This window comes from Herbaspirillum sp. (assembly GCF_035644555.1).
In the GTDB taxonomy this organism is placed as follows: domain Bacteria; phylum Pseudomonadota; class Gammaproteobacteria; order Burkholderiales; family Burkholderiaceae_D; genus Herbaspirillum.
This window is the reverse complement of sequence record NZ_DASQOH010000033.1, coordinates 1-56,158: the sequence shown is the minus strand read 5'-3', so window position 1 is coordinate 56,158 and position 56,158 is coordinate 1. Positions and strand designations below refer to the sequence as shown.

Below are 56,158 nucleotides of genomic sequence, written 5' to 3'. Positions count from 1 at the left end.
CGAGACCTTCCCGACCCTGGCGCTGTCGCCCACGGTGAATGCGGAAAATCCGGCATCGCTGATCCGCATCGTGCTGGAAGGCGCCGAAATGCCCTGGACCCACAAGGCCCCGACGCAATTCGCCATGCCGGCCTTCGGCAGCCGCCTGTCGGATCAGGAAGTGGCCGATGTGGTCACCTTCATCCGCAGCACCTGGGGCAACCAGGCCTCGTCGGTGAGTGCGTCCGATGTGGCCAAGGTGCGCAAGCAGGTGCCGGAGAAAAAGACTGTGGAGGCGGGGGGCGTACCGCTGGCCAAGCAATAAGGTCTTGCCTGTGAAGTAGCTCCTGGCAACCAACCACCGGACGCGAGAACGTCCGAAATGGATGACGAAACCCCGTGTTTTCGAACACGGGGTTTCGTTTTTTTGAGAGTCGGTATTTGTATGTTTTGTCGGATGACATAGTTAGTGAAAATCTTGCCCTTGATGTATATCGGCTTTTTCGCTAAACATGACACACTGCATTTTGGCTGCGCCATAGAAAATGAAAAATAACCGCCACCGTGTCACATAAAGTGAAATATTATCGACGGCTTATGCCTATGAAACGGCAAGCTTTCTGAATGCTCAGTTCTTGGACTTCACCACTGTTGATTTGCTCGCAGATTTGACCCTCTCCATTTGACCCACCTTCCATTGCCTGCTGAAGGCAGCCACCCGGTCATACGACCCCTCGTATCCCAGTTCTCTTAAGTCCAGGAACATCTGTTTTAGGGTCCTTCTTTGCTTCCGAGATTTGACCGCGTCTGCGCTGAGCCAAGCGGAGAGCTTGGCGGTGAAGTCATCGAGCGAGCTTGGCGAACGCCTTGCTGGATAAGCAGGTTCGCTGACATCGGATCGGATGTAGCGGCGAACTGTGTTGCGGGAAATGTCGAGCCTGCGGGCGATTTCCCGAATTGAGATGCGGTCTCTGATGTACCAGCGTCGAATAATTCCAAGTAGGGCCACGTCTATCACTCCGTTCTCCCGCTCGCTGTCATGAGCAGGATTGTGGTCTAAACATGGGTCAACTTTGGATGCAAATTTCCGGGGAAAGTGGGTCAGTTTTCAATGCAAATCAACACAGTCTACCTAGGGACGTGCGCATCGCATCGTACCAAACTTCGAAGCGACTCTATCATCACTGTATCCGGCTAGGCTCGTTGCCACAAAGATGTGTCAACAATAGCCGCCCCCTACTTGAATAGAATCAAATTGACTTAGATTGCATACAATCGGTTACATATAGGTTACATAAATACAAAATAGAAAAAGGGTTACAAGCTTCATCAGCCTGCAACCCTTTCATGTACTGGTGGCCCCCCCGTGAGTCGAACACGGCACCAACGGATTATGAGTCCGCTGCTCTAACCAAGCATGAGCTAGGGGGCCAAAAAATCAGCCGGCGATTTTAACATCTTCGCCGGCCAATTCTGACACCCTAATATCAATTCCCTTCCAGGAAGCTCTTCAGCTTGTCCGAACGGGAGGGGTGACGCAGCTTGCGCAGTGCCTTGGCTTCGATCTGGCGGATACGCTCGCGGGTCACGTCGAACTGCTTGCCCACTTCTTCCAGCGTATGGTCGGTCGACATCTCGATGCCGAAGCGCATGCGCAGAACCTTGGCTTCACGCGGGGTCAGCGAGTCGAGGATGTCCTTGACCACGTTGCGCATCGAGGCATGCAGCGCCGCATCGGCCGGGGCCAGCGTGTTGTTGTCCTCGATGAAGTCGCCCAGATGGGAATCGTCGTCGTCACCGATCGGCGTTTCCATGGAGATCGGTTCCTTGGCGATCTTCATGATCTTGCGGATCTTGTCTTCCGGCATTTCCATCTTGATCGCCAGGGTCGCGGGATCGGGCTCGGCACCGGTTTCCTGCAGGATCTGACGCGAGATGCGGTTCATCTTGTTGATCGTCTCGATCATGTGCACCGGAATACGGATGGTGCGCGCCTGGTCGGCGATGGAGCGGGTGATGGCCTGACGGATCCACCAGGTCGCATAGGTCGAGAACTTGTAGCCGCGACGATATTCGAACTTGTCCACTGCCTTCATCAGACCGATGTTGCCTTCCTGGATCAGGTCCAGGAACTGCAAGCCACGGTTGGTGTACTTCTTGGCGATCGAGATCACCAGACGCAGGTTGGCCTCGGTCATTTCACGCTTGGCCATGCGCGCCTTCTTCTCACCAGCGCCCATCTTCTTGTTGATGGCGCGCAGGTCAGGCAGCGGCAGTACCACGCGGGCCTGCAGGTCGATCAGCTTCTGCTGCAGTTCCTTGATGGCCGGGACGTTACGGCTCAGCACGGTGCTGTAGTCATGGTTGGCGGCGACTTCGCCGTCCACCCAGTCCAGGTTCACTTCATTGCCGGGGAAGACCTTGATGAAGTGAGCGCGCGGCATGTTGCACTTGTTGACGGCCACGTCCAGGATCTGGCGTTCGACGGTGCGGACTTCATCCACCTGCGCGCGCAGGGTGTCGCACAGCTTCTCGACGATCTTGGCGGTGAAGCGGATGCCCAGCAGCTCGTTGGAAATGATTTCCTGCGCCTTGACGTAGGGCTTGGAGTTGTAGCCTTCCTTTTCGAAAGCCTTGCGCATGTTCTCGAACTGGGTGCCGATGACGGCGAACTTGCCCAGCGCGTCGCGCTTCAACTGTTCCAGCTGTTCGGCGGAGAAGCCGGCAGCGCCGGAACCGCTGTTCTCGCTTTCCTCTTCTTCGTCTTCTTCCTCGTCTTCTTCCTCTTCTTCGTCGTCCTCGTCGGAATCGGAAGCGGCGGCGTCGACCTGCTGTTCGCTTTCGTTGGGATCGACCAGGCCGTCGACGATTTCGTCGACCTTGATCTCATCCTTGGAGATGCGGTCAGCGGCGGCCAGGATCTCTGCGATCGTGGTCGGGCAGGCGGAGATGGCCTGGATCATGTCCTTCAGGCCGTCTTCGATGCGCTTGGCGATCTCGATTTCGCCTTCGCGGGTCAGCAGCTCGACCGAACCCATTTCACGCATGTACATGCGCACCGGGTCGGTGGTACGGCCGAAGTCGGAATCAACGGTCGACAGGGCGGCTTCGGCGGCGGCTTCGGCGTCGTCATCGCTGGCGACGTTGGCCACGTTGTCCGACAGCAGCAGGGTTTCGGCGTCAGGGGCGTGCTCGTAGACCGAAATGCCCATGTCGTTGAAGGTACCGATGATGCCGTCGATGGCTTCCGGATCGACGATGTTCTCGGGCAGGTGGTCGTTGATTTCCGAGAAGGTCAGGAAACCGCGTTCCTTGCCGAGCTTGATCAGGGTCTTCAACTTCTGGCGACGACGCTCCAGCTCTTCTTCGCTGGCTTCGGTGTCGGAAGAGAAGGCGTCCTTCAACAGGGCCTTTTCCTTGGCCTTGCGGTCCTTGGCCTTGGCCTTGTCGGCGGCCTTCAGCTCAGTACGCTCGATGGTGTTGAGCGCGGCGACTTCGTCGCTCTCGGGCTGGAATTCCTTGGGCTTGCGGCCACGACGGCCCGGCACCTTGACGCTCGGCAGCACATAGCCGGACGTGTCGATGGCTGCCAGGGCGGCAGCATCAGTGGTTTGACTTACGCTCGACGCGGCAGTCGCGCTGACGTCTTTGCCTTCGACCTTTGCGGCTTTGGTGGTCTTGGCGGTCTTGGTTTCGGGTTTCTTGGTGGTCACGGAAGTCTTCGTCGCTTTCACAGAAACCGCTTGTTCGGCGGCTTGAGGTAACTTGTTGGCTGGCGTTGCAGTACCCTTGGGCGCTGCGGCGCGGGCCGGCTTGGCGGCAGTTGTCTTGACTGTCGTCTTTTTCGGCGTCGCTGCTGCTGCAGTCTTTGCCGTGGGTTTTACGGTGCTGGCTGCCGTCGCAGTCCCCTTGACTGGCGATTTGGCGGCCACCGCCTTGGTGGGCTTGGCAGCGGCGGTCGATTTTACCGCCGTTGCCGTCTTGCTGCTCTTTGCCGACGTTGCTGGAGTTTTCGCGGGTTTCTTCATTGCATTTGCCATAGAATCAACTGCCAATTGAGAATTCACTCATTGCGCCAATCAAGTCATGCTAATGATGCAACTCCGGCACCGATTTCCCGGTAGACTCCGGCTGCACGCGCAACGTTCCTTTTTACGGGCGGGCCATCAATCGCGTAAGGCAGGCAGTCGTGCCCTTCACGATCCGGCAAACCTAACGCTGTCTGCCGGCCTCCGTCCCGGTGCGCCGGGCTGGAGGCATGGTGCCGCAAGGTGGGATGCAACAGCCATCCGGCGGAACTAAAGCCCTATAGTATAGCACAGATGGGGCTCTTTTCCCCGGGATCAAGCCGCGATATTCGGCTATTCACCGCTGATCCGGCGGGCAAATCACGGCAATTTGCAGGTCTTTACCGTGTTTTCCAAGTCCTGATCCCATCGGATCGCGCTTCTTCCACCGCATGACCGCAGCCACCGGTCCACCCTGTCGTTTCATCGCCTCCGCCAGGCACCGCTGGCGGGCCTCCCGTTCACCCTGCCACGGCCGCGCCGCCGGTCTGGCGCTTGAGCCATTCCTTGCGCTGCATCAGCTCACGGTAACGGTTGCGCTCTTCTTCGGTGCGCAGGTTCGAGGTCACCAGCATCTGCATCTCCTCGTCGAGGGCGCGGATCCTGGCCTGGCGGATGGCGCCGGCCATCTCGGCCCGCACCACATCGAATTCGGATTCCGATTCGGCCGCGATTTCCGCGATCATCGAATCGAACTCGGGGCCGCCCTCGCGCAGGTGCTCGACCAGGGCCGCGAAATTGGCCTGCTCGCCCATGCCCTGGGCGACGCCGACCAGGTGCGAGAGCATCTCGGCCTGGTCCGGCGCGATGCGCGCGATGGCTTCCAGCGCGGCCGCATCGAGGTCGGCCGAAAGCTGCGGATGCGCTACCAGCAGGCGCATGATCTGGCGCTCCAGGCCGACCGGCGCGGTACGCTTGCTGCGCGGCGGTGCGGCGCGTACGCGGGCGACCGGTTTTTCCAGTTCAAACAATGCCTCAAGCTCGGCTGCGGTTGACTGCGTGGCCTGGGCGATGCTGCGCACGATCTGCAGGCGCAAGGCGGAAGCCGGCAGGGCCTGCAGCATGGGCTTGGCCGCAAACTGGGCATGGGCGCGGCCTTCCGGGGAGCGCAGGTCGTTCTCGCCGATGATTTCCCGCAGCAGGAACTGCGACAACGGCAGCGCTTCGCGAATCTGTTCCTCGAAGGCCGGGGCACCCATCTCGCGCACGTAACTATCGGGGTCATGTTCCTTGGGCAGGAACAGGAACTTGATGGTCTTGTTGTCCGAGGCATACGGCAGGCAGGCCTCCAGCGCGCGGCGCGCGGCACGGCGGCCGGCGTTGTCGCCGTCGAAGCTGAAGATCACCTGGTCGGTCTGGCGCAACAGCTTTTGCACGTGGATCGGGGTGCAGGCCGTTCCCAGCGTGGCCACCGCTTGCGGGAAACCCAGCTGGGCCAGCGCCACCACATCCATATAGCCTTCGGTGACCAGCGCATAGCCGGCCTCGCGAATGGCCTGGCGGGCCTCGAACAGGCCGTACAACTCGCTGCCCTTCTGGAACAGCGGGGTTTCAGGCGAGTTCAGGTACTTGGGTTCGCCCCCATCCATCACGCGACCGCCAAAGCCGATCACCTGGCCCTTGGTATTACGGATGGGGAACATGACGCGGCCCCGGAAGCGGTCGTAACGCTTGCGGTGGGCGCCGCCCTCTTCGCTCTTGTCGATCACCAGGCCCGATTCGACCAGGGCCTCGTTCTCGTAATCGGGGAAGACCTGGCGCAGGCTGTCCCACTCGTCGGGCGAATAGCCCAGGCCGAAGCGGGCGGCGATCTCGCCGGTCAGGCCTCGCCCCTTGAGATAGTCGATGGCGATCTGGGCGCCGCGCAGCTGGTGCCGGTAAAAGTCATTGGCACGCGTCATCACATCCGACAAGGCCATGCTCTTGGCCTGCTTTTCCTGGCGCTGGGCCAGGGGGATGCTGTCTTCGCGCTCGGGCACCACCATGCCCACGTTCTGGGCCAGGTCCTTGACCGCCTCCACGAAACCCATGCCGGAATACTCGATCAGGAAACTGATCGCGGTACCGTGCGCGCCACAGCCGAAGCAGTGATAGAACTGCTTGGTCGGGCTGACGGTGAAGCTGGGGGATTTCTCGTTGTGGAAGGGGCACAGGCCCATGAAGTTGGCGCCACCCTTCTTCAGCTGCACGTAACGTCCCACCACGTCGACGATGTCGACGCGGTTGAGCAGGTCCTGGATGAACGACTGTGGAATCACCTGGGTTGCGGACGAATGGAGGGAGCCAGTGGCAAGAAGAGCGGCAGCCCGATCAGGACGCCAGCGCGGCCTTGACCAGCGCGGACACCGCCGTCATGTCGGCACGACCGGCCAGCTTGGGCTTCAACACGCCCATGACCTTGCCCATGTCCTGCGGACCGGCTGCACCGGTGGCGGCCACGGCAGCCTGCACCTCGGCCTTGATTTCGTCATCCGACAGGCTGGCGGGCATGTAGGCCGCCAGCACCGCCAGCTCGGCCTTTTCGATGTCGGCCAGATCCTGGCGACCACCGGCTTCGAACTGGGAGATGGAATCCTTGCGCTGCTTGACCATCTTGTCGATGATGGCCAGCACGTGGGCGTCGGTCAGTTCGACGCGTTCATCGACTTCCTTCTGCTTCATCGCGGCGGTCAAGAGGCGGATCGTGCCCAGCTTGCCCATGTCCTTGGCGCGCATGGCGGCCTTCATGTCTTCCGTGATCTGCTCTTTCAAACCCATGGGGTACTCCGAAGATGAGGTGGATGAGTATTCTGCAATCTGGCGCCATCCCGCATCCAGTGTTCCAGGCGGCAAGGTGGCCGCCTGTCATAGGATCGTAGAACATGGATGGGCTTATCGCCAGCCCGAATCGCTGCCTTTGCTTCATATCTGGGGTTTCAGAGAAGAAAATCCAGGACAGGCAGGCTCAAGGCGACGAACCAGCGAACAAATGAGGAAAAAAGCGAAAACCCGCTGCGGACCAACACCGGAGCGGGTTTACACATCGGCCGCACCTGGGCGCGGCAGAAAATTCTTAGTACAGCTTCTTCGGCAGCTGTTGGCTGCGGATGCGCTTGTAATGACGCTTCACGGCAGCAGCCAGCTTGCGCTTGCGCTCAGCGGTCGGCTTTTCGTAGAACTCGCGTGCGCGCAGTTCGGTCAGCAGACCGGTCTTCTCGATGGTGCGCTTGAAGCGACGCATTGCAACTTCGAACGGCTCGTTCTCTTTAACGCGAATAGTGGTCATGTAAATTCAAACCAAAAAGGTTAGGTTGGATAGCAAAGAAAGCGATTGTAGCAGTACTGACACCCGATTGGAAGGCCAAACGTGGCATTTTTTCCACCCCGCCAGTAAAAAAGGGATAAGAATCAGTCACTTATCACAGTCAAGATGATGCTTCACCTGAAGTCAAGGGAAGCGGACTGAAAATTCCGCCCTCGCCCTCGCCCTCAACCCGCCTACACCGCCGACCCGGCCGCCACGCCCGAGGCCCAGGCCCACTGGAAGTTGTAGCCGCCCAGCCAGCCGGTGACGTCGGTGGCCTCGCCGATGAAATGCAGGCCCGGTACCTTGTTGGCCATCATGGTCTGTTGCGACAGCTCGCGGGTATCGACGCCGCCCAGGGTGACCTCGGCCTTGCGATAGCCTTCCGAGCCGCTGGGGACGATCACCCAGCGGTTCAGGGAGTCGCCCAGCTTCTTGAGTGCCTTGTCCGGCATGTCGGCAATGCGTGCGCCGGCATCGAAGCCATGGATCTGGAGCCAGCCCTCGGCCAGGCGGTTGGGCAGCCATTGCGCGAGCAGGTTGCCCAGGTTCTTCTTGAGCGTCCCCTTGCCCTCGATCAGGGTCTCGGCCACATCCAGTTGCGGCAGCAGGTTCAGGGTCAGCGGCGCGCCCGGCTTCCAGAAGCTGGAAATCTGCAGGATGGCCGGGCCGGACAGGCCACGGTGGGTGAACAGCAGGTCTTCCAGGAAATAACCCCGCTCCTTCTTCACTCCGGTTTCCACTTCCACCTCCAAGGCGATGCCGGCCAGCTCCACCAGCGATTGCCAGCCCTTGCCATCGAAGGTCAGCGGCACCAGCCCCGGGCGCGGTTCGATCAGCTTGAGATCGAACTGGCGGGCGATGCGGTAGGCGAAATCGGTGGCGCCGATCTTGGGAATGGACAGTCCGCCGGTAGCGATCACCAGGCTCGCCGCCTGGATCTCGCCAGCGCTGGTGGCGATGCGGAACAGCTCGCCGCTCTTGCCGACCTCATGCACGGTGCAGGGCATGCGCCAGCTGACGTTGCCGGTCTCGCATTCGGCCTTGAGCATGGCGATGATGTCCTCGGCCGAATCGTCGCAGAACAGCTGGCCCTTGTGCTTTTCGTGAAAACCGATGCGGTGGCGCTTGACCAGCCCGATGAAGTCCTGCGGGGTATAGCGCGACAGGGCGCTGCGGCAGAAATGCGGATTCTGCGAAAGATAATGCTGCGGTCCGGCGCCCACATTGGTGAAATTGCAGCGACCGCCGCCGGAGATGCGGATCTTCTCGGCCAGCTTGCCGGCATGGTCGATCAGGACCACGCGCCGGCCACGCTGGCCGGCCACGGCGGCGCACATCATGCCGGCGGCGCCGGCGCCGATGACGGCGACATCAAAATGCTTGGGGGAATGGTGGTTCATGCTGGCTCCGGCACGCATCTCGGTGCAGCCCGAGGTCGCTTCAAAAGCCGTGATTGTCGGTGATCCCGGCCCTTGCGCACAAGAGCCAGGAAACAACGCTCACAAAGACAAGGGGCCGGCATCTTGCGACACCGGCCCCCTGCCTTCTCGCCGCCATCCCGTGTGCTCTGCAATCACCCGGGCGGACGGACACCTCAACTCAAGCTCGCCGCCTTGCAGCGGAAATGATTTATATCGTTATATCGGTTACTGGAAATACGGCGGCGGCTCCACGCCCATCCACAACTCGGAGGACAGCCGCATCATGTCATTGAGCGATCCGCGCTGGGCGAACATCTGGCGCAGCCAGTTGGCGTCCGAGAGCCGATCATGCGCAATGCGACGCAGGCGCACGATGGTCTGGTGCTCGGCCTCGTTGGCCACGTAGGGCTCCAGCAACTGCAACTGCTGCAGCAGATGTTCGAAAATGGGCAGCTTGCGTGACTGCGAAGGTGTGGCGCCATGCAATGCCAGCTGACCGTTCAGGCCAAAGCGGCTGGCCTCGAAGCGGTTGAACTGGTACAGCAGATAGAAATCGTCACCCACCACGAACGGCCGCTCGGTCAGGATCCAGCGCGCCAGCAGCTGGGCATAGGCGCCCAGGTGTGCCGCATGCTCGATGGTCAGCGGGGTATCGCAGACGCGGATTTCCACGGTGCCATATTCCGGCTTGGGACGGATGTCCCAGTAGAAATCCTTCATGCTGGCGATGATGCCCATCTGGTACAGCTCATCGTAGTAGGTCTCGAACTCGGCCCAGCGAGTGTGGACCGGGGCCGTGCCCGACAACGGGAAGGCGCGTACCACATTGCTGCGCGAGGAATCGAACTTGGTATCGGCGCCCTGGTAGAACGGCGACGCCGCCGAGAGTGCGATGAAATGCGGCACGTAACGCGAGAAGCCGTGCGTGAGGTACAGCGCATCGTCGCCATTCTCCACCCCGATGTGGATGTGCTGGCCGAACACCGTGAAGGTCTTGGCCAGGTAGCCGTATTTCTCGTGCAGGTAATGGAAACGCTCGCTGGGCGTGATGCGCTGTTCATTCCAGTGCTGGAAGGGATGCGCGCCACCGCCGGAGACGTCGATGTTGAGGTATTGCGCGCCCTTGTTCAAGGCAGCGCGCAAGCCCTTGAGCTCTTCGATCAGTTCATCGACGCGGGTATGGATGCCCGAATTGAGCTCGATCATGCCCTGCGTCATTTCCAGCTTGATCTGCTTTTGCAGGTCGCGCGGCTCGATCCAGTTCAGCAGATCGACCGCATCGCTGGCCAGGTTGTAGTTGCGGCGGTTGACCAGTTGCAGTTCCAGCTCGATGCCCATGGTAAAGGGCGTGGAGGAACCGAATGGCAGGATGCCGGCGCTGCCCTGCGGACCGGCCACATGGGCCTGGCTCGCAGCGGCGTCTTGTTCATTGCGGATCAGTGTCTCGGTATTCATTCGCGTCCACTCTCTCCAGATTTGATCAGGGCAAACTGTGTCGCCACCGGCCCCAGGAATTCCAGGACCACCATGCTGCCCGCCAGCAGCGGCAGCACATTGGCCGTGGTGTGCGGGTACAGCGAAGAGACCGTCTGCATCAGGCCCACACCGACCTCGGTCATGGGCAGGGTACCCAGCGTGAGCAGGCCGGCCTGGCGCCAGTTCATGCGTGCAAAGCGCGCGAACAGGAAGATGCCCAGCCCCATCGCCAGGAAGCGGGCAGCAATCAGGATCAGCACCGAGAAGCCCAGCAGGCCCAGGTCCGACAGCTTCATCGAGGCCCCCACGGTGACGAACAGCATCACCACGAACAATTCATTGGCGACGCCGAATTCCAGCTCCATGAGATCGAACTGGCGATCCAGGTTCTTGGAGAGGATGGCGAAGATCAGCATGGTCAGCATCACCGGCAGGTGCAGCGCATGCGCCACACCGATGGCCAGCGCGATGACCGAGATCACCAGCACGAACTGCGAGCTGTTCTCGCGACCCAGCAGGCGTGCCAGCGGCATCATCAGCCAATAGGTCAGATAAGCCAGGACAGCCGAGCCCACCAGCGAATACAGGGTGTGCTGGATCAGCGTACCCACCGGCGTGCCGGCCTCGTGCGCAATCACCGGCAAGAGCGCATAGGCGGCCAGCACGGCGACGAAGTTGTTCAAGGCCGTCATGGCGGCGAGCCGGCGCGTGACCTGGCCCTCGGCCTTGAGGTCGCGCAATACCACCAGCACCACGGCCGGGGCGGTGGCGATGGCCATCACGCCACCCAGCAGGGCCATCACCGAATCGGTACCGAACCAAGTCAACGCAATGCTGACGAAGCCGAAGCACAGCACCGCCGACACGGCCACGGTGATCATCAGCCACTTCTCGCGACGCAGCCAGCCGATATCGACATAGCGCCCCAGCTGATACACCACCAGTGCGACGGCGATGTCGGCAAAGATGTTGGTGACCTTGAGCACTTCGCCCGAAAGCAGGTTGAAGCCGCCCGCACCGAGCAGGAAACCGACCAGCAGATAACCCGTGATGCGTGGCACCCATGGGGACTTGGAAACAACATAGCCCGCGATCAGCCCGAACAGCAGCAGTCCGCCGAATACCAGCAAGGCATTCCATTGCAGCGTCTGTGCGAGGGTGAAAGACGGAAGAGCCCACTCCATATCTCCTCCTGTGTAACGATTAGGTTTTTGGAACCGTACGCGGTGCGGGGACCGGGCACGGATCGCGTGAGCATGGGTAGCGGAATGGGCATGCCTTGCATGCGTGCCGTAACTGCCGTGACTACCCGGTGCGATCGGGTCCGGATTTGCTAACGAAAACGACGTCGCCAGAAATCACGGAGCACCGAAGATATCACTCTTGCTCTGTGCGATGATCTTTTTTTATCTTACAACGGAAAATTTAAACTTCCTGATTTGATGTTTATTGAATTTCTGGAACTTATCCGAAGCGCATGGAGAGGATGACGGTAGTTGGGGGAGCCTCAATGTTCTACCAGCCGACCTTCGGCAGTAATCAGCGCAGACCTGATTCGTTTGTCAGAAAAGACCGACACCAGCGCAGCGCGATAGCGCGCGAGCTGCGCGGCATAGTCGGCGCGCTCGGTATCGAGCAGGCGCCGTTTGTAGTCGAGCACCCAGACTTCATCCTCGAACATCACCACCCGATCCAGCCGCATGACGCCTCCCGGGGAGACGATCTCCATCTCATTGCGCGCCCAGCGATGCAGGGCCGGATTGAAGAAGCGTTCCAGCGGTGGCTGCGCCAGGACCTGGCGCGCCTGCGCATGCACCACTTGCGCCATCTCCGCCGACACGCCCAGCCAGCGCACCAGCGCGGCCGGTGCGGGCAGCGGCAAGGGCCAGGCCTGGCCATGGGTGAGACGTTCCAGCAAGGCGTGCAACGCCACGCCCTCGTCGATGGCAGCGCTGCCGATCAGGGTGCCATCCTCGGCAATGGCGACCGGCGCCTCGTCCTCCTCCGCGCCAGCGGCGAACAGCGACACCGGAATCGGGCGTGGCGCGAACAGCGCCAGTTCGAAGCGCTCGTCGGTGCTGGCGGTCTGAGCCGCCTGCACCGTATCTTCGCTGATCTCGCGCACCGGGGCGTCGCTGGCGAACAGACGCTGGTACCAGCTACCCTCGACCACGCCGCCCTCGCCCGCCCCGCGTGTGCCGGCCACGCCGGAGACCAGCAGTAACTGCTTGGCGCGGGTGACGGCCACGTACAGCAGGTTCCAGTCTTCCTGCCTGCGCAGGGCGTCCTCTTCCTCGAACAGGCGATCACGCGCAACGCCGCGCTCGCTGCGCCGGCCAAAGGCGGAAAAGTGGGTGGGGGCATCCTGGTCCTGCGGCCACTCGCAGACGATGCCGATATTGTCTTCCACGGACTCGCTGTGATTGGCGTCGAGGATGGCCACCACCGGCGCCTCCAGCCCCTTGGCACTGTGCACGGTGAGGATGCGCACCGCATCGGCACTGGCGTCCACGCTGGCCTCGTCAGGCGCATCGCCGCCGGCACTGCGTTGCAGTACCCGCAGCGCATCGATGAACTTGGGCAGGCTGGGATAACGTCCGGCATCCATGTTCAGCGACAGTTCCACGAAGGCGGCGATATTGCCCAGGGTCTGGCTGCGCGTGAGCGGCGAGGCGTACTGGGCATAGCGCGCCACCAGATCGCCCTGGTGCAGGATCATGTCCAGCAGGTCGTGCACCGGCAGGTGCGGCGCCGCCTGCAGCCAGCGTTGCAGCATGCCTACCGCGCGCACCAGGGCGGCTGAGGCCACACCCTCCTGCTGCATGGCCAGCATGTGCTGCCACCAGTGGCCGCCATCGGCCAGTGCTGCACGGCGGGCGATCTGCACCAGATCATCGTCGGCCGCGCCGATGATGGGACTCTTGAGGACGTGCGCCAGCGCGCGCGTGTCGTTGGGGGTGATGAGGAAGGTCAGCAAGGCGATCAGGTCGGCGATCTCCAGCGACTCCAGCAGACCGCCGCGCTTGTCCGAGATGAAGGGGATGCCGGCTGCGCGCAAGGCGCTCTCGTAGGCGGCGAGGTGACTGCGCTTGCGCACCAGCAGCATGATGTCGCTCCAGCGCATGGGCCGGGTCGACTTGCCCTCCACCACCGGCACCTCGCGGCTGGCCTTGAGCAGCGCCTGCGCCAGCGCCTGCCCCTCCAGCAGGCGACGGGCATCGTCTTCCTCGCCGCGTGCCGTGGTCAGTGGATTGCGCCAGGCGATCACGGGCGCCGGGTCACTGGTGTCGGCGTCCTCGTCGTTGACGTTTTCTGCACCTTCCTCCTGCCGCACCAGCGGCAGGCGCCACACCTCGCCTCCCTCCAGGCCCAGCGTGGTCTGCTGGGCGAACAGCGGATTGCCGCCGCGCACGAATGAGCGATTGAGCACCTCGACCACGGCACTGGCATTGCGCCGCGTCTGGTTGGCGCGCAGCACCGCCGCGCCCTGCGCGCGCAACAGGTCGCGCGCCGCCACGAATACGCGTGGCTCGGCGCGCCGGAAGCGATAGATCGATTGCTTGGGGTCCCCCACCACGAACACGCTCGGTTGCGCCGCATCGCCGCCATAGGCACGCAGCCAGGAACGCACGATGCTCCATTGCAGCGGGTTGGTGTCCTGGAATTCATCCAGCAGGATGTGCTTGTAGCGGGCATCCAGCCGGGTCTGCAGGTAGGCGGCACTGGCCTCGTCGTTGAGCAGGCGATAGGCTTGCCATTCGAGGTCGGCGAAGTCCAGCACACGCTGTTCCGATTTCACTTCCTGATAGCTGTCGAGATAGGCGCGGCCGGCGATGAAGAGGGCACCATTGAGCTGCAGCACCTGCTTTTCCTTGCTGCGTCCCTGCAACTTGCGCAACTCGGTGCCGACGGCATTGAATTCGCTGTCGAAGGCCTCCAGCGCGGCATCCTCGCTCACCTGGAAATGCTGCACCACTGCCGCCAGCAGGGATTTCACCTTGCCGTTCTTGCGCGGCTTGTCCTTGTCGTCGTAGAACTGGCTGTACAGCGCGTCGAAGTGCGCCAACGCCGGGCCGGCAGTCAAGGCCGATTCGATGGCCACGGCACGGGTCTTGTTGGCGGTGCCGCCCTGCCCCAGCAGGATGGCGATGCGACTGGCGCGTTCCACCAGGGCAGCGTCATCCCACAACGACAGTCGCGCGTCGCGCAGCGCATCCTCGCCGCACAGGGCTTGCAGCCACAGCAGTGGGGTCGGCGTATCGATCTCTTCACTGTCGTCGCCATCGTGCTGGGTCGCGGCCCACCATTCGGCACGCTTGTCGATGAAGGCGTCCAGCAACTGGCGGGCATTGAAGTCGCCGGCCAGTTCATACAGTTCCAGCAAGGCCGCCTTGATGCGCTCGCCATCGGGGTTGCGCAGCTTCTGCATGAAGCGGCGATAGGCCTCGTCCAGCAGCTCGCCATTCTTCTCGGTCAGGGTATAGCCATGCGGCACGCCCGAGGCCAGCGGCGCGATCTGCAGCAGGCGTGCAAACCAGCTATGGAAGGTGTCGATGGAAAGGCTCTGTTCGGAAGACAGGATGCGCTCATACAGGCCGCGCGCCACCGGCAGCAACCGCGACAGATCGGCCTCGGCCACGCCGCGCTCGCGCAGCAGTGCAGCGGCCCCGGCCTCATCGGCCAGCGCCAGTTCATGCAAGAGCTCCATCAGGCGTTCGCGCATTTCCTGCGCGGCCTTGCGGGTGAAGGTGATGGCCAGCAGTTCCGGCGCCTGGGCGCCCGCGAGCAACAGTCGCAGCATGCGCGCCACCAGCAGCCAGGTCTTGCCGCTGCCGGCGCAGGCTTCCACCACCACCGAGTGGCGCGGATCGCAGGCGGCGCGGGTGAACTGGGCGGCATCGACGGCGCTGCCGTCGATCTCATAGGCCGCCGGTGCGGGCCTGCCGATCTCGCCGGCGCTCACAGCCAGGCTCCCTTGCGGCACAGGCCGCGCATATCGCAGTACTGGCATACCGATTCGATGCCATTGGCCGGTAGCGGCGCACCCTGCGCCACCTCATGCATGGTGGTAGTGATCTGTTGCTTGAGCATTTCTTGCTTGCGGAGGAAATCGGGGGCGGCGGCGGCGCCGGTCTTCTTGTCGCTGCCCAGTTCGAGGGCCACGTAATGGGCGTGCTCTACCGCACCACCGGCCAGCAGACCATAGAAGGCCAGCTGATGATCATCCTCTTCCTTGATCTTCTGCCTGAGGCTGGCGACGCTGCGGGTCTTGTAGTCCAGCAGGGCGCGCTCGCCCTGCGCATTCTGATCCACCCGATCCAGGCGACCATACAGTTCGATGCCGCCATCCTGCCAGGACAGCGCTTGCGACTGCGACTGTTCACCGAAGACGAACTGCCAGCCATCGGCCTCGCGTTCATTGGCCCAGAGCAGGTAGGCCGGCATCACCTTCTGCCAGCGGGCGTGGAAGGCCAGTGCCGCAGGGTGACGCTGCATCTCGCGCTGGAACACGTCCTCCGAGATTTCCGCCAGCAGCGCCGGACGGGCCGCCAGCGGCGTGGCCTGGTCGCGCAGATGGGCATGGTAGCGGTGCAGGATCTCGTGCAGCCAGCTGCCGTAGTCGCGCTTTTCCGGCATGTCGGACAGTTCGTCCATGACCGCCACGCGCAACATGCGCGCTGCGAAGAATTGATAGGGACAGGCCAGGAAGCTGCCGAAACCGCTGGCCGACAGGCTGGAGGGCAACAGCTCCGGCGCGCTCGGCGCCGGCATGGCCGAGGGCTGGGCCAGCAAGCTGCGCAAGGGCGGCGGCCGGTGGATGGTCTGCAGCGGCGCCCTGCCCTGTTGTGCCAGCTTCAGTTCCAGACGTTCGATCCAGGGGCTCACCGGGTTGGGCTCGCCGTCCTGGTGGGTCTGCCAGCACAACACCACTTGCGGATTCACGCACAGCAATTCGGTGAGGTCGCGCAGCTGCTGGCGCTGACGCTCTGCCCGCGTCACCAGGTTCAGTTCGCGCCGTACGGCATTGGAAAAGAACAGGGTTTCCTGTGGCGGCGAAGGCAGGTGGGCGGCATCGGCGCCGATCACCAGCACTGCATCGAAGCGCCGCAGGCGGGCGCCGTTGAGCGGCAGCATCACCACTCGCCTATCCTTGATGGGCGGCATGTAGGAAGTTGCATCCAGGCGCAGGTTCAACAGTGCGCGCCATTCGGCGAAGGAGAAGGTGTCGGACAGTCCGCCCTGCTCGGCGGCGATCTCGTCGAGCATCAGCAGGCATTGCTCGCCCGCGCCATCCTCACGCAAGGCGCGCTCCATGCCCAGCACCTGGCACAGCTGGCGCTGGGTCTCGCACCATTGCCCCAGGGTCTTGCGACCGCCGAAGCGGGCCGCCTGGCGCGCCAGCAAGCTGATGCAGGCCAGGTCGGCGTCATGCTCCGCCTGTGCGAAGGCCGATTGCAGGGCCTGCCAGTCGCCGGCGATATTGGCGCGACGCAGGCGGGATTCGATGCGCATGACCCGATCTGCACGATCGGGATCGTCGGGAAAGACGAAGGGCGACTTCAACAGGTCCAGCAAGGCATTGGTCTCGCCGCGTGCCGATACCAGGTCGTTCCAGGCCGCCAGTGCGGCGGCGGCACGGGTGGTGGAAAGCTTCCAGCCGGTCTCGTCGGCCACCGCCACTTCGGCGCGCTCCAGCAGCGCCCGCAGGCGACGTGCGGTGACCCGGTCCTGGGCGACGATGGCGATCTCGCTCTTGCCCTGCTCCAGCCAGCGCAACACGATCTGTGCGCTCTGCACGGCGGCGCTCTCCAGGTCCGGCGCCGGGCACAGCAAGGGCAGTGCGGACGGCGTGGCGGATGGCGCACTTTCTTCCGGGTAGGCAGGCGGCACACCCTCTTCCTCGGCCAGCAGTTCTTCCCAGGCGGACAGATACACCGGATGCAGCGGCGCGATGGCCTGCCGGCTCCAGTCCAGGGTCACGATGCGCACCGGCTGCCGGCCGGCGTAGGCCTCCAGAAAGGCGGCGTCCAGCGGCTCCGGCGCGGTCGGGCTGACCCACACCAGCGGCAGGCTGGCGCGCCCGGCCAGGGCCAGCATGGCGTCGAAGCGCTGGACGATGCGGTCGCTGGCATCCAGCTGGGTCTTCCAGACCTGCCATACCAGTGCGGCCTCGTCGGACAACATGCCATGCGCCGAAGGTGCCAGCGGCTCCAGCAATTGCGCCAGCGCCTGCGCCCAGCGGCCCACGGCGGCCTGCTCGCCCGCGGCGCCGGCACGGATCTCGGGCAGGAGCGCCAGGGTCAGCTCGTCCGACAAGGCCAGCAGGGTATGGGCCAAGGGCAGGAGATCGGCATTGCGGCGCGCGGAAAACATCTTCTTCAACCAGCCATGCTCGCGCAACTGGGCATAGAGCTGCATCAGGCGTTCACTCTCGGAGGGCGGTGCGGCCTCGCCCGGCACCTGCATGGCCAGCAGGCCGGAGAGGGTATTGATGCGGGGCGCGATATAGGGCCGGCGCAGTTCACGGGCCAGCGCGGCCTTGAAATTCTGCGCATGGGAAAACGCCGGCACCATCAGCTGCACCCCGGAAAAATCCAGCGCCGCCGCACCGGCAGCGCCGCCCTCCTGCAGCGCCCGGCCCAGCGGCTGTCCCTCGCGCAACAGCAGCCGCACGGCCTGTGACCAGAAATCGGGGGAGGGAGCGATCGGGATGGTGGCGGAGAGCATGCGTCCTCGGAAATGATTTACGACTGTCGATGCAGCGCCTGGTCACGCCCGCGTACCACGGTGGCGTGGACGGCACGGAGCGGACAAGGCGCCTTCCAGGGGGCGGAGCGATTGTATTTTTCTCTTGATCCAACAGCTTTTTTCAATCGACCGGCCCGCCGGACTGCTGCGCATTGTATGCCAGCGCAGCCTGCCGCTGCCGCATTTTTTCCCGCCCGCTCGGCGCCAAAGCCGCGTCGGGACTCGACGGCGGGCCCATCATGGCGCTGAGGACGGCACACAACAAGCCAGTCCGGCGCCGTCTACACATTCTTTCAAAATGGGTTATGATTGTTCCTGTACCCCGCCGCTTACCCCTGCCGCGCTTCAAATACAACTTGAATCGGCGCGCAACGACTCCACGTAGACCAAGCAACTCCGGAAGCGTTGATGGCTCACGCCAGGCATGATGGTATGTGTCCACCGGCGCTAATTGACTACTTACTACACTCCCTCACACCGAGGAAATGCCATGAGCGAACATATCAAACATATTACCGACGCCTCTTTCGAAGCTGACGTGCTGAAGTCCGACAAGCCCGTGCTGGTTGATTTCTGGGCCGAATGGTGCGGTCCCTGCAAGGCCATCGCCCCGATCCTGGAAGAAGTCGCCAAGGAATACGACGGCAAGTTGCAGATCGCCAAGCTGGACGTGGATTCCAACCAGGCCATTCCGGCCAAGTTCGGCATCCGTGGCATCCCGACCCTGATCCTGTTCAAGAACGGTGCAGCCGCTGCGCAGAAGGTCGGCGCCCTGGCCAAGGGCCAGCTGGTTTCGTTCATCGACAGCAACATCTGATGTAATATCCGACGGCGGCGCGCTCGCGCTGCCGTCCGCCCGACCTGGCATGGCGGGCTTTATCCTAGATCCACACCACGCAATTCCCTCCCCCACCTTTATTTATCCCGTCCCGGGACACTCATATGCACTTATCAGAACTAAAAGCGATGCACGTCTCTGCCTTGCTGGAAATGGCAATCAGCCTGGACATCGAGAACGCTGCGCGCCTGCGCAAACAGGAGTTGATGTTTGCCATCCTGAAGAAGCGCGCAAAATCAGGAGAACAGATTTTTGGCGATGGCGCCCTGGAAGTGCTGCCTGACGGCTTCGGCTTCCTGCGCTCGCCCGACGCCAGCTACATGGCGTCCACCGACGACATCTATATCTCGCCTTCGCAGATCCGCCGTTTCAACCTGCATACCGGCGACTCCATCGAAGGTGAAGTGCGCACGCCCAAGGACGGCGAGCGCTATTTCGCCCTGGTCAAGGTCGACAAGGTCAACGGCGAACCGCCGGAAGCCTCCAAGCATCGCATCCTGTTCGAAAACCTCACGCCGCTGCACCCCAACAAGCTCTTGCAGCTGGAGCGCGACATGCGCGGCGAAGAAAACATCACCGGCCGCATCATCGACCTGATCGCCCCGGTCGGCCGCGGCCAGCGCGGCCTGCTGGTGGCCTCGCCCAAGTCGGGCAAGTCGGTGATGCTGCAACACATCGCCCACGCCATCACCACCAATCATCCGGATACCGTGATGATCGTGCTGCTGATCGACGAACGTCCTGAAGAAGTGACCGAAATGCAGCGCTCGGTGCGCGGCGAAGTGGTGGCCTCCACCTTCGACGAGCCGGCCACGCGTCACGTGCAGGTCGCCGAAATGGTGCTGGAAAAGGCCAAGCGCCTGGTCGAAATGAAGAAGGACGTGGTCATCCTGCTGGACTCGATCACCCGTCTGGCGCGCGCCTACAACACCGTGATCCCGGCCTCCGGCAAGGTGCTCACCGGTGGTGTGGACGCCAACGCCCTGCAACGTCCGAAGCGCTTCTTCGGTGCCGCGCGTAACGTGGAAGAAGGCGGCTCGCTGACCATCATCGCCACCGCCCTGATCGAAACCGGCTCGCGCATGGATGACGTGATCTACGAAGAATTCAAGGGCACCGGCAACATGGAAGTGCACCTGGAGCGCCGCCTGGCCGAGAAGCGCGTCTACCCGGCCATCAATCTCTCCAAGTCCGGCACCCGCCGTGAAGAGCTGCTGATCAAGCCCGACCAGCTGCAGAAGATCTGGGTACTTCGCAAGCTGATGTACGACATGGACGAGATCGAGGCGATGGAATTCATCCTCGACAAGATGAAGTCCACCAAGAACAACGCCGAGTTCTTCGACATGATGCGTCGCGGCAACTGAGCCCTGCTGCCAGCGCCATCGAAAACGGCATGTCCCAACCGGACATGCCGTTTTTTATTGACCCGCCGGCAACAATGCGGGGGCATTTTCAACCGGAAAACCACGCCGGCACTTCCCCGCACTGCTCCCGCCTTGACCCAAGCCCCTGATTTGACTGTATAATTTCGGACTTTTCCAAACCGGCAAGTGATCATCAATCGGGTCAAGAAGCAGGGCGACCGACGAAGTGGCGATTGGCTACCAAACTACTCTGAGGCAATCATGAAAGAAGGCATCCACCCGGATTACCGCGAAGTCCTGTTCCACGACATGTCGAACGACTTCAAGTTCATCACCCGCTCCACCATCGGCACCCGCGAAACCGCGGAATTCGAAGGCAAGCAATATCCGCTGGTGAAGATCGAAGTGTCGTCCGAATCGCACCCGTTCTATACCGGCAAGCACAAGATCGTCGACACCGCTGGCCGCGTCGAGAAGTTCCGCCAGAAGTTCGGTTCCGTCGGTTCGAAGACTGCTGTCTCGAAGGCGTAATCTGCACTTCCCTCAGAAAAGGCAGCTCCGGCTGCCTTTTTTGTTTTGCACGGCGACCGTGCCTGCAGCGAGGCCGGCGCACCAGGATGTAGCAGACAGAAACAACTATTTACGGCGATTTCCTGCACAATAGGGCCTGCAAAAAATACCCCGCCGGCCGATGCAACGGCGAGGGCGTAGCCCAGGCCAGCGCACCATCCCAACATCGCAGCACAGAACAAGAGCAACAACATCTTGATGAAGCCCGTCCGTCTTCCAGCAGCAGCCACCCATGCGCTTCCGCGCATGGCCCTGCTTGCGCTCGCCCTCCTCTACATCCTGCCCGGCCTGATCGGTCGCGATCCCTGGAAGAACGAGGACGCCACCAGCTTCGGCATCATGTGGACCATGGCCCATGGCGCGCTGGGCGACTGGCTCACCCCCAATGTGGCGGGCCTGCCGCTGCCGGCCGAGAGCCCGCTGGCCTACTGGTTCGGCGCCATCTGCATCAAGCTCTTCGGCTGGCTGCTCGGCGATCCCCTGGCGGCGCGCATTTCCACCATCGGCTGCTTCCTGGTCGGTTCGCTCTCGATCTGGTACACCACCTACCTGCTGGGCCGCCGCTCCGAGGCCCAGCCGCTCAAGCTGGCCTTCGGCGGCCAGCCCGAACCCAAGGACTTCGGCCGTACGCTGGCCGATGGCGCCTTCCTGATCTACCTCGGTTTCCTCGGCCTGCTGCTGCACAGCCACGAGACCAGTCCCAAGACCCTGCAGATCGCCCTGGTGGCCTATGCCATGTATGGCGCGGCCCGCGTGTTCGACGCCGGCAAGCTGCGTCACGGCTTCTGGCTGGGACTGGCGCTGGGCATGCTGGTATTGACCTATGGCTGGCTGCTGCCGGCCGGGGTGCTGATCGCCCTGCTGATCCTGGCCCTGGTCCGCAAGGACGGCCGCGCACTGCGCCTGGTGGCGCTGATCTCGCTGCCGCTGGCGCTGCTCATCAGCGCGGGCTGGGTGCTGACGCTGCGCCATCTGCTGGGGGAACAGGCGGCCGGCCAGTTCGACCTCTGGATGAGCTGGAACATCTACCAGCTGAACCGTCCAACCCTGGCCACCCTGGCGTTCCTGGGCAAATATGGTGTCTGGTTCGCCTGGCCGGCCTGGCCCTTCGCCGGTTGGGCGCTGTATGCCTGGCGGCGCCAGCCGGGTTCGCTGCACATTGCGCTGCCGCTGGCCTTCCTGATCCCGATCACGCTGCTGGTGCTGATGAACGTGCATCACGAGGAAGGCATGCTGCTGCCGCTGCTGCCGGCGCTGGCCATCCTGGCCGCCTTCGGCCTGCCGACCATGAAGCGCGGCGCCATCAATGCCGTGGACTGGTTCTCGGTGATGACGCTGACCACCTCGGCTGCCTTCATCTGGATCGGCTGGATCGCCAAGGAAACCGGCTGGCCGGCGCAGATCGCGCGCAATGCCTACAAGCTGGCGCCGGGCTTCAAGCCCGGCTTCACCTGGATCTCGCTGGCCATCGCCATCGCCGCCACCGTCGCCTGGATCGTGGTGGTGCACTGGCGCATCTCGCGCCGCCCTTCGGTTCTTTGGCGCGCGGTCGTGCTGTCCTCGGGCGGAGTGATCCTGTGCTGGGTGCTACTGATGACCCTGTGGCTGCCCTGGGTCAACTACGGCAAGAGCTATGCGGGCGTGGCCGAGCAGATCGAAGCCAAGCTGAGTTCGGTCAAGCAGTGCGTGCAGACCAATGTCGGCCCGGCCCAGCGCGCCTCGTTCGCCTACTTCGGCAACGTGCGCTTCGCCGACGAACGCGACCAGAGTTGCGATTACCTGCTGCTGCAGGACGACATCAGCAACCAGGATGCCTCGCTCATGCTGCGCCAGTACCCCGGCTCCTGGCGCATGCTGTGGGAAGGCCGTCGGCCTTCGGACCGCGATGAACGCTTCCGCCTCTATCGCCGCGTCGGTCGCTGAACAGCGGGCCCGGCGCCGTACCCATTACACATGAACGCGTGACCACCGAACTGCCTGCCCTCTCCTCGCGCCAGCATGTCGGTCGCATCTCGCGGCTGGCCTGGCCCCTGCTGGTCGGCCAGCTGGCGCTGATCGCCAACGGTGTCATCGATACCGTGATGGTATCGCGCTTCTCGGCCCTCGACCTGGGCGCGCTGGCGCTGGGGGTATCGATCTACGTGAGCGTGTTCGTCGGCCTGTCGGGCGTGCTGCAGGCGCTGCAGCCGACCATTGGCCAGCTCTTCGGCGCCGGCCGCCTGGGCGAGATCGGCAACGAGGTCAAGCAGGGCATGTGGCTGGCGGTGCTGCTGTCCATCGTGGGCTCGCTGATCCTGATGTTCTCGCCGCTCTTCCTGGCCTTCGCCAAGGCCTCGCCGGAGCTGGTGGAGAAGGCAACCCTATACCTGCGCATTGAGGCGCTGGCGCTGCCGGCCACACTGTTCTTCCGCGTCTATTCCTCGCTCAATACCGCCCTGGCGCGCCCCAAGATGGTCATGGCCATCCAGCTTTGCGGCCTGCTGCTGAAGCTGCCCCTGAACGCCCTGCTGATCTTCGGCGGCCTGGGTCTGCCGGCCTTCGGCGGTCCCGGCTGCGCCATCGCCACCACCCTGATCGCCTGGCTGATGATGATTGCCGCCTGGCTGCTGGTGGCGCGACTGCCCATCTATCGGCCGCTCAGGCTGTTCGGCACCGGCTTCGTGGCGCCTTCCTGGAAGGTCTTGGGCAATCTGCTGCGGCTGGGTATTCCGATCGGCATGTCCTACTTCATCGAAGTCACCGCCTTCACGCTGATGGCGGTATTCATCGCGCGCCTGGGTGCGGTACCGGTGGCCGGCCACCAGATCACGGCCAACGTCGGCACGGTGCTCTACATGCTGCCCCTGTCCATCGCCAGCGCCACCAGCACCCTGGTGGCCCAGGCCATCGGCGGCGGCAACATGCAGGAGGCACGCAAGATCGGCCGCGCCGGCATCCGCCTGGCGGTTTCGCTCTCGGTGCTGATCGGGGTGATCGTCTGGTTCCTGCGCGCGCACATCGTGCACGCCTACACGCCCGATCCGGTGATCGTCGGCGCGGCGCTGCCGCTGTTCCTCTACATCGCCTTCTACCAGCTGTTCGATTCCCTGCAGGTGACCACCGCCTTCGTGCTGCGCGCCTACAAGGTGGCCGTGGTGCCGACCGTGATCTATGCCCTCAGCCTGTGGGGCGTGGGCCTGGGCGGCGGCTACCTGCTGGGTCTCGATGCGCTCGGCTGGACCCCGCCGGCGCTGCGCGGGCCGGCCGGCTTCTGGCTGGCCAACAGCCTCAGCCTGGGGCTGGTGGGAATCGGCCTGCTGGCCTACCTGCGGGTGATCCAGCGCCGTGCCGCGCGCGGCGAACTCAGGAACTGAAGGCGCTACCGGCGCCGAACAGATCGTCGTTGCTGGCATCGACCAGCCCCGGCACCGTGGGCGCCTCCGCCGGTCGTCCCAGCAGGAAGCCCTGCACCTGGTCGCAATGCAGCAGCTGCAGCTCACGCAGCTGCCCTTCGGTCTCCACCCCTTCGGCCACCACTTCCATCTGCAGGGCATGTGCCAGCGCGATGATGGCGGCCACGATGGCACGGCCGGAGTGATCATCCAGATCCAGGCGCGAGGTGAAGAAGCGATCGATCTTGACCTGCCGGCAGTGGAACTGGGCCAGATAGGCCAGGCTGGAATAACCGGTCCCGAAATCATCGATGGCGATGTCGAAGCCCAGCGACTGCAGTTCCCGTACCACCTGGGTGGTACGCTCCACATCCTTCATGGCCGCAGTCTCGGTGATCTCGAACATCAGCCGCTGCGGGGCGATGCCGGCCTCGCCGACCATGCCGATGATGCGCTCCACCAGATCGGCGCGCATCTGCAGCGGCGACAGGTTCAGCGCCACCTTGACCGGCTTCATGCCGGCCCCGTCCCAGCGCGCGATCTGGCAGCACACGGCCTGCAGCACCCAGTCACCGATGGCCAGGATCTGGCCCGAGCGTTCCGCGATGGGGATGAATTCGGAGGGCGCCATCTCCCCCAGCTCGGGATGATGCCAGCGCAGCAGTGCCTCCAGCCCGGTCAATTCCTTGCTGGCACCGCGATACTTGGGCTGGAAATGCAGCCGGAACTGCTGCTGCTCGATGGCCTGCTGCAGTGCCTGGCGCACCTGCAGGTGACGCATGGCACTGGCATGCATGGCCGGTTCGAAGAAGCGGTAGGTATTGCGCCCGCTCTGCTTGGCTTCGTACATGGCGGCGTCGGCGTTCTTCATCAGGGCATCGGCCGAATCACCACTGTTGGGATAGACCGCGATGCCGATGCTGGAGGTCACGCGCAAGGTGGCGTCCTCGATCTGGAAATCCTGCCGCAGCGCAGCCAGGATGTTTTCCGACAGCTGCTCCACCACCTCCGGCGAGGCGAGGTTACTCATCACCACCACGAACTCGTCGCCACCGATGCGCGCCACCATGTCCTCGCCACGGATGCAGGCGCGGATGCGATGGGCCACGGCCACCAGCAGGCCGTCGCCCACCGCATGCCCAAGCGAATCGTTGATCGCCTTGAAACCATCCAGGTCCATGAACAGCACCGCGAATGGCCGGCCGTTGCGGCGCGCCACCTCGACCGCATGCTGGATGCGATCGGCCAGCAGGGCTCGGTTGGGCAGGCCGGTCAGCACGTCATGGGTGGCGAAATGCAGCAGCTTGTCATTGGTGCGCCCGACGATCTTCTTGAGCACCTGGTTGCGCTGCACACCGCTGACCACCAGCGCCATGGCCATGGCCAGGAAGGCCAGGAACACCAGGCCGTTGACCAGGTGCTCGCGGGTGATGCCGTCCAGCGCCTGGCTCAGCGTCTGCGGCCCGATGAGCACTGCGCGCAGGCCGGCCGCCGACGACGAGACCAGGCCGGCGCCCACCAGCAGCGCCGCCAGCACACGCCGCGTCTGCTGCGAATTGAGCGAACCGGTCATGGGCTTGCGGCCATTGCTGGCAGAGAACAGGGTGACGATGAACACCGCCACCACCTCGGTCACCACCAGCGCCACCAGCAGCAGGAGCGTGTGATACAACAGCGGCGGCTGCAGCATCATGGCCTTGAGCGCGATATGGAAGGCCGCATTGAAAGCCGCGCCCATGGCCAGGCCACCGATGACCAGCCGCGACGGATGGGGACGACGCAAGCCGGTCAGGTGCATCAGGTAGAAGGCGCTGCCCATGCACAGCAACAGCGAGAGCACCACCAGCCGGGCATCGAAGCTGATGGCCATGCTCACCTGCAGCGAGGCCACCGTCAGCAGCATCGAGGCCCATACGCCCACGCCGAACACCGCCGCCCCCACCGACAGCCACAGCCGCCGGTGCTGCGCATCCTGCAGCACGATGCGCTCGGAAACCTCCAGCGCCGCGTAGGCGGACAGACTGGCAACCAGCAGGGCGAAGGCCAGCAGCAGGAAATGAAAGGAACCTGACATCGTCGAACCTGGGCTAGGTGGCACAGCTTCATGCGGGCGATCGCTGGGAGCCCGCAGGTCGTTGTACCTGCACGGTATCGCGGCCATTCCGCCCCGCCACTGCGACCACCGGCGCCAGGCGCCGGACGGGCAGCGGAGCGTCAGTCGATCCACCGTTGCATGCCAACGGGTCGCCGCGTTCCATTCCGGAAAGCCTGCTGGTGATGCGCCGGGCGCGACGCCATGGCGCCGGCAAGGCGGCAGGAGCCGACCGGAAAAAACCTCAAAAAGTTACGTAACCAGAACGTACCACAGGGATGCTGCTGACTTCGTTGATTTATTCGTCTTGTTTCAACCAGCGTGCTGCTTGTCTGTCTGCCCGGCGGGGCCGGGTCAATGCCACCCTGTCAGAAGGGATGGATTTTCTAACAATTTCCCATCCCCGCAGGATGGGAAATCGATCGGTGATACACCACCGCAATGATGTTCCCCCTTTACAGTGCGCTATTCTAGCGCGCTTCCGGCCTGCTGTGCCGCGCTGCGACATGGCCGCAGCGGCAGCGGCGATGTCTCGCGATGGACACAACACTTAAAAAAATCACCCTTCGCGGCTGACGTCGGGCACATCTGGACAGACAATAGTCCACCCGGATCATCGGCGCTGGGGGCTTCCCGACAGGCTGACCGATCCTGCGACCGAACGTGCGGCGGTGAGGGGAACATCGCCGGGCAGCTCGTCCAAGTTGCATGATGACCTGACATCGGCGCGCATCCAGGCCGCCATGATCGGCCATCCTGTCGTTCCAACATCGTCTCGGAGGGCTGCGCATGGCCTCACTCCCGTTCGCCGCAAAGGCAGTCCAGGCCTGCCTGACCAGTCGTCGGCAAGGACCGCGTCGGGGTCGATGGCGAGGCCTTTCCCGGCAGTGAGCATAAATCACGTTTGCTGCGTAACTCACCCCAAATGCAAACGTACCCCGGAAAGCGCTACGTCAAAGTACCTTCGAAACCATGGAAACCGCCAATCAAAAATTCGCAAAGCGCCTGCGCACCGCGATGGAAAAAGCTGGATACGAACCCAAGCCCGCCGTTCTGGAAAGGGAATTCAACCTGCGTTACTGGGGCAAGCCGATGACCCTGCACGGGGTCCGACGCTGGCTGCTGGGCGAGTCGATGCCCAAGCAGGACAAGCTGGAGACGCTGGCCGAATGGCTCATCGTCACGCCGCAGCACCTGCGCTTCGGTGAGGAGATCGGCAAGCGCATCGACAAGCGCCGCGCGCGCTGGGAAGAAGCCATCGGCTACCGCGAGCGCGAAGCGTTCGAGGCCTTCATCAACCTGCCGGCACCACAGCGCAAGATCGTCAAGGAAGTGATTTTCGCGTTTGCGCAGATCGCCGCCCACGCCTCGGAAAAGCCGGCGGCAGCGACCAAGACCAGCACCAGTACCCGCCGCCGTCCTCGCAACTGAGCCCCGGCGCTCCCCAGGTCCCTCCGAAACCCGATCCCGATTCACCTGGGATCTTCATCCGGATCCCCTCCCGTCTTTCCACTCTTTGCCGCATCGCCGGCACACCTTCCGCGATTTCCTGAACTTTACTGACCTGCCACGCAGCGTTGGCGTATCGGCACGAGGCTGTCAATCCGTCAGCTTCCCGCCGTGCAGGAGAACCTGTGGCGAAACATCCACGCAAGGATCGCGGTCAGGAAATATTTTTACGCAGTTGCGCGGCCACCTGCACGCAGTGTTCGACTTGTTCGGCGATGGCCTGCGGCACCGGGCGCTGACCGTCCAGCACCTCGCCGATCCAGCGCGCGGTCGCCGCTGCATCACTGCCTTCAGGCAGCGCCTGCACCTCTTCGGCCACGCTCTGCTTTTCCACCAGCACGGTACGGCGGCCCTGGCTGAACCAGTCGATGCGCTGGGCACGGCGCGCGTTGGCCACGGTCTCGCCCTCGGTGCCGCGCATCAGGAAGGCATCGCCGCGATCATGCGGCGCAGCGTTGCCGAAGTAGTCGGTCAACATCTCCAGATACTCGGGATGGGTGTACGACGTCAGACGCAATGCCGGCTGCGCAAACGGTTGCATGATCTTCACCAGGGTATGGGTGGAATTGCGTACCCCCAGGATGCGGCGCAGATTCAGCAGCCGGGCAATGGGCGGGGCCAGTGCCGCAATCGGAATGAAAGCCGGCTGACCGGCCGCCATCAGCACCTCGGCCTGGGCGCCCGAGGCAGCGTGGGCAATACCCAGTGCACTGAAGATCTCGGCGCTGGTCACGCGTTGCGGATCGTGCGTGACGCCGTGCATCAGCACCGGCACGCCGCGACGCACCAGCAACATGCACAGCAGTGGCGTCAGATTGGCCATCTTGCGCGATCCGTTGTAACTGGGCAGTACCACCGGCGCGTAATCGCCAGCAGGCGCCTGCAGCGGGGTGAAGGAGGCCTCGGCAGCGGCCAGGAAACCGGCGATCTCCTGCACCGACTCGCCCTTGATGCGCATGGCTAGGAGGATGGCGCCGAGCTCCAGGTCGCTGACCCGCTCTTCGAGCATGGCCTGGTACATTGCCTGCGCATCTTCGCGCGAGAGGCTGCGCGCGCCGTCCTTGCCACGTCCGATCTCCTTGATGAAGGGGGCCGCGACGAAGCGGGCAGCAGCAATGTCAGTCATGGCAGCGGAGGCAGGGGCAGCCGGAGCGGAAATAGGGGTATCGTTTTGCATGGCCGAAGGGTACACCAAAACCGCCGCGCCCCGCAGCACGGGCGCCAGCGGCCGGGCTTTCCATTACAATAGCGCCTTTGCCGCGCACCCCACCCGTCGGGGCCGGCCGCTTCATGAGTCCATCCCCATGCTAGTCCTCGGCGTCGAATCCTCCTGTGATGAAACCGGCCTCGCTCTGTACGACACCGAGCGCGGCCTGCTGGCGCATGCCCTGCATTCGCAGATCGCCATGCACCAGGAGTACGGTGGTGTGGTGCCCGAGCTGGCCTCGCGCGACCACATCCGGCGCGCCATTCCGCTGCTGCGGCAGACCCTGGCGGACGCCCATGTGCCAGCACAGGAGATCGACGCCATCGCCTACACTCAGGGGCCCGGGCTGGCCGGCGCCCTGCTGGTGGGCGCCTCGGTGGCCTGTGGACTGGGCCTGGCACTGGACAAGCCGGTGCTGGGCATCCATCACTTGGAAGGCCACCTGCTCTCCCCGCTGCTGGCCAGCAAGCCGCCGCGCTTTCCTTTCATCGCCCTGCTGGTCTCGGGCGGCCACACGCAATTGATGCGAGTCGATGGCGTGGGGCGCTATGAACTCCTGGGCGAAACCCTGGACGATGCTGCCGGCGAAGCCTTCGACAAGTCGGCCAAGCTGCTGGGCCTGGGCTATCCGGGTGGACCGGCCATCTCGCGCCTGGCCGAGTTCGGTGACCCGGCCGCGTACCAGCTGCCGCGCCCCATGCTGCATTCCAAGAATCTGGACTTCAGCTTTTCCGGCCTGAAGACGGCGGTGCTGACCGTGGTCAAGCAGCACGGCAGCAGCAGCGCCAATATCTGCGAGCAGGACAAGGCCAACATCGCACGCGGCTTCGTGGACGCCATCGTCGACGTGCTGGTGGCCAAGTGCATGACCGCATTGAAGCAGACCAACCTGAAGCGCCTGGTGATTGCCGGCGGCGTGGGTGCCAATGCCCAGTTGCGCGCCGCCCTCAATGCCGCTGCAGCCAAGCGCCGCTACGAAGTGTTCTATCCCGAACTAGAGTTTTGCACCGACAACGGTGCCATGATCGCCTTTGCCGGCGCCATGCGCCTGCGCGAGCAACCCGATGCGGCGCGCAAGGAATATGGTTTTGGCGTGCGGCCGCGCTGGCCGCTGGATGAACTGCGGCCGCCACAAGGTGCGACGACTCCAGCCACATAAATAATTTATACGATATAAACAAAAAGGGCCGCAATCTCCATTGCGGCCCTTCTGTTTTCGGGAAGTGGCAGGCAGCCTTGCCCAGCTTACTTGCCCACGGCCTTCTTCTTGCTCCCGATCTTGCTTTCCTTGCCGGCCAGCAGGTTGCCGATGTTCTTGCGATGACGATAGATCAGCAGTGCCGCCATCGCCACCACGGCCAGCAGGATGCCGTCGGTGGTGCCGAACAGCAGGCCGTAGTAGAACGGAGCGAACAGGGCCGCTACCAGCGCTGCCAGTGAGGAATAGCGGAAAGCGAAGGCCACCACCAGCCAGGTCGCCAGCGTGGCCAGGCCCAGCCAGGGGTCCAGCGCCAGCAGGATGCCCAGCGCGGTCGCCACGCCCTTGCCGCCTACGAAGCGGAAGAACACCGGCCACAGGTGACCCAGGAACACCGCCAGCGTAACCAGGGCGATGCCGGTGTCATCCACGCCATATTGCGGACCGAACTTCTGCGCCAGCCAGACCGCCAGCCAGCCCTTGAAACCGTCACCCAGCAAAGTCAACGCGGCAGCCTTCTTGTTGCCGCTGCGCAGGACGTTGGTAGCACCGGGATTCTTGGAACCGTAGGTGCGCGGATCGGCCAGTCCGAAGACCTTGGACACCACCACCGCAAAAGACAGCGAGCCGATCAGGTAGGCCGCGATGGCGAAAAGGATGTTGTACATGAATGCGTTCTTTCTCTTGTCTCTGGGTTCTTGTCAGGGTGCATCAGCCAGGGCGCACTGCACCGCCTTGGCCGGCAACACCTTGAGGAGGACGGCGGGGTCGATACCCACCAGGAAGCCGCGCCGGCCGCCATTGATGTAGATCTTGTCGAGTTCCAGGATGCTGGCCTCCACGTAGACCGGCATGCTCTTGCGGGTGCCGAAGGGCGAGGTCCCACCGATCAGGAAGCCCGAGTGGCGATTGGCCACCTCCGGTTTGCAGGGCTCGACCGACTTGCAGCCGATCTGGCGCGCCAGATTCTTGGTGGAGACCTTGCAGTCGCCATGCATGAGCACCAGCAGCGGCTTGGCGGCCTCATCCTGCATCACCAGGGTCTTGATGACGGCATGCTCGTCCACGCCCAGCTCGCGCGAGGAGACCGCGGTGCCGCCATGCTCCTCGTAGTCGTAGGGGTGCTCGGTGAAGGTCACGCCCTGCTTGCGCAGGAATTGCGTGGCCGGGGTTTCGGAGATGTGTTCTTTCTTGGCGCTCATCGTTGTTCTTCCTGACGGCAGGCTGACCGGCCAGGCAGGCCGGGCCGGCCATCATGGGCGCACATTATGCCGCAAGATCAGCCACGGGGGTGATGTGCGGCATGCAGTTGCTTCAGGCGTTCGCGTGCCACGTGGGTGTAGATCTGGGTGGTGGAAATGTCGGCGTGGCCCAGCAGCAGCTGCACCACGCGCAGGTCGGCGCCGTGGTTGAGCAGATGGGTGGCGAAGGCGTGGCGCAAGGTGTGCGGCGACAGGCGCACGGTGATGCCGGCCTGCAGGGCGTACTTCTTGACCAGGGTCCAGAACATCTGGCGCGTCATCGGCCCGCCCCGTGCGGTGACGAACAGCGCATCGTCGACCTGGCCCTGCAGTATCTGCGGCCGTCCCTCTGCCAGGTAACGGCCAATCCAGGCCCCGGCTTCCTCGCCAAAGGGTACCAGGCGCGTCTTGCTGCCCTTGCCGGTCACCCGCAGCACGCCCTCGTTCATGCCGATCTCGATGCTCTTCAACAGCACCAGCTCCGACACCCGCAGGCCGCTGGCATACATCAGCTCGATCATGGCGCGATCGCGCAGACCCAGCGGGGTGGCGACGTCAGGCGCGGCCAGCAAGGCCTCGACCTGGCCTTCCGAGAGGGTCTTGGGAAACCGTTGCGGCTGACGCGCCGAGCGCATCTTCAGGCAGGGATCGGCGGTCACGCGGTTCTGGCGCAGCGCCAGCTGGAAGAAGCGCTTGAGCACCGCCAACCGGCGATTGGATGAACTGGGCTTGGTCTGGTCATGACGGGCCGCGAAGTAGGCGTGCAGGTCATCGGCCTGGGTCTCGTAGAGCGACTTGGCGTGCTCATGATGCAGCCAGTGGGCGTACAGGGTCATGTCGCGCCGGTAGGCCTCCAGCGTGTTCCTGGACAGGCCGTCTTCCAGCCACAGGCTGTCGCAGAATTCGTCGATGGCCTCGCGGCTGGCGGCGGGCGCTTCTATCTTCGGTGTGGTGCGTCCCATGCTGTCCCGTCAGTATCCGCTCACGCCTTCATGGCGCAGCAACCAGCGCTTGACCTCCAGGTGGAAGCCGTCAACGTCGTCGTGATGCGAAAACCCGCCCAGGCCGCCAGCTGCAGTGACCCGATGACAGGGAATCACCAGCGGATACCAGTTGGCGCCACAGGCCTGGCCGACTGCGCGCGGGGAGGACTGGATGCCCTTGGCGACCTGGCCATAGGTCTGCACCTGGCCGCAGGGGATGGCAGCGATGGCTTGCCAGACGCGCTGCTGGAAGGCGCTGCCGACCGGTGCCAGCGGCAGCTTGAAGCGAAACCCGGGATCGGCCAGGTAGCGGCGTATCTGCTGCACCGCCTCGGCGGCGACCGGATCGCCGGCCTCCTTCTCGGCATAGTGCGGCGGCAGGTACACCATCTCCACCAGCGCCCCGGCCTGGCTGCGGATGCCCATGCCGCCGAAGGGTGTGTGCACCACGGCGGAAAACAGCTCGGTCAGGCGGGATTCGGATCGTGTCATGAACAGAGAGGAGGGGGGAGGGTCGATAACGTCGACGGAGGCCTATTTTAAGCAATTCGGCGATGGGCTTGATACCATCGGGCAAAACTTCAAGGAGACCGCATGACACAGGCATCGCTGCACACCGAACCGGACCACCTGGTGGTCACCGCACCCACTCTCGCATCCGGCATGGCCTGGGTACAGCAGCAGCTTGGCGTATCGATGGCGCCGCGCATCGGCGGCCAGCATGCGCGGCTGGGCACCCACAATGCGCTGCTATCGCTGGGGCCGGGCTTCTACCTGGAAGTGATCGCCATCGATCCCGAGGCAAGTGCACCGGCGCGGCCGCGCTGGTTCGGCATGGATGAACCAGGGGCCAGCGCCACGCCGGGTCTGGCGCACTGGGTGGCGCGCACCGACGACATCGAAGCGGCGGTGGCCGCCAGTCCCATCGCCACCGGCGCGATCACGCCCATGAGCCGGGGCGCGCTGTCCTGGCTGATCACCATCGCCGCCGACGGGCGCCTGCCCTGCGCCGGCCTGATGCCCTCGCTGATCCAGTGGCACAGCCAGCCGCACCCGGCCAGCGCCCTGCCCGACCTCGGCTGCCGCCTGCTAAGACTGGAACTGCACCACCCTGCCCCGGCCGACCTGGCCGCCGCCCTGGCGGCCGTGGGAATCGACGATGCGCGCGTCGTGCTGCGTGAAGCAAGGCAGAGCGCGATTGTGGCCGTCCTGAGTACGACGCAGGGAGAGCGGGTGCTGGCGGGCTGAGAGCGTGGGTGGAGGGAAAATGGAAAAGATATAAACCGTATAAACCAGATACGGTCAGCACCAAGAAAAAAGGCGCATCCTCGGATGCGCCTTCAAAATACTCCTGATGCATTCCCGGCCGTTTGAACGGCTTCAATCGAATGCACGTCTCCTCAGTTTCCCGGTATCGATACCGTTTGTTATGCACCACCCGCTTTGTATTCGGTGCTGCCCATCTGCGCCCGCGCCGATGTGTCGGTGGGGTCGCCGGTGAGGCGCGTACATCAACAACTCACTAGAAAAACATCGCTGCAGAACTCGATTGCCAGGACGGCAAACGCAGAGTGCCGATTCAGCAAAGCCCGCACTTTAGCAGCACTCTGCGCGGTTTCAAAGCACTTTTTCAGGGCAAAACCAACATACTTTTGAGCAACTTGACAGACATCTGACAAAATCGGCACCACCGTAGTGCATGGTGCCGATCATCACCGACATCAGTTGTAGATCAGGTTGGGCAGCCACAGCGACAGGGTCGGCCAGTAGGTCACCAGCATCAGGAAGCCGAGCATGGTCAGCAGCCATGGCATGACCGCAATGGTCAGCTCGGTGATGCCCATCTTGGTGATGCCGGAGGCCACGTACAGGTTCAGACCGACCGGCGGATGGCACATGCCCACTTCCATGTTGACCACGATGAGGATGCCGAAATGCACCGGATCGATGCCCAGCTTCATGGCCACCGGGAACAGGATCGGTGCCAGGATCAGCACGATCGAGGACGGCTCCATCACATTACCGGCCAGCAGCAGCAGGATGTTGACCACCAGCAGGAAGGTGATCGGACCCAGGCCGGAATCGGTGATCCATGCCGCCATCGCCTGCGGGATGTTTTCGCTGGTCACGAGGAACGAGAACAGCACCGCGTTGGTGATGATGTAGAGCAGCATGGCCGACATCGAGGCCGAGTCCAGCAAGACCTTGGGCACCTGGCTCAGGCGCAGGTCCTTGTAGACGAACACCGAGATGAAGAAGGCATACACCGCCGCCATGGCAGCCGCTTCCGTGGGCGTGAACACGCCGCTGTAGATGCCGCCCATGACGATGACGATCAGGAACAGGCCCCAGCCACTCTTGCGGAAGGCCGCGAAACGCTCGGCCCAGGTGGCCTTCCTCAGGCGCGGGTAATTGTTCTTGCGCGCCAGGAACCAGGTGGTCATGCCCAGCAGGAAGGCCAGCAGCAGCCCCGGCACCACGCCCGCCATGAACAGCTTGCCCACCGAGGTATTGGTCGAGACCGAATACATCACCATCACGATGGAGGGTGGGATCAGGATGCCCAGTGCGCCGGAGGTGGTGATCACGCCCGCGCCGAAACGGTTGGGGAAGCCCTGCTTGACCATCGCCGGCAGGATGATGGAGCCGATCGCCACCACGGTGGCCGGCGAGGAACCGGAGACCGCCGCGAACAGCGCGCAGGCCAGCACCCCGGCCAGTGCCAGGCCGCCATGCCAGTGCCCCACCATGGAGGTGGCGAAGTTGATCATGCGCCGCGCCACGCCACCGTGGGTGAGGAAGTTGCCGGCCAGGATGAAGAAGGGGATCGCCATGATCTCGAACTTCTCGATGCCGGTGAACAACTTCAGCGCCACCGACTGGATCGGCACGTCGGTCATGGTAAAGAGGAAGGTCAGTACCGTCAGGCCCAGCGAGATCGAGATCGGCATCCCGGTCAGCATCAGCCCGAACAGCAGGACGAAAATGATCAATGCATTCATGCTTTACCTCCGCTGGTTTCTTCGTCCAGACCTTCCACGTGGGAATGGTCATGCTTGGGCAATTCACCGGTCCGGTGGAAATTCCACGCGACCTGGAGGAAACGGAAGCACATCAGGTAGGAACCCAGCGGCACGGCCAGGTAGACGATCCACATCGGCACTTCCATCACTTCGGAGGTGCTGTCGTGCTGGGCGATGTCATAGACGAACTCGGCGCCAAAGGTGCCGACGATGCCGGTGAAGAGGGCGCCAGCGAACAGGCCAAAGAGCACGAACTTGTTGCGCCACGGGGTGTTGAGGCGATTGATCAGCACATCGACGCCGACGTGGATGCCGGTACGCACGCCATAGGCGGCGCCGAACTTGGCCATCCACACGAACATGAAGATGCACAGTTCCTGGGCCCAGCTCATGTTGATCTGGATGAGCCGGTCCTGCAGCCAGGGAATATCGAGGCCGGATGCGTAGCGATGGACCACGGCCACGAAGATGATGAAGGTGGCCGCGGCCATGAGGAACGCGATCAGCCACTCTTCCAGATGGTCGAGTAACTTCATGGGATCTCCTTGCGCCGGCAGGCCGCTACCTTGCTGGTAGCGGCCGCTGGCTGAGCTTGTTCTGATTGTTTTCGAGAATGGCGCGGCGCATGCCGGAAGGATGCGCCGCGCAGGTGCCGGAGGCGATTACTTCTGACCCAGCGCCGCCGATTCCTTGTTGACGGCGTCGATCAGGTCCTTGCCGATACGGCTGGCCATCTGCTGCTGCACCGGCAGCAAGGCCTTGCGCCATTCGGCCTTCTCGGCATCGGTGAGACGGTAGACGGTGGTCTTGCCGGTCTTTTCCACGGCTGCCAGGGCGGCATCGTTTTCCTGCTGGGCGATGGCGTTGGCGTACTTGGTGGCGTCCTTCATGGCACCTTCCAGCTGGGTGCGGATGTCGGCCGGCAGGCCGTCCCAGAACTTCTTGTTGACGATCACCGCATAGCCCAGATAGCCGTGGTTGGACACGGTCACGTGCTTCTGCACTTCATGCATCTTCTGGGTATAGAGGTTCGAAGGCGGGTTCTCGGTGCCATCCACCACGCCGGTCTGCAGCGCCTGGTAGACCTCGGAGAAGGCCAGCACCTGCGGGTTGGCGCCCAGCGCGCGCATCTGCGCGTCCAGCACCTTGGAGGACTGGATGCGCATCTTCAGGCCACGGAAGTCGGACGGATGATGCAGCGGCTTGTTGGCCGACATCACCTTGAAACCGTTATCCCAGTAAGCCAGGCCGGTGATGCCCTTGGGCTCCAGCTTCTTGAAGAGATCCTTGCCGATGGGGCCTTCGGTGACGCGATAGAGCACGTCCTTGCTGGGGAAGATGTAAGGCAGGTCGAACACCTCGAACTCCTTCACGCCCAGCGGGCCGAACTTGGCCAGGGACGGCGCCAGCATCTGCACCGCGCCCAGTTGCAGGGCTTCCAGTTCTTCCTTGTCCTTGTACAGGGTGCTGTTGGGATAGACCTCGACCTTGACGCGGCCCTTGGTGGCCTTCTCGGCCAGTTCCTTGAAGCGTTCGGCGGCCTTGCCCTTGGGCGTGTCGTTGGCCACCACGTGGCTGAACTTGATGATGATGGGCTGCTGCGCCAAGGCATTGGCGGCAAGGCCGGCGTTGACGATGGCAGCGGCCGACATGGCCAGCAGGATGGACTTCAGTTTCATGCGTGTCTCCCCAGTGAGGTATGAATCGTTTTGGTGGTGTACTTGTTCTTGTAGTGGCTCTGCTTGGCGCGGCCAGATTATGCCCGCGCATTTTGCTCGGTGTCACCAAAATGGGGCAACTGTGGATAACCACAATGTCCCCGGGCAGCACTTTCCCGGCCGGCGGGATGCTGGCGCAAGCCCGGCCCGGCGGCTACACTGGCGGCGTCATGAAAACCATCCCGCCGCCGCCGATCGCGCCCCAGCCCAACGCCGCCTCGCAATTGCGGGCCTCGGGCCGCAAGACCACCATGCGCTGGCTGATCCCGTTCCTGCTGCTGTGCCTGTTCCTGGCCACCCTGATCTGGCTGCCGCGCCAGGCGCAGCAGATGGAGGCCAGCGAACGGCTGGAGCAGTTGATCGCCGATTCGCTGTGGGTGGAACAGGCGATCCGCTTCCAGTTGAGCCGCGATGACGAAAGCATGCGCATCATCGGGCGCGAGATCATCACCAGCCGGCTGCATCAGGACCATTTCCGCAGCCGCCTCAATGCGCTGCTGCGCAACAACCGTGAGTTCTATCGGGTCACCTGGTTCAATGCCGAAGGGCGGCCGGTGGCCTCCACCGACGACTTTCCGATCAGCCGCAACGATCTCTCGCAGTCCTCGCTGATGACCGGTGACCGCGCGCGCCAGATGCATCGTCCGCTCTACAGTCCGCCGGCAGTGCCACCGGGGATCGCCGAGCCGATGCTGATGGACTACCACGTGCCGCTGTTCCGCGATAACCATTACATCGGCAGCCTGGTGGCCAGCTATGCGGTGGCGCGCATCCTCAACGAGATGGTGCCGTGGTGGTTTGCGCAGGACAACGAGATTTCGCTGACCGACACCGACGACAACGTGGTGGCACGCCGCACCTCGGGCGGCCCCGGCCTGAATGTCTACACCCACCGCCGCGAACTGGAACTGCCGGGCCTGACCCTGGTGCTGCACACCAACAGCACCAAGAGCGCACCCAAGCTCTTGCCCAACCTGCTGGTGGGCTCGGTGATGGTGCTCTCGCTGGGACTGCTGTGGAGCCTGTGGGCGCTGTGGCGCGACATCAACCGGCGCACCAAGGCGGAAAAGGCCCTGCTCAACGAAGCGGTGTTTCGTGCGGCGATGGAAAACTCGCTGGTCACCGGCATGCGGGCGCGCGATCTGGAGGGTCGCATCACCTATGTCAATCCCGCCTTCTGCAAGATGGTGGGATTCGGCGCCGAGGAACTGGTGGGCAAGATCCCACCCATGCCCTACTGGGCGCCGGAAGCCATGGACGAATACCAGGAACGTTTTTCCAACGTCCTGGCCGGGCGCGCCACACCGCAGTTCGAGACCATCTTCCAGCGCCGTGATGGCGAGCGCTTCCCGGTACTGATCTTCGAGTCGCCGCTGGTGGACCAGGACGGCAAGCAAACTGGCTGGATGGGCTCCATCCTCGACATCTCCGAACGCAAGCGCGCCGAAGACCTGAACCGCACCCAGGAAGAAAAACTACAGGCCAGCGCCCGCCTGGCCAGCATGGGCGAGATCGCCTCGACCCTGGCGCACGAACTGAACCAGCCGCTGGCGGCGATCTCCAGCTATACCACCGGCGCCCTGAACATGATGCAGCAGGGCCAGGTCGATCCGGGGGCGCTGCAACCGGCACTGGAAAAGATCCATACCCAGGCGCAGCGCGCCGGTCACGTGATCCGCAGCGTGCACCAGTTCGTCAAGAAGCGCGAGCCGGCGCGCCAGCGTCTGCAGATGCGGCAGCTCATCGACAACGTGACGCCGCTGATCGAACTGCAGGCCCAGCAGTTCTTCGTGGTGCTGCAGTTGCAGGTGTCCCGCTCCCTGCCGCCGGTGCTGGGTGACCAGGTACTGCTGGAACAGGTGATCCTGAACCTGACCCGCAACGGCATCCAGTCCATGGCGGCGGTGCCGTCGGCGCGCCGCATCCTGCGCGTGACGGCCGAACTCACACGCAACGACGATGGTGCCGAGTCGGTTACGGTCTCGGTGATCGACCAGGGCCACGGCATCACCGAGGACGTCGCGGCGCGGCTGTTCTCGCCCTTCTTCTCGACCAAGGCCGAAGGCATGGGCATGGGCCTCAACATCTGTCGCACCACCATCGAATTCCACGGCGGCACGCTGACTTACACCGATAACCCGGCAGGCGGTACAATCTTCCGGTTTTCGCTGCCCGCCCAGAGCGGGCAGCCACAATAAAGAAAAGACTGCCGCCCCACGGCTCCCCTGACCCGGACTTCCGCCCGCACACCGATGCTGCACATAGTCGACGACGAAGAAATCATCCGCGATTCGCTGACCTGGCTGGCGCGTTCGCGCAATATCGCCGCCAGCGCCTATGAGAGTGGCACGGCCGTGCTGGCCGCGCTGGGTGCGGCGGCCGGCATCGATGCCGAGGGCGAGTGCCTGCTGCTGGATGTGCGCATGCCCGGCACCAGCGGCCTGGCACTGTTCAACGAACTCAAGACCAAGGGCCTGCTGCACCGGCGTCCGGTGATCTTCCTCACCGGTCATGGCGATGTGCCCATGGCGGTGGACATGCTCAAGAACGGCGCCTTCGATTTCTTCGAAAAGCCCTTCAACGACAACCAGTTGATGGACCGCGTGCTGGAAGCGCTGGCCAGCTCGCGCGCCGGCGGTGCCGAAGATGCGGTACAGAGCCGCCTGGCGGCATTGTCGGCACGTGAACGCGAGGTCCTGGACCTGATCCTGGCCGGCAAGATGAACAAGGTCATCGCCGATGAACTGGGCATCAGCATGCGCACCGTCGAGGTCCACCGCGCCCACATCTTCGACAAGATGAATGTCAAGACCGCCGTCGAACTGGCGCGGCTGCTCAAGTAAGGTGGAAATCCTCAATCTTCTGCTGCCGGACTTCAGCCTGATCGCGCTGGGGGTGCTGGTCTATCGCATTTCGAACTGGGGCGACGAGTTCTGGGCCGGCATGGAAAAGCTGGTGTACTTCCTGCTGTTCCCGGCGCTGCTGTTCTATTCCACCGCGCGCCTGAAGGTCGACCTGTCGGTCACCGGCGGGCTGGTGCAAACCGGGGTACTGTCACTGCTGGCCGGCATCGTCCTGACCTGGCTGGGCAAACCCCTGCTGCGGGCCACGCCGATGACCTACGAGTCGGGCATGCAATGCGCCTACCGCTTCAACTCCTACATCGCGCTGGCGCTGGCCACCCGCATGGCCGGCGAGGAAGGGGCGGGGCTGATGGCGATCCTGCTGGGCTTTGGCGTCCCGCTGTGCAATATCGCGGCGGTCCATGCGCTGGCCCCGAAGAACAGCAACCTGCTGCGCGAACTGGCCAAGAACCCGCTGCTGGTGGCGACCGCCGCCGGCCTGACGTTTTCGGCGCTGGGGCTGCATCTGCCGGAGGTGGCGTCGGTGGTACTCTCGCGCCTGGGCGCGGCCTCCATCGCGCTGGGCCTGCTGATGGTCGGTGCCGGCCTGCGCCTTTCGGGGCTCAAGGAAAGCAAGCTGGTGGTGGGCTGGTTCATTCTGATCAAGCTCTTCGCCGTGCCGCTGGTGGCCTATCTGATCGGCCGCCATCTGCAACTGCCGCCGCTGCAGTTGCGCATCGTGGTGCTGTTCTGCAGCCTGCCCACCGCCTCCAGCGCCTACATCCTGGCCGCGCGCATGGGCGGCAACGGGCCGTTCACGGCGTTCCTGATTTCCTTCGGCACGCTGCTCTCGGCGCTGACCATTCCGTTCTGGCTGGCGCTGGTGCATTGAACCCCGGCCGCCTAGGCTACCCCATGGCGCGCCAGTGCCCACCGTACATGTTCTACCACCAGCGGTGACGGATGCGCCAGGCGCTCACGCAGGGCCGCCACGATAGCGGCAGCCCCCTTGCGGGATGGCGTATCGGCGGCATTGCCCAGGCCCACGGCCAGGTTGCGCAGCCAGCGTTCATGGCCGATGCGGCGGATCGCGCTGCCCTCGGTGTTCTTCAGGAACTGCGCTTCGCTCCAGCCGAACAGGTCGACCAGGCTGGCGCTGTCCAGGCCATGGCGCGGGTCGAAATCGGGCAGGCTGGCGCGCTGGGCGAACTTGTTCCAGGGGCAGTAGAGCTGGCAGTCGTCGCAGCCGTAGATGCGGTTGCCGATCAGCGGTCGCAGATCAACCGGGATGCTGCCCTTCAATTCGATGGTGAGATAGGAGATGCAGCGCCGCGCATCCAGTTCGTACGGGGCGACGATGGCCCCGGTCGGGCAGGCCGTGATGCAGGCACTGCACTGGCCGCAGTGCGGGGTGACCGGTTGGTCGACCGGCAGCGGCAGGTCGGTCAGCATCTCGCCCAGGAAGAACATGGAGCCGGCCTCCCGGTGCAGCAGCAGGGTGTGCTTGCCGCGCCAGCCCAGCCCGGCTTTTTCGGCAAGGGCCACTTCCATGACTGGAGCCGAGTCGGTAAAGACGCGGTAGCCGAAGCTGCCGATGCGCCCCTCGATGCGGGTCGCCAGTTGCTGCAGGCGGGCCCGCAGGACCTTGTGGTAGTCGCGTCCGCGTGCATAGATCGAGACCTGGGCGGCGTCCGGATCGGCACTGCGGGCCTCCTCGCGGGCCCGCCAGTCGGCCTGGCCGGGGTCGGTAGCAGCCGGCAGATAGGGCATGCGCACACTGACCACGCGCACCGTGCCCGGCACCAGTTCGGCTGGCCGCGCCCGTTTCAGGCCGTGGCTTGCCATATAATCCATCTCGCCGTGATAGCCCTTCTCCAGCCAGGCCTGGAAGCCCGCCTCGCGGTGCGACAGGTCGACATCGGCGATGCGCACCTCGGCAAACCCCAGCTCCCGCCCCCAGTCCTTGATGGCGGCGGCCAGCGCCGCCAGCGTGGCGGGGTCGGCGAGATCGACAGGGGTGGCGTGAGCGGACATGAAGCGATTAAACAATGAACAAGTCATTCAGGATGACGTAACAGACCAGGATGCATATGCAGCGACTCCACCTCCACCTGCCCGACGAAACCGCCACCGCGCACCTGGGCGCCGACCTGGCGCAGGTGCTGGCACCGGGCCTGGCGATCTACCTGCACGGCGACCTGGGCGCTGGCAAGACCGCCCTGACGCGTGCCCTGCTGCATGCGGCGGGCTATCAGGGGCGGGTCAAGAGCCCGACCTATACCCTGGCCGAACCCTATGAAGTGACACTCGCAGGCCGCATGGTAACAGTCATCCACTTCGATCTGTACCGCATGGCCGGTCCGGAGGAGTTCCTCGATGCCGGTTTCCGTGAACATTTCAACGAAAACTCCGTCTGTATCGTCGAATGGCCCGAAAAAGGCGATCCGGTGTTGCCGCCGCCGGACATCCACGTCAACCTGTCTCTTGCAGGGGACGGTCGTGATGTAGAATTGCGTGCGTTGTCCGACAAGGGTCATCAATGCCTCGCTCGACTGAAATTCGCTCCCAACCTGTGAAGTCCAAAAGCCGCCGTACCATCCTCAAAGCCGGCGGTGCGCTGTTCGTCTCCGTCGTCACTCCCCTGCCCGCCCTGGCTTCGCAGATCCTGGCCGTGCGCGTCTGGCCGTCCGAGGACTACACCCGCGTCACGCTGGAAAACGACAGCAACCTCAAGGTCACGCACTTCGTGGTCAAGGACCCGGAGCGCCTGGTGGTGGACATCGAGGGCATCGACCTCAATAGCACCCTGAAGGACCTGGTCGCCAAGATCCAGCCCAACGATCCGTATATCAAGCAGGTGCGCGTGGGCCAGAACCGGCCCAGCGTGGTGCGCCTGGTGTTCGACCTGAAGGACGAGATCAAGCCGCAGGTGTTCACCCTGGCGCCGGTGGGCGAGTACAAGTACCGCTTCGTGATCGACCTGTATCCGGCCAATCCGCCGGATCCGATCGCCGCCCTGATCCAGAAGGGCGACTGGCTCAAGGAAGCGCCGGCCACGCCGCCGCTGGCCCAGACGCCCCCGCCCAAGCCCGATCCGGTGCCGCTGGCCGAGATCAAGCCGCAGCCGGAAGACCGGAACGAACGCAATCCGAGGGTGGTCCCGGAAGAACCGCGCATGCAGCTCACCCGTATGATCACCATCGCGCTGGACCCCGGCCATGGCGGTGAGGATCCCGGCGCTACCGGGGCGCGCGGCAACCGCGAGAAGGACGTGGTGCTGTCTATCGCCAAGCGCCTCAAGCGCAAGATCGAGCAATATCCCAACATGCGCGTCATGCTGACCCGCGACGCCGATTTCTTCGTGCCGCTGGGGCAGCGCGTGGTCAAGGCGCGCAAGGTGCAGGCCGACCTGTTCGTGTCGATCCACGCCGATGCCTTCGTGCAGCCCACTGCACGTGGTTCGTCGGTGTTCGCGTTGTCGGAAAAGGGGGCCAGCTCCACGGCCGCCCGCTGGCTGGCCAACAAGGAAAACTCGGCCGACCTGATCGGCGGCGTCAACATCAAGACGCATGACCGCCAGCTGGCCAGCGTGCTGCTGGACCTGTCCACCACCGCCCAGATCAATGACAGCCTGCGGGTGGGCAACGCAGTGTTGAAGGAAATCGGCGGCATCAACAAGCTGCACAAGGGCGCGGTGGAACAGGCCGGCTTTGCCGTGCTCAAGGCGCCGGACATTCCCAGCATCCTGATCGAGACGGCCTTCATCTCCAACCCGGAAGAAGAAGCCAAGCTCACCGACGAGCGCTACCAGGAACAGATGGCAGATGCCATCCTGACCGGCATCCGCAACTACTTCGCCAAGAATCCGCCGCTGGCCAAGAACAAGCTGACCTGAACCCGGCGTCCGCCGCTGATGCCGTTCAGTCAGGCACTGAACGGCATTTTTATTTCATATTTGTTATTGATAGCGCGGTCAAGCGGGCCTGCTGCTTCTGCCGCTTTTTGCGGCAGCGTCGGCATCCGCCTTGGATCTCCACGGGATGGGGGATAATAGCGCCCTCTCCCGTTTCTTGTTTCTCGTTTCAGCCGCTTTTCGGCTCTTTATCGGAATTCCGCCATGGAAATCAAAGTCAACTTCCTCGACAAGCTGCGTCTTGAAGCCAAGTTCGACGACTTCACCGTCGTCGCCGACCAGCCCATCCGCTACAAGGGAGATGGCTCGGCGCCGGGTCCCTTCGATTACTTCCTGGCGTCCTCGGCCCTGTGCGCGGCGTACTTCGTGAAGCTGTACTGCAATACGCGCAATATTTCCACCGAGAATATCCGCCTGTCCCAGAACAACATCGTCGATCCGGAAAACCGCTACCAGCAGACCTTCAAGATCCAGGTCGAGCTGCCGGCCGACATCAGCGAGGCCGACCGCCGCGGCATCCTGCGCTCGATCGAGCGTTGTACCGTCAAGAAGGTGGTACAGGAGGGGCCGGAATTCATCATCGAGGAAGTCGAGAACCTGGACGCCGATGCCCAGTCCCTGCTGACCCTCCAGCCCCAAGCCGGCGCCAGCACCCGCATCCTTGGCAAGGATTTGCCGCTGGAGCAGACCATCGCCAACATGTCGGGCCTCCTGGCCGAGCTGGGCATCAAGATCGAGATCGCTTCCTGGCGCAACATCATTCCCAATGTGTGGTCGCTGCATATCCGCGACGCCCATTCGCCGATGTGCTTCACCAACGGCAAGGGTGCCACCAAGGAAAGCGCGCTGGCCTCGGCTCTGGGCGAATACCTCGAACGCATCAGCAACAACCACTTCTACGCTGGCTCCTACTGGGGCGAGGACATCGCCAATGCCGAGTTCGTGCACTACCCCAACGAACGCTGGTTCAAGCCTGGACGCGGTGACAAGCTGCCCAAGGAAATCCTCGACGCCTACTGCCTGGACATCTACAACCCCGACGGCGAGCTGCGCGCTTCGCATCTGGTCGATACCAATTCCGGCAACGCCGAGCGCGGCATCTGCTCGTTGCCTTACGTGCGTCAGTCGGATGGCGAAGTAGTGTATTTCCCCTCCAATCTGGTCGAAAACCTCTTCGTCAGCAACGGCATGAGTGCCGGCAATACCTTGCCCGAAGCCCAGGTGCAGTGCCTGTCGGAGATCTTCGAGCGGGCGGTCAAGCGGGAAATCCTGGAAGGCGAGATCTGCCTGCCCGATGTGCCCCAGGAAGTGCTGGCGAAGTACCCCGGCATCCAGGCGGGCATCCAGGGCCTGGAAGAGCAGGGTTTCCCGGTGCTGGTCAAGGATGCCTCGCTGGGCGGCGTCTATCCGGTGATGTGTGTGACCCTGATGAACCCGCGCACGGGCGGGGTCTTTGCCTCCTTCGGCGCCCACCCCAGCTTCGAGGTGGCGCTGGAGCGCAGCCTGACCGAATTGCTGCAGGGACGCAGCTTCGAAGGCCTCAACGACCTGCCCCAGCCGACCTTCGAGAGCAATGCCGTCACCGAGCCCAACAACTTTGTCGAGCACTTCATCGATTCGTCGGGCATCGTGTCGTGGCGCTTCTTCAGTGCCAGGTCGGACTACGAATTTGTGGAATGGGATTTCTCCGGCCAGGGCGAAAATTCCAATGCCGACGAGGCTGCCACTTTGTTCGGCATCCTGGAAGAGATGGGCAAGCAGGTCTATGTCGCCGTGTACGACCAGCTGGGTGCGACGGCCTGCCGCATCCTGGTGCCAGGCTATTCCGAGGTGTATCCGGTGGAAGACCTGATCTGGGACAACACCAACAAGGCACTGCTGTTCCGCGCCGACATCCTGAATCTGCACCGTCTGGACGACGACGCCCTGGCCGCCCTGCTCGAACGCCTGGAGAACAACGAACTGGATGACTACTCGGATATCGCCACCCTGATCGGCATCGACTTCGATGAAAACACCGAGTGGGGCCAGTTGACCGTGCTCGAACTGAAGCTGCTGATCCATCTGGCCCTGCAGCAGTTCGAAGAGGCCCATGACCTGGTCGGCGCCTTCCTGCAATACAACGACAACTCGGTCGAACGCGGGCTGTTCTACCAAGCCCTGAATGTGGTGCTGGAAGTGGAACTGGACGATCAACTGGCGCTGGAAGACTACGAAACCAACTTCCGTCGCATGTTCGGCAATGAGCGCATGGATGCGGCCATCGGATCGGTGAAGGGGGATGTGCGCTTCCACGGCCTGACGCCCACCAGCATGAAGCTCGAAGGCCTGGACCGCCATCAGCGCCTGCTCGACAGCTATCGCAAGCTGCACAAGGCGCGCGCCCGGTTCGCGCAGGCTGCCGCTGCGGCCTGAGGCGATTGGCCGGCCTCATGAAAAATGCCGTTCAGTCTTCACTGAACGGCATTCATGAGGCTGCCAACGCTTGTTCTTTTCTGCCCTGACGCCGGCGGTCTCAGGCGCTGCGCACCTTGCGCTTGCCGCGTACCTTGCGCCACAGCTGCCACAAACCGCCCAGCACGATGGGAATGATGGCCGCGACGATGCCAATCAGGACCAGGGTATTGAGGTTCTGCTGCACCACGGGGATATTGCCGAACAGGTAACCCAGCACCACCAGCCCCACCACCCACAGGAAGGCCCCCAGCACGTTGAACAACTGGAAGCGGGCGAAGCTCATGCCGGACACGCCGGCGATGAATGGCGCGAAGGTGCGCACGATGGGGGTGAAGCGGGCGATGACGATGGTCTTGCCACCGTGTTTCTCGTAGAAGGAATGGGTCTTTTGCAGGGCTTCCGGGTTGAGCCAACGGTAGTTGTGGGTATAGACGCGGTGGCCAACCCAGCCGCCGATCCAGTAATTGAGGGTGTTGCCGGCCACTGCCGCGACCACCAGCAAGGTCATCAGCAGCCAGATATCCATGGCCCCCATGGCACAGAAGGTGCCGGCGATGAACAGCAGCGAATCGCCCGGCAGGAACGGCAGCACCACCAGCCCGGTCTCGCAGAACACGATCAGGAACAACACCGCATAGATGAGCGTGCCGTACTGCTCGATGAGGACACCCAGGTATTTGTCCACGTGCACCAGCACGTCCAGCAACTGCAGATAATCCATAAAACCCAATCGTTGGTGATTCATCGATGCCGGGGCTCCCCATCGCCGCGCGGCGGGATATTTCCAGGGTGAAACATGAAAATATCGGACAGGCAAAGCGATCTTCTCTGCCTGCAAAAGGCATCATACAACACTCACCCCGGCCAGACTCAAGAACCCGGGCCGGATGTCGATAAAAACTCCGGGCCGCAACGGATGCCACAAGGAAATCCTCGCAAAACATCATGAACCTGTCGCGCCCGCCGGGAGCAGCCGATAGCAGCCGCACAAGGATGTAGATTTGGCATATGATCAAGTTAGATTGCTTCAGTTTTAGTGTGGCCTAGATGCAGAAATGCGCGAGGCGCGGTCAGCGGCAAGGAAGAGAAACTGAAACATTCGTCACTCCGGACTGCATGAGGCAAGACGCGGGGAAAGCGTCATCACCGGGCCACAGGGGGCTGTATGGGGAGCCAGGAGTCATTCGTCGGCGAATTCGATCACCAGCCGGAACGGCGGCGTGATCCGCAGCAGGATCAGCCGGACGGCCGTGGTCTGCACGACCAGGAGCGCGATGCGCTGCTGGGCGCGCTGTGGCGTTCGATGGCGATCCTGGAATTTGCCGCCGACGGCACGATTCTGGAAGCCAACGACAATTTCCTCGGCATGCTGGGTTACCGCCGTGAAGAGCTGGTCGGCCAGCATCACAGCATGCTGTGCGAGCCGCTCTACGTCCAGTCCGACGACTACCAGCAGTTCTGGCAACACCTGCGCCAGGGCGACATTATCACCGGTACCCTGCAGCGACGCCGCATCGATGGCACCATCGTCTGGCTGGAAGCGCTGTGCAGCCCCATCCTCGACGAGCAGGGCGCACTCACCAAGGTGATCTCGGCGGCCGCCGACATCAGTTCCCACATCGACGATTCGCATCATAGCAACAGCGTGCTGAGCGCACTGAACCGCTCGCTGGGCGTGGTTGAACTCTCGCCCGACGGCCTGGTACTGGCGGCCAACCGCAACTACCTCAAGACCATGGAATACCTGGCCGAGGATCTGGTGGGCAAGTCGCACGCCCTGCTGTGCGACCCCGACTACGTCAGCAGCGAGGAATACGCCGCCTTCTGGCGCGACGTCTGCAACGGACGCTTTTTCTCGGGCCGCTTCCCGCGCCGCACCCGTAGCGGCCGCACCATCTGGTGGGAAGCCACCTACTCGCCGCTGCTGGACCCGCATGGCAAGGCCGAACGGGTAATCTGCATCGGCAACGACGTCACCTATCGCGTGACCCGCGAAAAAAGCGACCGCGAGCATCTGCACCTGCTCTCGCTGGGCATCAATGAAACCGACAATGCCGTACTCATCACCGACGACAAGAACCGCATCGTCTTCCACAACACCGGCTTCACCCGCATGCTCGGCTTCCAGAGCCAGCAGGTGATCGGCAAGCTGCCGCGCGATCTGTTTGCCGGCCACCCGACCTTCGTCAAGTCGATAGAACGCTGCCACGGCGAACTGCTGCAGGGCCACAGCTTCCATACCGAAGAACTGATCCACGATTTCCACGAGCAGCCGGTATGGATCTCGGCGGTGGTCAACCCCATCCTGGATGCGGGCGGCAAGCTCATCAACGCGGTCTGCGTGATGACCGACATCACCAATACCAAGGTGCATGAAGTCTTGCAGTACCGCGTGCTCAATGCCATGGCGCGCGACTCTTCGCTGTCCGAGCAGATGAATCTGCTGTGCGAGGAAGTGGAGCGGGTGGCGCCGGAGGTGATCGCCTCCATCCTGCGGGTGGACGAACAGGGCCGCCTGCACACGCTGGCCGGTCCCAGCCTGCCGGAGGCCTATAGTCGCGCCATCGACGGCCTGTCCATCGGCCCCATGGTGGGAGCCTGCGGCAGCGCCGCCTTTACCGGCCAGCCGGTCATCACGGAAGACATCGCCAGCGATCCGCACTGGGCCGACTACAAGGACCTGGCCCTGAACCACGGTCTGCGGGCCTGCTGGTCCACCCCCATCAAGTCGGCCGACGGCAAGGTCATCGGCACCTTCGGTTTCTATTTCCGCCAGCCGCGCCAGCCCAGCGGTTTCCATCACCTGCTGGTCGATGCCGGCCTGCACCTGTGCGCCCTGGCCATCGAGCGCGAAGCCTCGCGCGCCCGCATCCACCAGCTGGCCTTCTACGATTCGCTGACCGGCCTGCCCAATCGCAGCCTGCTGCTGGTCCAGGCCGGGCAGGCGATCGCGGCGGCCGAACGCAATCGCAGCACAGTCGCCGTGATGTTCATCGATCTGGACCGCTTCAAGCAGGTCAACGACTCGCTGGGCCACCAGGCCGGCGACGAACTGCTGCGCACGGTGGCCACCCGGCTGCAGTCGCAGGCGCGCCGCTCCGACATCGTCGGGCGGCTCTCCGGTGACGAATTCGTGGTGGTATTGACGCAGTACGATACCCAGCATCTCACCGAGGTGGTCAAGCGCATCCAAGAACGCCTGGCCATGCCCTGCCACATCAATGGCACGCCGCTCAATCCCTCGGCCAGCATCGGCGTGGCGATCTTCCCCGACAACGGCAACGACATCGAGACGCTGCTGCACCGGGCCGATATCGCCATGTACCAGGCCAAGGCGGTCAATCGGGGCCGGTTCAGCTTCTTCAGCGAAGAGATGAACAGCATGGCCCAGGAACGCCTGGCGCTGGAAGGCGCCCTGCGCGACGCCCTGCGCGGCGGCCGCTTCGAATTGCACTTCCAGCCCCAGATCCGGCTGGACGACCACAGCCTGCATGGGGTGGAAGCCCTGGCGCGCTGGCATGACGCCCAGCTGGGCCAGGTCTCGCCCGGGCGCTTCATCCCGATTGCCGAGGAATGTGGCCTGATCGGCGAACTCGGCAGATGGGCGCTGGAAGAAGCCTGCTTCCAGCTGTCGGACTGGCGCCGTCGCGGCATCCAGGTGCCGTCCATCTCGGTGAACCTGTCGGCCACCAATTTCCACGACCTCGAACTGCCGCAGTTCGTCACCGGCCTGCTGCGCCGCTACAGCCTGGTGCCCACCGACCTGACCCTGGAGATCACCGAAACCGTGCTGATGGATACCAATCCCAGCACCAACCAGACCATCGCCGCCGTACATGCGCTGGGCATCCCGCTGGCCATGGATGATTTCGGGACCGGCTATTCCAGCCTGGGCTACCTGCGCAAGCTACCGGTATCGGAGCTGAAGCTGGACCAGAGCTTCGTACGTGACATGGCCAAGGATGAAGCGGTCAGCGCGCTCACCAATGCGGTCATCCGCATCGGCGAAAGCCTCAAGCTGACCGTGGTCGCCGAAGGCGTGGAAGATGCCGACCAGTACCGGATGCTGCTCAGCCAGGGCTGCGACGTGGCACAGGGCTATTATTTCTCGCGGCCGATGTCGGCCGATGAACTGGAAAGCTGGGTCCGGGATTTCCGCAGCCGACAGGACAAGAACGCCGGCCAGCTGCTGCAGGCCACCGGCCCGGTGGAGACGATCCGTGACAAGTGAGGCCATCAGTTCATGCCAAAAAAGCACTTTCCGGATGGAAAAACAACAGCACAGCTGGATGTGGGCGCAAACATTTCAAGTATTTTGATCTGGCTCAAAAAGCTGACGATATACTGACGCACTCCCCAGCAAGTACCGCGGTTGCAGCGCCAGCAACACCCTTGGCGCTGGACTGTTGACGTTATCGATCACGCATCGTTGCCGAATCGGCAATGCTCCCTGGTGTGCCGCACTGCCGGCATGGCCGGCGCAATGCGTGGACGCAGAGTGGCAGGACTTTCCGCAGGACGGAGAACCAGGAGGGACCAGCGGTCACAGCGTAATGCGCGCCTGCCGGCGCCGCCGACGTCCCGGGCAATTTTCCGTTCGGTATTTGCATTCCACACGACGTTTTACTCAAGAACAACAACAGCCATGGCTAATGATCTGTCTGGTGCGCGCGGCGCATCCCTTTTCCACCGTTCGGTCGGTGCAAAACTGACTGCCATGACGGTTGCCCTGGTGGGCATCGTCTTCGTGATCGCGCTGATGCTGATCACCTATTCCGCCTCGCGCATGATGGAGCACCGCTCCATCGAACAGATGGGCAACGACGCCCGCGGTGTGGCGCACATGGTGGGCATCTTCGACCGCTCGGTGAACAGCCAGGTCGACCGTTTCTCCAACATGTTCGACAATGAATTCGGCAAGCTCACCCTGGATGAGAGCCGCACCGTGCAGATCGCCGACCGCGCCACCCCGGTGCTGCAGAACGACGGGCGCGACCTGAACCTGGACTTTTCCATCCCGGACCGCTTTACCGGCCGTACTGGCGTGACCGCGACCATCTTCGCCAAGACCGGCGAAGACTTCGTGCGCGTCTCGACCTCGGTGAAGAAGGAAAACGGCGAGCGCGCCGTGGGTACCTTGCTCGACCGCACCCATCCCGGCTATGCCGCCCTGAAGTCCGACAAACCCTATAGCGGCCTGGCCACGCTGTTCGGCAAGCAGTACATCACCAAGTACGTACCCATCAAGAACGATGCCGGCCAGATCATCGCCGCGCTCTATGTGGGTATCGACATCTCCGCCGACGTCAAGGCCTTGAAGGAGCAGATCAAGGCACTGAAGATCGGCCAGACCGGCAATTTCTATGCCCTCAACGGTCGTGAAGGCAAGGACCTGGGCGTGATGATCGCCGGCGCCCCGCGCGAGGGCAAGGAAGAAGGCGCCAGCCTGCTGGAACTCAAGGATGCCGACGGCGAGAGCTACATCAGGACCGTGCTGCAGCAAAAGGAAGGCGCGCTGCACTACAACGCCGCCGATGGCCGCCGGAAAATCCTGGTATTTACCCACTACGCACCCTGGGGCTGGATCATCGTCGGCGAAGCCACGGTCCAGGAGATCACCAGCGAAGTCAGCGACATGCGCAATCTCTACATCGGCCTGGGCCTGCTGTTCCTGGCGGTACTGGGCGCGATCCTGACGGTGATGATCAACCGCATGGTCACCCGCCCGCTGGATGCCGTATGTGAAGCTGCCGACCGCATCGCCGGCGGCGACCTGACCACCCGCCTGCACGTGCACAGCAGCGACGAGATCGGTCGCCTGATGCGCGCCTTCAATGGCATCAGCGCGGGCCTGTCGGAAGTGGTCTCCAGCGTGCGCGCCGGCACCGAGGAAATCAATACCGCCGCCAGCGAGATTGCCGCCGGCAACCTCCATCTGTCATCCCGCACCGAACAACAGGCCGGCGCCCTGGAAGAAACCGCCTCGGCCATGGAAGAACTGACCTCCACCGTCAAGCAGAACGCCGCCAATGCAGTACAGGCCGACGAACTGTCGAGCTCAGCCTCGGATGTGGCCAGCCATGGTGGTGAAGTGGTGGGACAGGTGGTGCAGACCATGGACGCCATCAACAGCTCTTCGCAACGCATCGTGGACATCATCAGCGTGATCGACGGCATTGCCTTCCAGACCAACATCCTGGCCCTGAACGCCGCGGTGGAAGCGGCCCGCGCCGGCGAGCAGGGACGCGGCTTTGCAGTGGTGGCCACCGAAGTGCGTACCCTGGCCCAGCGCAGCGCCTCCGCTGCCAAGGAAATCAAGGAACTGATCGACGCCTCGGTACAGACCGTCAGCAGTGGTGGCCAGTTGGTGGCCCAGGCCGGCAACACCATGAACGACGTGGTCGCCAGCGTGCAGCGCGTCTCCACCGTCATCAGCGAGATCACCACCGCCAGCCGCGAGCAGAGCGAGGGGATCGACCAGATCAACCGCGCCATCGCCCAGATGGATGAAAGCACACAGCAGAATGCGGCGCTGGTGGAACAGGCCGCCGCCGCCGCGCAGTCGCTGCAACAGCAGGCCGAGCGCCTGGCGGCAGCCGTCAGCACCTTCCGCGTCTGACGGCCGGCGCGGCAACGGCCTGAGGGCTACCGACGCCGGCCTTACCGAACGGCAAACCCGCGCCCCGTCACCGTCACCGAAGCCGCCCGCGGGCGGCTTCGTCGTGCCGGCCGCACGGCGTGGGCACTATCAGTCGGCGGTATAATCGCGGCATGAACGCACCGCATTCCTCCCCCGCTTCCGATTCGTCCCCGCTCACCGCCTATCGCCCCATCCAGGCACTGCCCGATCAGCTGATCTCGCAGATCGCCGCCGGCGAGGTGATCGAACGTCCTTCGGCGGTGGTCAAGGAACTGCTGGAGAACGCGCTCGACGCCGGCTCCACCCAGATCACCGTGCGCCTGGAACAAGGCGGGGTCAAGCGCATCGCCATCACCGACAATGGCCGCGGCATCCCGCCGGAGCAACTGCCGCTGGCGCTGGCGCGACACGCCACCTCCAAGATTGCCTCGCTGACCGATCTGGAGAATGTCGCCACCCTGGGCTTTCGCGGCGAAGCCCTGGCCTCGATCGCCTCGGTGGCGCAACTGACCGTCACCAGCCGCACCGCCGATGCCCCTCACGCATGGGAAATCACCGGTTCCCAGTTCGGCACGGTGGCACCGGCCTCGGGCGCACAAGGCACCACCATCGACGTCCAGGACCTGTACTTCAACACCCCGGCGCGCCGCAAGTTCCTCAAGTCCGAACAGACCGAATATGGCCACTGCGCCGAGGTCGTGCGGCGCATCGCACTGGCACGTCCGGACGTGAGCTTCTCGTTGTCGCACAACGGCAAGACGGTCGATCACTGGAACGTCGGCGAATTCGCCAAGCGCAGCGCCCACATCCTCGGCGATGAATTCGCCAACGCCCGCCTGCCGCTCGACGAGAGCGCCGGCCCCTTGCGCCTGCACGGCTTCGTCGGCCTGCCCACGGCCTCCAAGGCGCGTGCCGATGGGCAGTATTTCTACGTCAACGGCCGCTTCGTGCGCGACAAGCTGCTCACCCATGCGGTGCGCGCAGCTTATCAGGACGTGCTGCACGGCGACCGCTATCCGGCTTATGCCCTGTCTCTCACGCTGGATCCGGCGCTGGTGGACGTGAACGTGCACCCATCCAAGATCGAAGTGCGCTTCCGCGACAGCCGCGCGGTGCACCAGTTCGTCTTCCACGCGGTCTCGCGCGCACTGGCGCAGACCTCGGCGGTGTCCTTCGGCAACCTGCCGCAGCAGCAGACGGCGACCCAGGACAGCGCCGCGACCCCTGCCATATCCGCATCATCCGCATCGCCCAATGCCCCGCTGCCCTGGATGCGCGAAGCACGGCAGCAAAGCTTCTCGGCCCAGTTTGCCGAACAGCCGCGCCCCTTCTCGTTTGCGGGCAACGGCGGCTTCGGCGTTCGCCAGGACACCCAAGCCTATGGCAGCCTGTTCCGTCCGCAGGACAGCGAAGCGGACCCCGCCCGCACGGCCGTCGCCTCATCCTTCAACGCCGCCTCCACGCAGCCGGCTGCAGCGCTACCGGAGGGCGACTTCCCGCTCGGTTTCGCACTGGCGCAACTGCATGGCATCTACGTGCTGGCGCAGAACCGGGCCGGCCTGGTGGTGGTGGACATGCATGCGGCCCATGAGCGCATCCTCTACGAACAGCTCAAGACCGCGCTGGATGGCAACGAGATGTTCGTGCAGCCGCTGCTGATCCCGGTGACCTTCTACGCCGACCCGGTCGAGGTCGGCACCGTGGAAGAACACCAGGACACGCTTTGCGCGCTGGGCTTCGACATCGCCGTGATGTCACCCACCACGCTGGCGGTGCGCGCAGTGCCGGCACTGCTCAAGAACGCCGACGCCCAGACCCTGGCGCGCGACGTCTTGCGCGACGTGCGCGAATACGGTGGCTCGCGCGTACTGCTGGAGCGTCGCAATGAACTACTGGGCACCCTGGCCTGCCACACCGCGGTACGCGCCAACCGCAGCCTGACCCTGCCTGAGATGAATGCGCTGCTGCGCCAGATGGAAGCTACCGAACGCTCTGACCAATGCAACCACGGCCGCCCGACCTGGACCCAGATGGGCCTGTCGGACCTGGACAAGCTCTTCCTGCGTGGCCAATGAGCACGCCGCAGCGCCCGCCCCTGGCGGTGGCCATCATGGGGCCCACCGCTTCCGGCAAGACTGCCGCCGCGCTGGAAATCGCGCGCCGCATTCCCAGCGAAATCATTTCCGTCGACTCGGCCCTGGTCTATCGTGAGATGGACATCGGCACCGCCAAGCCCACCGCGGCCGAGCTGGCCGAAGTCCCGCACCACCTGATCGACATCATCGACCCCACCGAAGCCTATTCGGCCATGCAGTTCCGCCAGGATGCGCTGCGCCTGACCCAGGAAATCGCCGCGCGCGGCAAGCTGCCGCTGCTGGTGGGTGGCACCATGCTGTACTTCAAGGTGCTGCGCGATGGCCTGGACGAACTGCCGCAAGCCGATCCGGCGCTGCGTGCGCAGCTGGATGACGAAGCGGCGCAGCTTGGCATGCCGGCCCTGCATGCCAGGCTGGCGACACTGGACCCGGTCACTGCCGCCCGCCTCAAGCCCAACGACAGCCAACGCATCCAGCGGGCGCTGGAAATCACCTTGCTGACCGGCCAACCCATGTCGTCCCTGCTGGCGCAGAAGCCGGCCGAACCGTTACCCTTCACTGTGTTACCCCTGGCCCTGGAGCCGAGCGAACGCGCCGTACTGCACGACCGCATCGCCCTGCGCTTCGACCTGATGCTGCAGGGCGGCGCCCTGGAGCGCGAAGTCACCGCCCTGCGCGCCCGTGGCGACCTGCACCTGGGTTTGCCCTCGATGCGTTGCGTGGGCTACCGGCAGATGTGGGAATACCTGGACGGTAGCATCGATGCCGCCACCCTGCGCGAAAAGGGTATCGCCGCCACTCGCCAGCTGGCCAAGCGCCAGCTGACCTGGCTGCGCTCCATGCCGGAGCGGCTCAGCATCGACTGCAACCGACCCGACGCCACAGCCGAGGTACTGGCGCAGGTGCGCGCGGCTGTGGATAAGTAATTCTCGGAAAATGCAGAAAAGCTATTGACAGAAGCCGCGCCGATGCTTATAGTCTCGGGCTTGCCTCCTGGTGATATAGCTCAGCTGGTTAGAGCACAGCACTCATAATGCTGGGGTCGGTGGTTCAAGTCCACCTATCACCACCAGATACCCGTCGCTGCATGTGCAATCATGCGTATGCGGCGCCG

At 63.5% G+C, this 56,158-nt stretch carries 41 protein-coding genes and 2 tRNA genes; 21 read left to right on the top strand and 22 right to left on the bottom strand.

Annotated elements, in window-relative coordinates:
* The coding region (locus VE092_RS08960; RefSeq protein ID WP_324875885.1) for a cytochrome c at positions 1-304 on the top strand (304 nt) is incomplete at its 5' end.
* A 303-nt stretch (positions 305-607) separates the two neighbouring features.
* Here VE092_RS08960 and VE092_RS08955 read toward each other — a convergent pair.
* The 3 genes from VE092_RS08955 to rpoD form a co-directional block, all read right to left on the bottom strand.
* Entirely contained in the window at positions 608-988 is a 381-nt protein-coding gene (locus tag VE092_RS08955; protein WP_414653448.1) for a helix-turn-helix domain-containing protein, read from the bottom strand.
* A 344-nt stretch (positions 989-1,332) separates the two neighbouring features.
* Positions 1,333-1,411, bottom strand: a tRNA-Ile gene (locus tag VE092_RS08950).
* Between the two features lie 55 nt (positions 1,412-1,466).
* Entirely contained in the window at positions 1,467-3,692 is a 2,226-nt protein-coding gene (gene rpoD / locus VE092_RS08945) for an RNA polymerase sigma factor RpoD (RefSeq protein ID WP_324875883.1), read from the bottom strand.
* 115 nt (positions 3,693-3,807) lie between these two features.
* On the opposite strand from rpoD, the gene VE092_RS08940 reads away from it, so the two are divergent.
* Positions 3,808-4,038, top strand: a complete 231-nt coding sequence (locus VE092_RS08940; RefSeq protein ID WP_324875881.1) for a hypothetical protein — start codon at positions 3,808-3,810, stop codon at positions 4,036-4,038.
* A 469-nt stretch (positions 4,039-4,507) separates the two neighbouring features.
* Here VE092_RS08940 and dnaG read toward each other — a convergent pair whose 3' ends face one another.
* The 8 genes from dnaG to VE092_RS08900 all read right to left on the bottom strand — a co-directional run bounded on the left by dnaG (position 4,508) and on the right by VE092_RS08900 (position 17,957).
* Positions 4,508-6,304, bottom strand: a complete 1,797-nt coding sequence (dnaG, locus tag VE092_RS08935) for a DNA primase (protein ID WP_324875879.1) — start codon at positions 6,302-6,304, stop codon at positions 4,508-4,510.
* Positions 6,305-6,356: 52 nt separating this feature from the next.
* Positions 6,357-6,803, bottom strand: coding sequence for a GatB/YqeY domain-containing protein (locus tag VE092_RS08930; RefSeq protein ID WP_324875877.1), 447 nt, complete (start codon positions 6,801-6,803; stop codon positions 6,357-6,359).
* Positions 6,804-7,098: 295 nt separating this feature from the next.
* Positions 7,099-7,311 carry a 30S ribosomal protein S21 gene (gene rpsU / locus VE092_RS08925; RefSeq protein ID WP_006462949.1) on the bottom strand — a complete coding sequence of 71 codons (213 nt, stop codon included), beginning with the start codon at positions 7,309-7,311 and terminating at the stop codon, positions 7,099-7,101.
* A gap of 212 nt (positions 7,312-7,523) precedes the next feature.
* Positions 7,524-8,732, bottom strand: a complete 1,209-nt coding sequence (locus VE092_RS08920; protein WP_006462948.1) for an NAD(P)/FAD-dependent oxidoreductase — start codon at positions 8,730-8,732, stop codon at positions 7,524-7,526.
* A 246-nt stretch (positions 8,733-8,978) separates the two neighbouring features.
* A complete protein-coding gene (locus VE092_RS08915) occupies positions 8,979-10,208 on the bottom strand; it encodes a YbdK family carboxylate-amine ligase (protein ID WP_324875874.1) in 1,230 nt (409 codons plus the stop codon).
* Positions 10,205-11,413 carry a cation:proton antiporter gene (locus VE092_RS08910; protein ID WP_324875872.1) on the bottom strand — a complete coding sequence of 403 codons (1,209 nt, stop codon included), beginning with the start codon at positions 11,411-11,413 and terminating at the stop codon, positions 10,205-10,207. The genes VE092_RS08915 and VE092_RS08910 overlap by 4 nt, the downstream gene beginning before the upstream one ends.
* A gap of 323 nt (positions 11,414-11,736) precedes the next feature.
* The gene (locus tag VE092_RS08905; RefSeq protein ID WP_324875870.1) at positions 11,737-15,240 is read right to left on the bottom strand and encodes a UvrD-helicase domain-containing protein; all 3,504 of its coding nucleotides are present in this window, start codon (positions 15,238-15,240) and stop codon (positions 11,737-11,739) included.
* Positions 15,189-17,957 carry a PD-(D/E)XK nuclease family protein gene (locus VE092_RS08900; protein ID WP_324875868.1) on the bottom strand — a complete coding sequence of 923 codons (2,769 nt, stop codon included), beginning with the start codon at positions 17,955-17,957 and terminating at the stop codon, positions 15,189-15,191. The genes VE092_RS08905 and VE092_RS08900 overlap by 52 nt, the downstream gene beginning before the upstream one ends.
* 511 nt (positions 17,958-18,468) lie before the next feature.
* On the opposite strand from VE092_RS08900, the gene trxA reads away from it, so the two are divergent.
* The 5 genes from trxA to VE092_RS08875 all read left to right on the top strand — a co-directional run bounded on the left by trxA (position 18,469) and on the right by VE092_RS08875 (position 24,106).
* Positions 18,469-18,795 (top strand): thioredoxin TrxA, encoded by a 327-nt coding sequence (gene trxA / locus VE092_RS08895; protein WP_006462943.1) that lies wholly within the window; start codon positions 18,469-18,471, stop codon positions 18,793-18,795.
* Positions 18,796-18,920: 125 nt separating this feature from the next.
* Positions 18,921-20,183, top strand: coding sequence for a transcription termination factor Rho (gene rho, locus VE092_RS08890; protein ID WP_008325783.1), 1,263 nt, complete (start codon positions 18,921-18,923; stop codon positions 20,181-20,183).
* A gap of 261 nt (positions 20,184-20,444) precedes the next feature.
* Entirely contained in the window at positions 20,445-20,714 is a 270-nt protein-coding gene (locus tag VE092_RS08885) for a type B 50S ribosomal protein L31 (RefSeq protein ID WP_008325780.1), read from the top strand.
* A gap of 237 nt (positions 20,715-20,951) precedes the next feature.
* Positions 20,952-22,676: a glycosyltransferase gene (locus tag VE092_RS08880; protein WP_324875887.1), complete on the top strand. Its 1,725-nt coding sequence runs from the start codon at positions 20,952-20,954 to the stop codon at positions 22,674-22,676.
* A gap of 38 nt (positions 22,677-22,714) precedes the next feature.
* Positions 22,715-24,106 carry an MATE family efflux transporter gene (locus tag VE092_RS08875; protein ID WP_324875864.1) on the top strand — a complete coding sequence of 464 codons (1,392 nt, stop codon included), beginning with the start codon at positions 22,715-22,717 and terminating at the stop codon, positions 24,104-24,106.
* Here VE092_RS08875 and VE092_RS08870 read toward each other — a convergent pair.
* Positions 24,096-26,198, bottom strand: coding sequence for a putative bifunctional diguanylate cyclase/phosphodiesterase (locus VE092_RS08870; RefSeq protein WP_324875862.1), 2,103 nt, complete (start codon positions 26,196-26,198; stop codon positions 24,096-24,098). The two genes, VE092_RS08875 and VE092_RS08870, sit on opposite strands and share 11 nt — an antisense overlap.
* Before the next feature lie 990 nt (positions 26,199-27,188).
* Here VE092_RS08870 and VE092_RS08865 point away from each other — a divergent pair.
* Positions 27,189-27,647 carry an XRE family transcriptional regulator gene (locus VE092_RS08865; protein WP_324875860.1) on the top strand — a complete coding sequence of 153 codons (459 nt, stop codon included), beginning with the start codon at positions 27,189-27,191 and terminating at the stop codon, positions 27,645-27,647.
* 232 nt (positions 27,648-27,879) lie between these two features.
* Here VE092_RS08865 and ybiB read toward each other — a convergent pair whose 3' ends face one another.
* The gene (gene ybiB, locus VE092_RS08860; protein WP_324875858.1) at positions 27,880-28,851 is read right to left on the bottom strand and encodes a DNA-binding protein YbiB; all 972 of its coding nucleotides are present in this window, start codon (positions 28,849-28,851) and stop codon (positions 27,880-27,882) included.
* Between the two features lie 178 nt (positions 28,852-29,029).
* On the opposite strand from ybiB, the gene tsaD reads away from it, so the two are divergent.
* Positions 29,030-30,091 carry a tRNA (adenosine(37)-N6)-threonylcarbamoyltransferase complex transferase subunit TsaD gene (tsaD, locus tag VE092_RS08855; protein WP_324875856.1) on the top strand — a complete coding sequence of 354 codons (1,062 nt, stop codon included), beginning with the start codon at positions 29,030-29,032 and terminating at the stop codon, positions 30,089-30,091.
* A gap of 86 nt (positions 30,092-30,177) precedes the next feature.
* Here the strand turns inward: tsaD and plsY are convergent, their stop codons facing one another.
* The 4 genes from plsY to VE092_RS08835 form a co-directional block, all read right to left on the bottom strand.
* Entirely contained in the window at positions 30,178-30,798 is a 621-nt protein-coding gene (gene plsY, locus VE092_RS08850) for a glycerol-3-phosphate 1-O-acyltransferase PlsY (RefSeq protein ID WP_324875854.1), read from the bottom strand.
* Between the two features lie 33 nt (positions 30,799-30,831).
* Positions 30,832-31,332, bottom strand: a complete 501-nt coding sequence (gene ybaK / locus VE092_RS08845) for a Cys-tRNA(Pro) deacylase (protein ID WP_324875852.1) — start codon at positions 31,330-31,332, stop codon at positions 30,832-30,834.
* A 77-nt stretch (positions 31,333-31,409) separates the two neighbouring features.
* Positions 31,410-32,333 (bottom strand): site-specific tyrosine recombinase XerD, encoded by a 924-nt coding sequence (xerD, locus tag VE092_RS08840; protein WP_324875850.1) that lies wholly within the window; start codon positions 32,331-32,333, stop codon positions 31,410-31,412.
* 9 nt (positions 32,334-32,342) lie between these two features.
* Positions 32,343-32,846, bottom strand: a complete 504-nt coding sequence (locus VE092_RS08835; protein ID WP_324875849.1) for a methylated-DNA--[protein]-cysteine S-methyltransferase — start codon at positions 32,844-32,846, stop codon at positions 32,343-32,345.
* A gap of 102 nt (positions 32,847-32,948) precedes the next feature.
* Between VE092_RS08835 and VE092_RS08830 the strand changes: the two genes are divergently transcribed.
* The gene (locus tag VE092_RS08830) at positions 32,949-33,602 is read left to right on the top strand and encodes a VOC family protein (protein WP_324875846.1); all 654 of its coding nucleotides are present in this window, start codon (positions 32,949-32,951) and stop codon (positions 33,600-33,602) included.
* Positions 33,603-34,075: 473 nt separating this feature from the next.
* On the opposite strand, the gene VE092_RS08825 is transcribed toward VE092_RS08830, so the two are convergent.
* The 3 genes from VE092_RS08825 to VE092_RS08815 form a co-directional block, all read right to left on the bottom strand.
* Positions 34,076-35,356 (bottom strand): TRAP transporter large permease subunit, encoded by a 1,281-nt coding sequence (locus VE092_RS08825; protein ID WP_324875844.1) that lies wholly within the window; start codon positions 35,354-35,356, stop codon positions 34,076-34,078.
* Complete coding sequence (locus VE092_RS08820; RefSeq protein WP_324875842.1) at positions 35,353-35,913, bottom strand: TRAP transporter small permease; 561 nt, start codon at positions 35,911-35,913, stop codon at positions 35,353-35,355. The genes VE092_RS08825 and VE092_RS08820 overlap by 4 nt, the downstream gene beginning before the upstream one ends.
* Before the next feature lie 126 nt (positions 35,914-36,039).
* Entirely contained in the window at positions 36,040-37,056 is a 1,017-nt protein-coding gene (locus tag VE092_RS08815) for a TRAP transporter substrate-binding protein (RefSeq protein WP_324875840.1), read from the bottom strand.
* Positions 37,057-37,265: 209 nt separating this feature from the next.
* On the opposite strand from VE092_RS08815, the gene VE092_RS08810 reads away from it, so the two are divergent.
* From VE092_RS08810 to VE092_RS08800, 3 genes are read left to right on the top strand one after another with little or no spacing between them, the layout of a single operon-like run.
* Positions 37,266-39,293, top strand: coding sequence for a PAS domain S-box protein (locus tag VE092_RS08810; protein ID WP_324875838.1), 2,028 nt, complete (start codon positions 37,266-37,268; stop codon positions 39,291-39,293).
* 54 nt (positions 39,294-39,347) lie between these two features.
* Complete coding sequence (locus tag VE092_RS08805; protein WP_324875836.1) at positions 39,348-39,938, top strand: response regulator transcription factor; 591 nt, start codon at positions 39,348-39,350, stop codon at positions 39,936-39,938.
* Position 39,939: 1 nt separating this feature from the next.
* Complete coding sequence (locus tag VE092_RS08800; protein ID WP_324875834.1) at positions 39,940-40,830, top strand: AEC family transporter; 891 nt, start codon at positions 39,940-39,942, stop codon at positions 40,828-40,830.
* A gap of 11 nt (positions 40,831-40,841) precedes the next feature.
* Here the strand turns inward: VE092_RS08800 and queG are convergent, their stop codons facing one another.
* Positions 40,842-41,972: a tRNA epoxyqueuosine(34) reductase QueG gene (gene queG / locus VE092_RS08795; protein WP_324875832.1), complete on the bottom strand. Its 1,131-nt coding sequence runs from the start codon at positions 41,970-41,972 to the stop codon at positions 40,842-40,844.
* 56 nt (positions 41,973-42,028) lie between these two features.
* Between queG and tsaE the strand changes: the two genes are divergently transcribed.
* From tsaE to VE092_RS08780, 3 genes are all read left to right on the top strand, one after another.
* On the top strand, positions 42,029-42,514 hold the full coding sequence (tsaE, locus tag VE092_RS08790) for a tRNA (adenosine(37)-N6)-threonylcarbamoyltransferase complex ATPase subunit type 1 TsaE (protein WP_324875830.1): 486 nt from the start codon (positions 42,029-42,031) through the stop codon (positions 42,512-42,514).
* Positions 42,478-43,833 (top strand): N-acetylmuramoyl-L-alanine amidase, encoded by a 1,356-nt coding sequence (locus tag VE092_RS08785; protein ID WP_324875828.1) that lies wholly within the window; start codon positions 42,478-42,480, stop codon positions 43,831-43,833. The genes tsaE and VE092_RS08785 overlap by 37 nt, the downstream gene beginning before the upstream one ends.
* A 222-nt stretch (positions 43,834-44,055) precedes the next feature.
* Positions 44,056-46,266: an OsmC domain/YcaO domain-containing protein gene (locus tag VE092_RS08780; RefSeq protein ID WP_324875826.1), complete on the top strand. Its 2,211-nt coding sequence runs from the start codon at positions 44,056-44,058 to the stop codon at positions 46,264-46,266.
* Positions 46,267-46,366: 100 nt separating this feature from the next.
* On the opposite strand, the gene VE092_RS08775 is transcribed toward VE092_RS08780, so the two are convergent.
* On the bottom strand, positions 46,367-47,029 hold the full coding sequence (locus tag VE092_RS08775; RefSeq protein ID WP_324875824.1) for a VTT domain-containing protein: 663 nt from the start codon (positions 47,027-47,029) through the stop codon (positions 46,367-46,369).
* A 444-nt stretch (positions 47,030-47,473) separates the two neighbouring features.
* Between VE092_RS08775 and VE092_RS08770 the strand changes: the two genes are divergently transcribed.
* The 5 genes from VE092_RS08770 to VE092_RS08750 all read left to right on the top strand — a co-directional run bounded on the left by VE092_RS08770 (position 47,474) and on the right by VE092_RS08750 (position 56,116).
* Complete coding sequence (locus tag VE092_RS08770; RefSeq protein WP_324875823.1) at positions 47,474-50,539, top strand: bifunctional diguanylate cyclase/phosphodiesterase; 3,066 nt, start codon at positions 47,474-47,476, stop codon at positions 50,537-50,539.
* Positions 50,540-50,953: 414 nt separating this feature from the next.
* Complete coding sequence (locus VE092_RS08765; protein WP_324875821.1) at positions 50,954-52,927, top strand: methyl-accepting chemotaxis protein; 1,974 nt, start codon at positions 50,954-50,956, stop codon at positions 52,925-52,927.
* A 152-nt stretch (positions 52,928-53,079) separates the two neighbouring features.
* Positions 53,080-55,023, top strand: a complete 1,944-nt coding sequence (mutL, locus tag VE092_RS08760; RefSeq protein WP_324875819.1) for a DNA mismatch repair endonuclease MutL — start codon at positions 53,080-53,082, stop codon at positions 55,021-55,023.
* Positions 55,020-55,970, top strand: coding sequence for a tRNA (adenosine(37)-N6)-dimethylallyltransferase MiaA (gene miaA / locus VE092_RS08755; protein ID WP_324875817.1), 951 nt, complete (start codon positions 55,020-55,022; stop codon positions 55,968-55,970). The genes mutL and miaA overlap by 4 nt, the downstream gene beginning before the upstream one ends.
* A gap of 69 nt (positions 55,971-56,039) precedes the next feature.
* A tRNA-Met gene (locus VE092_RS08750) sits at positions 56,040-56,116 on the top strand.
* Positions 56,117-56,158 lie beyond the last annotated feature (42 nt).

Excerpts from the sequence above, each read along its gene's own strand:
- VE092_RS08930 (WP_324875877.1), bottom strand. The coding sequence starts at position 6,803 with ATGGGTTTGAAAGAGCAGATCACGGAAGACATGAAGGCCGCCATGCGC.
- rpsU (WP_006462949.1), bottom strand. The coding sequence starts at position 7,311 with ATGACCACTATTCGCGTTAAAGAGAACGAGCCGTTCGAAGTTGCAATG.
- VE092_RS08920 (WP_006462948.1), bottom strand. The coding sequence starts at position 8,732 with ATGAACCACCATTCCCCCAAGCATTTTGATGTCGCCGTCATCGGCGCC.
- VE092_RS08915 (WP_324875874.1), bottom strand. The coding sequence starts at position 10,208 with ATGAATACCGAGACACTGATCCGCAATGAACAAGACGCCGCTGCGAGC.
- VE092_RS08910 (WP_324875872.1), bottom strand. The coding sequence starts at position 11,413 with ATGGAGTGGGCTCTTCCGTCTTTCACCCTCGCACAGACGCTGCAATGG.
- VE092_RS08905 (WP_324875870.1), bottom strand. The coding sequence starts at position 15,240 with ATGCCAGTACTGCGATATGCGCGGCCTGTGCCGCAAGGGAGCCTGGCT.
- VE092_RS08900 (WP_324875868.1), bottom strand. The coding sequence starts at position 17,957 with ATGCTCTCCGCCACCATCCCGATCGCTCCCTCCCCCGATTTCTGGTCA.
- trxA (WP_006462943.1), top strand. The coding sequence starts at position 18,469 with ATGAGCGAACATATCAAACATATTACCGACGCCTCTTTCGAAGCTGAC.
- rho (WP_008325783.1), top strand. The coding sequence starts at position 18,921 with ATGCACTTATCAGAACTAAAAGCGATGCACGTCTCTGCCTTGCTGGAA.
- VE092_RS08885 (WP_008325780.1), top strand. The coding sequence starts at position 20,445 with ATGAAAGAAGGCATCCACCCGGATTACCGCGAAGTCCTGTTCCACGAC.
- VE092_RS08880 (WP_324875887.1), top strand. The coding sequence starts at position 20,952 with ATGAAGCCCGTCCGTCTTCCAGCAGCAGCCACCCATGCGCTTCCGCGC.
- VE092_RS08870 (WP_324875862.1), bottom strand. The coding sequence starts at position 26,198 with ATGTCAGGTTCCTTTCATTTCCTGCTGCTGGCCTTCGCCCTGCTGGTT.
- VE092_RS08865 (WP_324875860.1), top strand. The coding sequence starts at position 27,189 with ATGGAAACCGCCAATCAAAAATTCGCAAAGCGCCTGCGCACCGCGATG.
- ybiB (WP_324875858.1), bottom strand. The coding sequence starts at position 28,851 with ATGACTGACATTGCTGCTGCCCGCTTCGTCGCGGCCCCCTTCATCAAG.
- tsaD (WP_324875856.1), top strand. The coding sequence starts at position 29,030 with ATGCTAGTCCTCGGCGTCGAATCCTCCTGTGATGAAACCGGCCTCGCT.
- plsY (WP_324875854.1), bottom strand. The coding sequence starts at position 30,798 with ATGTACAACATCCTTTTCGCCATCGCGGCCTACCTGATCGGCTCGCTG.
- ybaK (WP_324875852.1), bottom strand. The coding sequence starts at position 31,332 with ATGAGCGCCAAGAAAGAACACATCTCCGAAACCCCGGCCACGCAATTC.
- xerD (WP_324875850.1), bottom strand. The coding sequence starts at position 32,333 with ATGGGACGCACCACACCGAAGATAGAAGCGCCCGCCGCCAGCCGCGAG.
- VE092_RS08835 (WP_324875849.1), bottom strand. The coding sequence starts at position 32,846 with ATGACACGATCCGAATCCCGCCTGACCGAGCTGTTTTCCGCCGTGGTG.
- VE092_RS08830 (WP_324875846.1), top strand. The coding sequence starts at position 32,949 with ATGACACAGGCATCGCTGCACACCGAACCGGACCACCTGGTGGTCACC.
- VE092_RS08825 (WP_324875844.1), bottom strand. The coding sequence starts at position 35,356 with ATGAATGCATTGATCATTTTCGTCCTGCTGTTCGGGCTGATGCTGACC.
- VE092_RS08820 (WP_324875842.1), bottom strand. The coding sequence starts at position 35,913 with ATGAAGTTACTCGACCATCTGGAAGAGTGGCTGATCGCGTTCCTCATG.
- VE092_RS08815 (WP_324875840.1), bottom strand. The coding sequence starts at position 37,056 with ATGAAACTGAAGTCCATCCTGCTGGCCATGTCGGCCGCTGCCATCGTC.
- VE092_RS08810 (WP_324875838.1), top strand. The coding sequence starts at position 37,266 with ATGAAAACCATCCCGCCGCCGCCGATCGCGCCCCAGCCCAACGCCGCC.
- VE092_RS08805 (WP_324875836.1), top strand. The coding sequence starts at position 39,348 with ATGCTGCACATAGTCGACGACGAAGAAATCATCCGCGATTCGCTGACC.
- queG (WP_324875832.1), bottom strand. The coding sequence starts at position 41,972 with ATGTCCGCTCACGCCACCCCTGTCGATCTCGCCGACCCCGCCACGCTG.
- tsaE (WP_324875830.1), top strand. The coding sequence starts at position 42,029 with ATGCAGCGACTCCACCTCCACCTGCCCGACGAAACCGCCACCGCGCAC.
- VE092_RS08785 (WP_324875828.1), top strand. The coding sequence starts at position 42,478 with ATGCCTCGCTCGACTGAAATTCGCTCCCAACCTGTGAAGTCCAAAAGC.
- VE092_RS08780 (WP_324875826.1), top strand. The coding sequence starts at position 44,056 with ATGGAAATCAAAGTCAACTTCCTCGACAAGCTGCGTCTTGAAGCCAAG.
- VE092_RS08775 (WP_324875824.1), bottom strand. The coding sequence starts at position 47,029 with ATGGATTATCTGCAGTTGCTGGACGTGCTGGTGCACGTGGACAAATAC.
- VE092_RS08770 (WP_324875823.1), top strand. The coding sequence starts at position 47,474 with ATGGGGAGCCAGGAGTCATTCGTCGGCGAATTCGATCACCAGCCGGAA.
- VE092_RS08765 (WP_324875821.1), top strand. The coding sequence starts at position 50,954 with ATGGCTAATGATCTGTCTGGTGCGCGCGGCGCATCCCTTTTCCACCGT.
- mutL (WP_324875819.1), top strand. The coding sequence starts at position 53,080 with ATGAACGCACCGCATTCCTCCCCCGCTTCCGATTCGTCCCCGCTCACC.
- miaA (WP_324875817.1), top strand. The coding sequence starts at position 55,020 with ATGAGCACGCCGCAGCGCCCGCCCCTGGCGGTGGCCATCATGGGGCCC.